At 39.5% G+C, this 55,450-nt stretch carries 38 protein-coding genes, 1 tRNA gene and 1 pseudogene; 18 read left to right on the forward strand and 22 right to left on the reverse strand.

The features are described from left to right. Both IQ259_RS27185 and IQ259_RS14265 read left to right on the forward strand, forming a co-directional pair. Window positions 1-244 (forward strand): hypothetical protein (locus tag IQ259_RS27185; protein WP_228014540.1); only part of this gene is annotated, 244 nt, incomplete at its 5' end. Further along, window positions 219-407, forward strand: coding sequence for a hypothetical protein (locus tag IQ259_RS14265; RefSeq protein WP_193885782.1), 189 nt, complete (start codon window positions 219-221; stop codon window positions 405-407). The genes IQ259_RS27185 and IQ259_RS14265, both read left to right, overlap by 26 nt. Before the next feature lie 24 nt (window positions 408-431). Here the strand turns inward: IQ259_RS14265 and IQ259_RS27580 are convergent, their stop codons facing one another. The 3 genes from IQ259_RS27580 to IQ259_RS14275 are packed head-to-tail and all read right to left on the reverse strand — an operon-like array spanning window position 432 to window position 7,398. Beyond that, entirely contained in the window at window positions 432-563 is a 132-nt protein-coding gene (locus tag IQ259_RS27580) for a hypothetical protein (protein ID WP_255525388.1), read from the reverse strand. Window positions 564-600: 37 nt separating this feature from the next. Then, on the reverse strand, window positions 601-6,051 hold the full coding sequence (locus tag IQ259_RS14270) for a tetratricopeptide repeat protein (RefSeq protein WP_193885784.1): 5,451 nt from the start codon (window positions 6,049-6,051) through the stop codon (window positions 601-603). A gap of 48 nt (window positions 6,052-6,099) precedes the next feature. Next, entirely contained in the window at window positions 6,100-7,398 is a 1,299-nt protein-coding gene (locus tag IQ259_RS14275; protein WP_193885786.1) for a P-loop NTPase fold protein, read from the reverse strand. Window positions 7,399-7,826: 428 nt separating this feature from the next. Between IQ259_RS14275 and IQ259_RS14280 the strand changes: the two genes are divergently transcribed. From IQ259_RS14280 to IQ259_RS14290, 3 genes are all read left to right on the forward strand, one after another. Continuing rightward, window positions 7,827-10,166, forward strand: coding sequence for a CHAT domain-containing protein (locus tag IQ259_RS14280; protein ID WP_193885788.1), 2,340 nt, complete (start codon window positions 7,827-7,829; stop codon window positions 10,164-10,166). 85 nt (window positions 10,167-10,251) lie between these two features. After that, window positions 10,252-12,000 (forward strand): ShlB/FhaC/HecB family hemolysin secretion/activation protein, encoded by a 1,749-nt coding sequence (locus tag IQ259_RS14285; RefSeq protein ID WP_193885790.1) that lies wholly within the window; start codon window positions 10,252-10,254, stop codon window positions 11,998-12,000. Between the two features lie 157 nt (window positions 12,001-12,157). Further along, on the forward strand, window positions 12,158-13,303 hold the full coding sequence (locus IQ259_RS14290) for a SpoIID/LytB domain-containing protein (protein ID WP_193885792.1): 1,146 nt from the start codon (window positions 12,158-12,160) through the stop codon (window positions 13,301-13,303). Between the two features lie 30 nt (window positions 13,304-13,333). Here the strand turns inward: IQ259_RS14290 and IQ259_RS14295 are convergent, their stop codons facing one another. Next, window positions 13,334-14,629: a hypothetical protein gene (locus IQ259_RS14295; RefSeq protein WP_193885794.1), complete on the reverse strand. Its 1,296-nt coding sequence runs from the start codon at window positions 14,627-14,629 to the stop codon at window positions 13,334-13,336. Between the two features lie 215 nt (window positions 14,630-14,844). On the opposite strand from IQ259_RS14295, the gene IQ259_RS14300 reads away from it, so the two are divergent. Then, window positions 14,845-15,324: a hypothetical protein gene (locus IQ259_RS14300; protein WP_193885796.1), complete on the forward strand. Its 480-nt coding sequence runs from the start codon at window positions 14,845-14,847 to the stop codon at window positions 15,322-15,324. Between the two features lie 59 nt (window positions 15,325-15,383). On the opposite strand, the gene IQ259_RS14305 is transcribed toward IQ259_RS14300, so the two are convergent. From IQ259_RS14305 to ilvN, 5 genes are all read right to left on the reverse strand, one after another. After that, window positions 15,384-17,600, reverse strand: a complete 2,217-nt coding sequence (locus tag IQ259_RS14305; protein ID WP_193885798.1) for a tyrosine-protein kinase domain-containing protein — start codon at window positions 17,598-17,600, stop codon at window positions 15,384-15,386. A gap of 500 nt (window positions 17,601-18,100) precedes the next feature. Next, a tRNA-Gln gene (locus tag IQ259_RS14310) sits at window positions 18,101-18,172 on the reverse strand. A gap of 100 nt (window positions 18,173-18,272) precedes the next feature. Then, window positions 18,273-19,676, reverse strand: coding sequence for a hypothetical protein (locus IQ259_RS14315; RefSeq protein ID WP_193885800.1), 1,404 nt, complete (start codon window positions 19,674-19,676; stop codon window positions 18,273-18,275). 133 nt (window positions 19,677-19,809) lie between these two features. Next, complete coding sequence (locus IQ259_RS14320) at window positions 19,810-20,202, reverse strand: hypothetical protein (RefSeq protein ID WP_193885802.1); 393 nt, start codon at window positions 20,200-20,202, stop codon at window positions 19,810-19,812. Between the two features lie 661 nt (window positions 20,203-20,863). Then, window positions 20,864-21,382, reverse strand: coding sequence for an acetolactate synthase small subunit (ilvN, locus tag IQ259_RS14325; protein WP_193885868.1), 519 nt, complete (start codon window positions 21,380-21,382; stop codon window positions 20,864-20,866). 272 nt (window positions 21,383-21,654) lie between these two features. Here ilvN and IQ259_RS14330 point away from each other — a divergent pair, with 272 nt between their 5' ends. Further along, window positions 21,655-22,017, forward strand: coding sequence for a BON domain-containing protein (locus IQ259_RS14330; RefSeq protein WP_193885804.1), 363 nt, complete (start codon window positions 21,655-21,657; stop codon window positions 22,015-22,017). Window positions 22,018-22,033: 16 nt separating this feature from the next. Here the strand turns inward: IQ259_RS14330 and IQ259_RS14335 are convergent, their stop codons facing one another. Next, window positions 22,034-22,954, reverse strand: a complete 921-nt coding sequence (locus IQ259_RS14335; protein WP_193885806.1) for an alpha/beta fold hydrolase — start codon at window positions 22,952-22,954, stop codon at window positions 22,034-22,036. Window positions 22,955-23,414: 460 nt separating this feature from the next. On the opposite strand from IQ259_RS14335, the gene infC reads away from it, so the two are divergent. The 10 genes from infC (at window position 23,415) to IQ259_RS14385 (ending at window position 44,064) form a co-directional block, all read left to right on the forward strand. Next, entirely contained in the window at window positions 23,415-23,948 is a 534-nt protein-coding gene (gene infC, locus IQ259_RS14340) for a translation initiation factor IF-3 (protein ID WP_193885808.1), read from the forward strand. Window positions 23,949-24,244: 296 nt separating this feature from the next. Then, window positions 24,245-27,268, forward strand: a complete 3,024-nt coding sequence (locus tag IQ259_RS14345) for an MFS transporter (protein ID WP_193885810.1) — start codon at window positions 24,245-24,247, stop codon at window positions 27,266-27,268. A gap of 81 nt (window positions 27,269-27,349) precedes the next feature. Then, the gene (locus tag IQ259_RS14350; protein ID WP_193885812.1) at window positions 27,350-28,579 is read left to right on the forward strand and encodes a DUF4336 domain-containing protein; all 1,230 of its coding nucleotides are present in this window, start codon (window positions 27,350-27,352) and stop codon (window positions 28,577-28,579) included. A 747-nt stretch (window positions 28,580-29,326) separates the two neighbouring features. Then, entirely contained in the window at window positions 29,327-32,425 is a 3,099-nt protein-coding gene (locus tag IQ259_RS14355; protein WP_193885820.1) for an ABC transporter transmembrane domain-containing protein, read from the forward strand. Between the two features lie 1,570 nt (window positions 32,426-33,995). Continuing rightward, window positions 33,996-34,463, forward strand: coding sequence for a HetP family heterocyst commitment protein (locus IQ259_RS14360; protein WP_193885822.1), 468 nt, complete (start codon window positions 33,996-33,998; stop codon window positions 34,461-34,463). Window positions 34,464-35,396: 933 nt separating this feature from the next. Further along, complete coding sequence (locus tag IQ259_RS14365) at window positions 35,397-36,155, forward strand: peptidylprolyl isomerase (RefSeq protein WP_193885824.1); 759 nt, start codon at window positions 35,397-35,399, stop codon at window positions 36,153-36,155. Window positions 36,156-37,369: 1,214 nt separating this feature from the next. Next, on the forward strand, window positions 37,370-37,969 hold the full coding sequence (locus IQ259_RS14370) for a helix-turn-helix domain-containing protein (protein ID WP_193885826.1): 600 nt from the start codon (window positions 37,370-37,372) through the stop codon (window positions 37,967-37,969). A gap of 78 nt (window positions 37,970-38,047) precedes the next feature. Continuing rightward, the gene (locus IQ259_RS14375; RefSeq protein WP_193885835.1) at window positions 38,048-41,092 is read left to right on the forward strand and encodes an ABC transporter transmembrane domain-containing protein; all 3,045 of its coding nucleotides are present in this window, start codon (window positions 38,048-38,050) and stop codon (window positions 41,090-41,092) included. Between the two features lie 59 nt (window positions 41,093-41,151). After that, window positions 41,152-42,702 carry an HlyD family efflux transporter periplasmic adaptor subunit gene (locus IQ259_RS14380; protein WP_193885870.1) on the forward strand — a complete coding sequence of 517 codons (1,551 nt, stop codon included), beginning with the start codon at window positions 41,152-41,154 and terminating at the stop codon, window positions 42,700-42,702. A gap of 579 nt (window positions 42,703-43,281) precedes the next feature. Next, on the forward strand, window positions 43,282-44,064 hold the full coding sequence (locus IQ259_RS14385; protein WP_193885837.1) for a peptidylprolyl isomerase: 783 nt from the start codon (window positions 43,282-43,284) through the stop codon (window positions 44,062-44,064). A 76-nt stretch (window positions 44,065-44,140) separates the two neighbouring features. On the opposite strand, the gene IQ259_RS14390 is transcribed toward IQ259_RS14385, so the two are convergent. The 11 genes from IQ259_RS14390 to IQ259_RS14440 all read right to left on the reverse strand — a co-directional run bounded on the left by IQ259_RS14390 (window position 44,141) and on the right by IQ259_RS14440 (window position 53,860). Continuing rightward, window positions 44,141-44,428, reverse strand: a complete 288-nt coding sequence (locus IQ259_RS14390; protein ID WP_193885839.1) for a HetP family heterocyst commitment protein — start codon at window positions 44,426-44,428, stop codon at window positions 44,141-44,143. Between the two features lie 254 nt (window positions 44,429-44,682). Next, window positions 44,683-45,810 (reverse strand): T3SS effector HopA1 family protein, encoded by a 1,128-nt coding sequence (locus IQ259_RS14395; protein WP_193885841.1) that lies wholly within the window; start codon window positions 45,808-45,810, stop codon window positions 44,683-44,685. Between the two features lie 278 nt (window positions 45,811-46,088). After that, window positions 46,089-47,264 (reverse strand): phosphotransferase, encoded by a 1,176-nt coding sequence (locus tag IQ259_RS14400; RefSeq protein WP_193885843.1) that lies wholly within the window; start codon window positions 47,262-47,264, stop codon window positions 46,089-46,091. Window positions 47,265-47,895: 631 nt separating this feature from the next. Beyond that, window positions 47,896-48,123 (reverse strand): hypothetical protein, encoded by a 228-nt coding sequence (locus IQ259_RS14405; RefSeq protein WP_193885845.1) that lies wholly within the window; start codon window positions 48,121-48,123, stop codon window positions 47,896-47,898. Window positions 48,124-48,289: 166 nt separating this feature from the next. After that, complete coding sequence (locus IQ259_RS14410) at window positions 48,290-48,529, reverse strand: hypothetical protein (protein ID WP_193885847.1); 240 nt, start codon at window positions 48,527-48,529, stop codon at window positions 48,290-48,292. Window positions 48,530-48,708: 179 nt separating this feature from the next. Continuing rightward, window positions 48,709-48,942 (reverse strand): hypothetical protein, encoded by a 234-nt coding sequence (locus IQ259_RS14415; protein WP_193885849.1) that lies wholly within the window; start codon window positions 48,940-48,942, stop codon window positions 48,709-48,711. Between the two features lie 180 nt (window positions 48,943-49,122). Continuing rightward, window positions 49,123-49,362 (reverse strand): hypothetical protein, encoded by a 240-nt coding sequence (locus tag IQ259_RS14420; RefSeq protein ID WP_193885851.1) that lies wholly within the window; start codon window positions 49,360-49,362, stop codon window positions 49,123-49,125. Between the two features lie 510 nt (window positions 49,363-49,872). Next, window positions 49,873-50,133: a hypothetical protein gene (locus tag IQ259_RS14425; RefSeq protein WP_193885853.1), complete on the reverse strand. Its 261-nt coding sequence runs from the start codon at window positions 50,131-50,133 to the stop codon at window positions 49,873-49,875. A 288-nt stretch (window positions 50,134-50,421) separates the two neighbouring features. Next, window positions 50,422-51,939 (reverse strand): pitrilysin family protein, encoded by a 1,518-nt coding sequence (locus tag IQ259_RS14430; RefSeq protein ID WP_193885855.1) that lies wholly within the window; start codon window positions 51,937-51,939, stop codon window positions 50,422-50,424. 44 nt (window positions 51,940-51,983) lie between these two features. Next, window positions 51,984-53,624 carry a pitrilysin family protein gene (locus IQ259_RS14435; protein ID WP_193885857.1) on the reverse strand — a complete coding sequence of 547 codons (1,641 nt, stop codon included), beginning with the start codon at window positions 53,622-53,624 and terminating at the stop codon, window positions 51,984-51,986. Between the two features lie 74 nt (window positions 53,625-53,698). After that, window positions 53,699-53,860 carry a hypothetical protein gene (locus IQ259_RS14440; RefSeq protein ID WP_193885859.1) on the reverse strand — a complete coding sequence of 54 codons (162 nt, stop codon included), beginning with the start codon at window positions 53,858-53,860 and terminating at the stop codon, window positions 53,699-53,701. Window positions 53,861-54,078: 218 nt separating this feature from the next. On the opposite strand from IQ259_RS14440, the pseudogene IQ259_RS14450 reads away from it, so the two are divergent. Further along, window positions 54,079-54,343 (forward strand): annotated as a pseudogene (locus IQ259_RS14450) (IS1 family transposase); the annotation flags it as partial. A gap of 40 nt (window positions 54,344-54,383) precedes the next feature. Here IQ259_RS14450 and nadC read toward each other — a convergent pair. Then, window positions 54,384-55,250 (reverse strand): carboxylating nicotinate-nucleotide diphosphorylase, encoded by an 867-nt coding sequence (gene nadC, locus IQ259_RS14455; RefSeq protein WP_193885861.1) that lies wholly within the window; start codon window positions 55,248-55,250, stop codon window positions 54,384-54,386. Window positions 55,251-55,450 lie beyond the last annotated feature (200 nt).

A 55,450-nucleotide genomic window follows, 5' to 3' on the forward strand; every position in this document is an offset into this window, starting at 1 on the left:
TATACCAAAGACAATATTCATCCACAAATTTGACGGTTTGTTTGGGTGGACGAGGCTCTACCATGCTCTGTGTCTTCGTTCTGGGCTTTTTACATCCTTATACTACCGCGATAGTGACACAACAGGGTTAGTCACCACTGACAGGAGAACAGGCGACTTAATAATTATTGCTGGCGAAGAAATAGAAGTATCAGTCAGCCCAGAAGGAAAAGTGAACTATGAATCAACCGAAGCCGAATTTTGAGCAGATGACTATCAAGCAACTAAGAGCTTACATCCTGGCTCACAGAGATGACGAAGACGCAATACACGCAATGGCTCTACGTCTGCGGAATGAAGGAAAAACCAGTACAGTGGACGAATATTTAGAACATTTAGAGCATAAAATCTCTGAAGGACTTGGTTAGAAAACTGTGTCATATCACTTTCGACTAAAAACTTGTCATTACGTAGGTATAAGCCTTCCCGTAGGGTACGTAGCGATAGCGAAGTGTAGACGCGGTAGCGGCTTCCCGCAGGGTAGTAATCGCAGAGTCCTTGCGATCGCGTCGTTCCACTCGCAATGACGTATCACAACTAATTTACCGGACATAATATGAGTCATATATTTATTAACTCTTCTACCTCCCCAGCTTTTTCTTGTAAATCCAAATCTCGGTAAATTTGCAAACTGTTGGTTAAAAACTGAGTAGCAATTATTTCTGCACCTGGCTGATTTTTTTGGCTACGTTTGAGGTAAATTTCACCCAACAACTTGTGTGCAGAAGCTTCTAGTTTACGGCGGTTATACTCTTGAAAAATTTGCAGACATTCTTGAGCAATTTGTTCACTAAGATTTAGGTCTTCCAAGGCTTTTACTTCTAGGTAAGCACGAGCCATATCGAGCAATTCTTCAGCTTTATCGACTATTTGCCCTAGTTCATCAAGATAGCTTAAGCCTCTACGATAATATTCTTTAAATAAGGCAATTTTTTCTGAAATTGATGTATCTTCGTTAGGTAAAAGGCGTAGATATTGTGAGTAGAGTAAGCCAAGAATAGTGTAGTCGTATGCAAGGTTTCCTTGATATTTATTTGCAGTATTTATTTCTATAGCTTGGTGAATATTTTCTTCAGCTTGGGTAAGTAATGTGAGTGACTCTACATTAGTCTGACAAGTTTTAGATAATAATATTTGACTGTAACCCATTCTCCTCACAGCCCAAGCAACATCTAAATATAGATTTAGATGTTGGTAAAAACGGATACTATCCTGAAAATACTTATTTGCCTGCTCATATTGGCCCCATTCTCGATAAATTTTGCCACGCTGGTTATAAGCTAAAGCCACTAATGGTTGAATATCTAGTTTTTGAAGTATCTTTAAATATTGGAGATGAAAATCTATGGCTTGCTCATATTTCCCCCATTCTAGATGGCAATCACCCAGCCAAAACCAGAGATTAGCTACATCCTTATCTTTACCTAATTGTTGATAAAGTTCATGGCTTTGTTGATAATAATTTATGGCTAACTCGTATTTACACCATTCTTGATAAATCCATCCTAATTGCTGATAAGCATCAGCCACATTAACTTGGTCATCAAGTTGCTGACGAATAGCTAGATTTTGATTTTGACACTCAATAGCTTGCTCATATTTCCCCCATCGTCTGTAGCCAAAAGCCATCCAGTTCCATTGAGTAGCTACATATTTATCTTTACCTAATCTTTGATAAAGTTCACGACTTTTTTGATAGTAATCTATTGCTTGTTTATATTTACACCATTCTTGATAAATCCTGCCTAATTGCCAGTAAGCATTTGCAACATTCACTTGGTCATCAAGTTGCTGACGAATGGCTAAGTCTTGATTTTCACATTCAACAGCTTGCTCGTATTTACCCCATTCTCGATAGCAATCAGCCAGATTGTAACACTGATTAGCGACATCTTTCTCTTTACTTAATTGCTGATAAAGTTCGCGACTTTTTTGATGGTAATTAATTGCTTGTTCATATTTACACCATTCTTGATAAATCCATCCTAATTGCTGATAAGCATCAGCCACATTAACTTGGTCATCAAGTTGCTGACGAATAGCTAGATTTTGATTTTGACACTCAATAGCTTGCTCATATTTCCCCCATCGTCTGTAGCCAAAAGCCATCCAGTTCCATTGAGTAGCTACATATTTATCTTTACCTAATCTTTGATAAAGTTCACGACTTTTTTGATAGTAATCTATTGCTTGTTTATATTTACACCATTCTTGATAAATCCTGCCTAATTGCCAGTAAGCATTTGCAACATTCACTTGGTCATCAAGTTGCTGACGAATGGCTAAGTCTTGATTTTCACATTCAACAGCTTGCTCGTATTTACCCCATTCTCGATAGCAATCAGCCATCCAGTCCCATTGAGTAGCTACATATTTATCTTTACCTAATCTTTGATAAAGTTCGCGACTTTTTTGATAGTAATCTATTGCTTGTTCATATTTACACCATTCTTGATAAATCCATCCTAATTGCCGATAAACATCGGCCACATTCACATGGTCGTCTAACTGCTGACGAATAGCTAGATTTTGATTTTGACACTCAATAGCTTGCTCATATTTCCCCCATCGCCTGTAGCCAAAAGCCATCCAGTCCCATTGAGTAGCTACATATTTATCTTTACCTAATCTTTGATAAAGTTCGCGACTTTTTTGATAGTAATCTATTGCTTGTTCATATTTACACCATTCTTGATAAATCCATCCTAATTGTCGATAAGCATCAGCCACATTCACATGGTCGTCTAATTGCTGACGAATAGCTAAATTTTGATTTTGACACTCAATAGCTTGCTGATATTTTCCCCATTCCCGATAGCAATCACCCAGACAAAAACATAGGATAGCTACACTATTATCTTTACCTAATTGTTGATAAAATTCACAACTTTGTTGATAGTAATTTATTGCTTGTTTGTACTTACCCCAACCTTGATAAGTTATACCTATATCATACAAAGCTAATGATTCATCTTGTGGTTTATTAATCTCTCTACTAATAGTAAGCATTCGCTGAAAACAATCTAAAGCTTGTTCATATTTGCCATGTAATCTATGACAAATACCTCTGTTTCTCCAAAACATTAGAAACGCTGCTGGCTCGATATATTGAGCCAATTGTTCAAAACATTCTTGATAATAAGAAACTGCTTGTTCAAATGATTCTTTCTCCTGATAGCAAGTAGCTAAAGACCAAGCAATATAAGCACTAAAGCTGCTATCTGAGTTGTCAGTTAACGATTCTAACATTTCAATGGCTTTATCATACTTATCCTTACGCAGATAAGACATTGCTGTGAGAAAATTTAATCCTGTTTGGCAATCTTCATCAAGATGATAATGCTGGCGAGTATTTTCAAGATTAGGTGTCATGTCATCACCCAATTCTTTAACCAACTCTCTAATACTGCAAAAAAGAGAAGGTTCTAATTGGTTAACAATTTCTGTGACACAATCAGCTAATCCTGTAGAGTCACCACAAGCAATATAAAGAATAGCTGCTCTTGCCTTAACCCGAATTTCTTCAGATAAATTTGAATCATTAGAGGCTTGTTTCAATAAATCTATGACTTCACCTTTTTGGCAAAAAAGTTCAATTTTACGCAATAGCCTCAGTATTTGCTTAGTTATATCATCCTCAAAATCAGCATCTATACCAAGATAAGTAATGACTAACTTGTTTATTGGCTTTTTGCGAATAACAATATTATTAATTTCAATTTCAGCAATCACTTGGCCTGCAAACAGCAAATTTCTCAGTTGAAATTCTGCTTGCTTCAACTTATTTGCTGATTTATCCTGCTTTAAGTAAACAATAGTGCCATCATCAGATGCAGAACTCTTGATTTTAATCTCGCCATGCTGCAAAACTGGTTGATAATCTTCAATATTAATAAATAATTTCTCTGCTAATTTCTTAAATTGCGTCGAAAAATGACTCCCGTAATATCCCAAAGCTAGTAACAGCGGCTCATTCCAACGTGGCTCATTTAGATGTTTTTGAATTAATTCCAAAATCTCACTTTGTTCTTTATCTGCAATATAACGAGCCGCAAAATACTCTTCAAATGTCAGGTGCATAAAGCCATAAAAACCAGGCATTCTTTCTACAAATAACCCTGTGGTTTCTCGCACCTTTCGCAAAAATTCGCCTACCGCTTGACGCACAGAATCAGATTCAGGTTCAGCATCATTTAATTCTGCTAACTTAGCTGCTAGTTTCTCTTCTACTTCTGCTTGTGTTACCAAACCAGAAGGCTTTTCTGCGTGCATCCAGTATGCCAGAGGTGCTAAAAGTTCCACTACCTCAGTTTCTTTTAACACCACCCTTGGCGCATCGGGTAATTTTTTACCAAGTTGCCAATCTTCGGTTAAAGTTTGTACTGCCAATTCGTACAGTTTCACGCGGCGGTTGGGTAGCCGTTCTCCATTGCGGTGAATCAATGCCAAAATAGTTAACAGCAAGGGATTTGCCGTCAATCGCTGTACACCAGGAGCATTTTTAACTGCCTGTAAAATTTCTTGTGCTTGCTCTGTACCTTTTTTTAGCCATTGCTCTTCACTAGCATCTGGCTGCTGTGCTTTTTCAACTGTTCGACACCAGCGATACAAAAACCGTTCTACCTGTTCGCTGTCCATATCTTCAATAGTAAACTCGGCAAATCGACTGCTGAGTTTTACATCACTGTAGCCAGCAATCCGGCTTGTAATGACGAATTTGTTGCTAGGGAACTCATCAACAAATTCGTTAATCCGTTCTACAATGTGTTTGCGACTTTCTTGGTCAAATACCTCATCTAAACCATCCAGCAGTATTAAGCACTGTCCTTGACGCATTACATCTAAAAGTAAGGCTGCTACCTCATTTCCTATTTCTACCTCTGCTTGAAAATGCGCTTCCCATTGGCGGTAAAACTGACACAAATATTCTAGTAAATTTAACTCTGGTTGTTGTTTTAATTTTTCTGCATAATCAGCAATGCGGAAGAAAATAGGTAACAAAGTTTTACCTAACTCTTTCTTATCATTGTCCTCAACAGCATCATCTTCAACAATGACTGTTTCCAATTCATCTCTTTTCGCAATAGCAAAATGTAGTGCTAAATAACGCAGCAGAGTTGTTTTTCCCGCACCAGGACTGCCTAAAATTACGCTATAGCAATTCTGCCGCACCGCTTCAGATAAATCTACCTTTTGGGTAACGGTTTTAGTGCTAGAAACTAATGTTGATATTGGTACTTCCGGCAGTGGTTCATAATAGTATGGTTCATCCCAATTATCAAGGTTAGAACCCATTTCTTTTAATCTACTACTACTCTGAGCTTGCCGTATAGTTAACGCCTCTAGTTCCCGTTGACTGCGCTCAGAAGTATCTGTAACTTGTTGTCGCCATTGTGCTTGCAGGGAAACATAAATTTGGTCAAGAAAAATATCGACTTGACGATTCACCTGCATTACACCACTCATTTTTAAATAGGAATTTTCGGCAATCAGCCAATCTAAATAGGGATAAAGCAAAGGATTACGTGTTTCAAATTCTACTATCTTTCCTCGCCAATCCCAAAAATCTGGCGCACGCTGACGAAATTCATCTAAAAAGTCGATGTTATTTAGCCACAAAATCAAACATAAATTTCTCCCAAATAGTTCTTCTCTGCCTAAATTTAACTGCCTCATTTCTTTTACTAAACGCGGTGTTGGTAATTGGTCAATTCCAAATGCCATTACCAATTTGCGCCCAGTTTCTAGACTTTGATGTTGATGATCATCTAAGCTATACAGAAAATTATGGAAGGAGTTTTGACTATAAAAAAAGTTAGTAAATTCAAACTGTTCTTCGCTGACAGCTAATGATTCTTTTAGCTGTTTGATAACAGGATGCTGGGGGCTACTTTCTGGTGCGATCGCAAATATAATTGTTGTCCCACTGGAAAGTTCCAATACGCTGACTAATTTCTGTAATTCTGCTTTGTCTGCTTCGCTGAGAGAGTAGTTAGAATCTTGATCAAGCATACACAACACCAGCATTTAATAGTAATTATCAATTAGAAAATTCTGCTGTTAAAGATTATTATTAGCAGCCTGCCAGCGTTCTAAATCCTCAATTAAAATAGGATTAATATCAAACCAAGATTCTTGCATTGAGTTGTAATAACCTAAAACTAATTTATTTTGTAAAAGTTCGTCACAGATAATAAATTCACCCTTACTAGGCAAACTATGGGTTTTAGTTGTGAGTTTCCCAGTGCGATGAATTAAATCTAATTCAGGATAGTGATAATCGCTTAAATTGTATTCTCGCCTTACTTCGCGTACTGCCTCTTGTGCAGTGGCTAAATCTACAAAACTCAACTTATTCCGTAACCCAATTTCACAGGCAGTACGTGCTAATCTGACTAAATCTCGCATCACTCCGCCACTTTTTTCACAGATTAATTCCAGTGCATCAGGGTTAACTAAACCTTTGTGACTATCGCCTAAACTTCCCAAACGTTTGTTAATGACATTAATTAAAATTTCTCGACCTTTTTGATCAGGATTGCTGGTTGGACACAAATTATTATCAGATTCAAAAACAGATGGATTATTCAAATCCAAACATTTTTGAAATGCTTCCATTGGCTGGCGAAAATTCGGCGAATAGCGCAAAGAGATAGGAATAGCATAGATAATATGACAGTTTAATTCTATCAATAGAGGACTAGAAAACATCTCCAATGCTGTTACTTGATCATGCCTATCCAATCCATCAACAACAATCAGTAACTTTTGTTCTTGTTCTTTTTCCGCAGCTTCAATAATATTATTAACTCTGGTGATAATTTGACTCAAAACAGGACGGACATTAAGTGTTTTTGTCACTTCCCTTGTTAAACCACGTTTGAGAATTATACCTGCCTTTTCTATAAATTCTGGCACTCCCAAACCTTCATTTTGGCTTCCTTTATCTTCGTAAACTACACTTTTTAAGCTATCTAAAAGAGCATCTAATAATTTATCTTTTTTAAATAACCAATTAGATTGAATAGCCTGAGCGATTTGTAAGCCAATCAAAACGACGACTTCTGCATAGCCTATGTTGTATCTGTCTAGGGATGTTTGCGTATCAATCCAAACAACTGTGTAGATGTCAGCTAATTTTTGTTCTAATCTTCGCAGTTCAGTAGTTTTACCTCCTCCTCGATGACCTGCTAGTAAAAATTTTGCTGGATCGTCTTCCATTTCTAGCAAGCTAACAAGCTTATCTACTGGGCTATTTTCTCTCTGCACGTAAAAAAGCTTTAAATCTTCAGGTGTAGTTAAAGGTTCTTCTGGTTTAAATAATTGGTAAGCATCTCGCCAAAACCTGGTATTGCTCATACTGTTTCCAAATAGGAAAGATTTGTTTTGATTAAACTCATTATTGCCAGTATATGCAGTAGATGGGCAGTCACCAGTAATACTTAGGAATATTTTAGAAGTTTAATACCTGACGCTGAAAATGAAATTTCGGATAGTGATTGTTTGACGCAAAATCAGGCATTTTAGCCTTCACTCCAGATAGTTGATGCTTAAAAAGCGATTTTCATCGAGCTTGCCATTTGTTATACAAACTTAGTAAATTGGCAATGCGGTCAACTTTTTCCGGTAGTTTTGCATAATAGCCAAAATAACCATCTCCATTGAACAGCATTAATATTCAGATATCTTTTCACAAAAAAAACTAAGATATCGTTAAATAGAGCGCCAATTTCAGTAATTTTTACATTTTTAATGTAATTTTTTGTACAGTATTCAACACTTATGCCATGAAACCTAATTTATTTCTCACAATCATCTTAACCTTCCTCCTCTTCCCTCCCCTCCCCGCCAAACCAATCGAAGCACAACAATACCGTGCAAATTTACTATTAAATCTCGGCAACCGACAACTAACCAACGGACAATTTAAAGCCGCCTTAGCATCCTTACAAGAGTCATTAAAAATATATCAACAAATAGGCGATCGCACTGGTGAAGCCAATACACTATTTCGCTTGGGTGACATTCACTTTACTCTAGGTAAATACCAAACTGCCATTTCTTTTTACAAACAAAGTCTCCAGCTAACCCAAAATTTTGACAATCAACGAATTACAGTCCAAATTTTAGAACAACTCAGCAATACATATATCACTATTGGCGATGAAAAGTTAGCAAAAAAAATTCAAGAACAAGCAGCCGCACTTAAAAAAGAAATTGGTAATCCAGATAGAGCAGCGGCTTTTTTAGGTAATGTTGGTTTAGAACATGATGCCGCAGCAGAGTATAAACAAGCAATAGCTTTTCATACAAAACAGTTAACAACAGCTAGAGAAAATAATAACTATCAATTACAAATTGATTCCTTACAAAATATCGCCGCAACTTATCGCAAAATAGGGCAATATTCTCAAGCGATCACAATTTCTCAACAACAGTTAAAATTAGCTAATCAATTAAGCAATAATTCCCTAGTAAATCTGACATTTAAACAAATAGCAGAAACTTATGAAGCTCAAGGTGATTTTAAGGCGGCGATCGCTTTCTACCAACAACAGCTAGAACTTACCGAAAAATCTCAAAAAACTGAGTTGATTAGACAACTAGGACGAGCTTATACTTTTGCAGGACAATACGATCAAGCTATAACATTATATCAAGAACAATTAGCCTCAGCTAAAACTAATAAAGATAATTATGCTCAGGGGATAGCTTTAAATAATCTAGCTTTTGTTTATCTAAAATCTAGTAAATTAACAGATGCTCAAACTACTCTAGAAGAAAGTGTTAAAAATTGGACATCTCTGCGCTTAAATGTAGGAAATACAGTTGATTATGCTGCTGAACAAGCCAATACATATCGCTTTCTACAACAAGTTTTGATTACTCAAAATCAGCCGGAAGCTGCACTAGAAATAGCAGAACAAGGTAGCATTATGGCATTCTTACAATTATTAGGAATGCGTTTAGCTACTGAACCAAAAGATAATAATTTAAAAACTGCCACTAAATCAATTACATTACCCACAATTACCGAAATCCAAACAATTGCCAAACAGCAAAAATCTACGCTTGTAAAATATGCAATTATTCCTGATGATGGGTTATATGTTTGGGTAATTCAGCCTACAGGTAAAGTTACATTCCGCAAAATTAACCCGAATAATGAAAATACAATTGCTCCAATTAATTCTATCGCAGAAGTAATTGGTAATATCCCTAATTATCTCGGTTTAAACAGTCAAGAGAATCAACCAAAACAACTTGTAAATCCCTTATTACAATTACATCAACTATTAATCAAACCTATTGCTGATTTATTACCAGAAAAATCCCAAATCATTTTTATTCCTCAAGATGAGTTATGGTTTGTTCCCTTCCCGGCTTTGGTTGATATTTCTGGCAAATATTTAATTGAAAAACATACAATATCAACTGTACCAGCAATTGAAATACTAAAGTTAGCCAAAGAACAACGGAGTAAAACAGGTGGAAGTAAAGTTGTTGTTGTGGGCAATCCTACCATGCCGAAAATTGCTCGCGCAATTAATGAAGCACCCCAACCTTTACCACAACTTATAAATACTGAACAAGAAGCTTTAGCTATTGCTGATTTCTTTAAAACTAAAGCTTTAATTGGTAGCCAAGCAACAAAAGCAGCTATCTTACCTTTATTACCCAAGGCCAAAATAATTCATCTAGCAACTTATGGTGTCTTAGATGATGTGATTAGACAAGGTATCCCAGGAGGAATCGCCTTAGCTGGAGAGAATAACGGACTCCTCACCGCCAGTGAAATTCTCAATTTGTATACTCAACCAAAAGGTAAACGTTTACGTGCTAGGTTGGCTTTTCTCAGTGCTGGAGAAACCTGGCATGGTAGTATGGGCAACGGTGTACTTGGTTTATCTTTAGCACTGATGACATCTGGTGTTCCTAGTGTTATTGTCTCCCAGTGGGCAGCACCTGATACACCAACAACTGTACTAACTACTGAATTTTATCGCCAGTTAAAGCAGAACCCTAATAAAGCTCAAGCCCTACAAAAGGCTATGTTAGCAACAATGCAGCAATACCCTAATCCAAAATATTGGGCAGGGTTTAATTTAATTGGAGAAGTACGTTAAAAAATAATAAAAAAAATATATATCACCGTAAAAACAGAAACAATAAATCTTACATAGGATTGATTTTTTATAGTCGCAATTTAAAATGCCAAATTTACAGTCTCCAATTCATTTTGTTTCACTGATAAAATACATATATTGGCTATCTACTAGCTTGATTTTTAGTTTTGGACTTTTAACTTTTCCATCACTAGCACAAGCACCAAATCCAGAAGGAAACCCCAATCAAGACCGTTTTACCCAGCCAGGAACAACTCCAGAACCCTTACCACCAGAATCACAACCTCCCATACAGCCAACCCCAACTCTAACTCCAGAAACCCCGACTACAGAGGGTTCTCAAACTATTCGGGTGGATAAAATCAACATCACAGGGAGTACAGTTTTTCGTCCAGAGCGATTTCAATCTATTGTTCAGCCAGTAGAAGGGCGTGATGTCACGGTAGAAGAACTACGCAAAACTGCTGATGCCATCACTCAAATTTACCTTGATCAAGGTTACATTACCTCTAGAGCAATTGTAGTAGACCAAACCGTTAGCAATGGGGTGGTAGAAATTCGGGTAATTGAAGGTACGATTGAAAAAATCGAAATTCAAGGTACGAAAAGGTTAAATCCTGAATATGTGCGTAGTCGTGTGGCTTTAGGTGCAGGTAAGCCACTTTTAACCTCTGCATTAGAAGATCAATTAAGATTACTCCGGGTTGACCCTTTATTTTCCAACGTTGAAGCTAGTTTACGTGCTGGGAGTGGTGTTGGTCAAAGTATTTTGGTGGTGCGCGTTACTGAAGCACAACCTTTCAATGCAGCCCTAACTGTTGATAATTATTCTCCCCCTAGCATCGGTTCGGAAAGATTGGGTGTGAATGCCAGTTATCGTAACCTCTCAGGTCTGGGCGATGAATTTACCGCATCCTATTATTTAACAACTCAGGGAGGCGCAAATATTTTTGATTTTAATTATCGCCTCCCAGTCAACCCAATGAATGGGACGTTACAACTGCGAACCTCGTTTAACAATACTGATGTTGTGCAAGAACCTTTTGCGAGTTTCGATATTAGTGGAGAATCGCAACTGTACGAAATTAGTTTTAGACAACCACTAATCAGAACCCCTCGTGAAGAATTTGCCTTATCTCTGGGTTTTACAGCGCAGAATGGTCAAACCTTCACCTTTGCAGGGCCGACACCCTTTGGTTTTGGGCCAGATGATGAGGGTAACAGTCGCACCCGTGTAATTAAATTTGGCCAGGATTATGTAGTTCGGGATCTGAACGGTGCTTGGGCATTGCGATCGCTATTTAGTTTTGGTATTGGTGTATTTGATGCCACCTCCAACCCAGAGCCTATCCCCGATGGCGAGTTTTTTAGTTGGTTAGCACAAGTCCAGCGAGTCCAACGCCTGGGTACAGATAATTTGTTAGTCGCCCAAGCTGAGTTACAACTTACACCTAATGCTTTGTTACCGTCCCAACAATTTATCGTCGGCGGTGGTCAATCTGTTCGGGGTTATCGGCAAAACGTCCGCGCTGGTGACAACGGTGTCCGATTTACCATCGAAGACCGCTTGACAGTACAACGAGACGCATCAGGTAACTCAACACTGCAAATTGCCCCATTTTTTGATATGGCTTATGTCTGGAATGTCGATGATAATCCCAACACCTTACAACGACAAAGATTCATCGCAGGTATCGGACTCGGCATATTATTTCAACCCATACCACAGCTTGATATCAAACTTGATTATGGATATCCCCTGATAGACTTAGATGACCGGGGTAGAAACGCCCAAGATGATGGTTTTTACTTCAGCGTCGGGTATCGGTTGTAAACGATTCTCTCCTTGGCTTTTCTGGTTCCAGAATAAAAATACAGTGCATAATTGATAGGAAGCGGCAACCTCCTATGTTGGAGAAGTGTCTCATCTTGAGTGGTAGATGCCATAGTCTAGAACGTCAAGCAGATACTAGTGTGATTAGATGATCAGCATGAAATTCCAACTGTTTTTAGGCTCTTTATTTTCTCAATTTAAATTCCGGCATTGGTGGATGGGTATCCTCTTGTGGGTTGCTTTGGTTGCACCCGCTCAAGCATCGGTGATTTTACGTGTGGCTATTGAGAGGGGAGTTAATCAAGTAAAAGTCGGTAGTTCTACGGCTGCTCAAGTTAAGGATAGTACTGGACGCACTCTAGGACAATTGCCAGCAATGAGTGCATATTATGCCCAAGCAGTTCCTGGAGGAATTGCTTTAGATAAGTGGCAGTCTGGTTTATTTTGGATTGAGCCAACGGGTAAAGGATTTGTTTACATTGGCGATCGCTGGTATCGAGGTAGAACTTTGGTTGTACCCACGGAAAAAGGCTTAACTGCGGTTAACTGGGTTGATGCCGAAGAATACCTCTACAGCGTGATTGGTGGTGAAATGAATACTAGCTGGCCGCAAGAAGCCCTCAAAGCTCAAGCGATCGCAGCTCGTACCTACGCCCTCTACGAACGGGAAAAACAACGCAATAATCCCATTTACGATTTAGGCGCTAGTCCTGATCGCTGGCAGATTTATAAAGGCGTAACCAGTGAATCTCCTACCACTTACGCCGCAGTTGATTCAACCGCGGGGCAAGTACTAACTCATAACAACAAAATTATTCTCTCTGTTTTCCATGCTTGTTCTGGAGGACATACCGAAAATGTGGAAGATGTTTGGGGAAATCCGCTGCCTTATCTACGGGCTGTTCAGGACTACGATCAAGATATCAAGGAATGCAATTGGGTAAAAAGTTTTTCCCCTGCGGAAATTAGCGCCAAAATTTCTGGTGTGGGCAATGTTAAGGAGATGATTGCAGAAAAGTATTCGCCTTTTCGCAGTGTAAAAGCCTTAAAAATTGTTGGGGACAAAGGCACAAAAGTCTTACAAGGTGAGGAGGTACGTACCGCACTTAAACTTAGGAGTACCCGCTTTAATGTTACCAAAGGTGCAGACGGTAGTTTTGAACTCAAAGGTCTGGGCTATGGTCATGGGTTAGGGATGAGTCAGTGGGGAGCTTACAACCTAGCTCGACGCGGCATCAACCACCTGCAAATTTTGGGACACTATTATAAAGGCGTAGCATTGACACCGATTAAAGCGAAGTAAGAAGAAAGTATGAAGGATAAATTTCATCCTTCATACTTCAGGTTCTCCACTTTGCAGTCGCTTTTGCCATTCAGCCTCAATTTGGGCAGAGTTCTCGATTTCCTGGTCTAATAAGTCAGTTTCGGTGGAATATACTAAATCTTTGTTTTCAATGATATTTTCTGAGCCAAATTGTCGGGCATAGTCAATTTTTTGTTGTAAATTTGCATCTGGATTAGTTAATAGCCTAGCGCGAGACAGGCGATCGCGGTTACGCGCCAGAATTTTTTTATTCTGCCACTGAATCCAGAAATAACGCACTAATGGTACACCTAAAAACCCTGCACCGTAAGCTAAAAGCAGCCAATAAATTCCTTGGACAAAAGCAACTAATCCCCCCAACTGTGCAGCAACTGTACCATCTCTTAACAAGTTCCCCAGTATTAAAGCCCCAACAAAGTTAAGTATTCCCAAACCAGCACTCAACATAATTTGTCCAGAACCAGCCCGACTAAAACGCCAAGACAATTCCTCTAAGTAAGCTGGTAATGACTGGCGACCTTTATTGCTGGCTCTAACCTGTAATTCTGGGAAGTAATAGACGATTTGCCCTTCAGAACTAACTTTTGGTTCCCCGTTAAATCGTATCAGTACAGGCAGCATGTAATCTTCATACTCTTGGGCATACCCTGGGCCAATATCATCTAAGTAGGGAGCAATTTGTTCTGCTACCACTGCACCACGCTGATTACGAATTACAGTCGCAATTTCTTGCCAACGGCGTTCTTCTAACTTGGCATTAGGATTACCATCACCAAATAAAAATGAAAATACAGCCTCAAAGAAATTCAAATCGCTCTGTTGATGGCTGTTTTGTTGTCTTTGTTGGTAGTGACGATCATAATTGGGGTTAAAAAACCAAAATAAATCTGGGAAAAAGAAGAAACCGCCTCTACTGCTACCTCTATTGTCACTGTCGCGATCGGAACTAGCAGCGGTAATAATAATTATGATGGTAATAGTAATCAGGGCGATCGAAACAATTAAAAAAATGCCGAAGGAAATGCGAATTAGGTAGAAAAGAACCCCCCAAACCTTTTGCCACCATTCTTGCAACCGTAACTGCAAATATTTATTACGTAAAATCGCTCGAAAGTTCTGCGGAAACAGGTAAACAATATCACCTGATTCTGCTACTTGTAAATGTCCACCAGCATCAGATGCCAAAGCTAATAAACCTTGTCCAGCTTCTGCAACATTTAATCCTGCCTGGGTTGCCACATCACCAATGGTAACTCGATAACCCAGTTGTTCCACAGCCTTCATGATAGTGGGATTGGGAGCCATTGCTCTCCCCTCCTGTTGAAATTAACTCTATCTTTATCCAGTATAAAGTTTTATTTTAGGTAGCTTGAGCAGGTGCTGATTAATTCTTAGTTGTGTAACAAAATCAGCCAAAAGAATGATTACTTTTTCATTCTCATAGATATTAATCCTCACTCTCTACATGCTAAAATTATTGTCCTTGGCTTGGTTAACCAGCAAATTTTCTGCCCTAAAATATGGTTCAGTACACTCTCGCCCAAAGCCCAGAAATTATCCTCACTGTTCCTGGCAAAGATTCTGTCAAAGCTCGTGATAAAGCAATGGATCAGTTGATGGAACTGATGGATGCTGGTAAGCTCCCCACAGAATTAGAAGAAGGATTTGGCCCTCAACAATTAATTGAAGTTAAGGAATCAACTATTGATACTGTTAGCGGTGAGGATGCCATTACTCAAGCTGTTCAGGTGTTAAGTAACTTGGCTACATTGAAGCTAAAAGTGCAAGAATCACGCACAGAAGCATTAGAAATTCGCCAAGCTGTTGATGTTCTGTTTTCAGATAATTCAGTAAGCGAAGAGGAAATTACTCGTCTCAAGGAAGGTTTTAAGGTTCTTAAAAATTTTGCTCAGGCAAATCTGCGTTACCAAGAAGCGCGTAGTAAAGCAGAACAGGCTCGGCAAGTTTTAGATCAAGCTTTAAAATCGCCTGAAAAGTAAAAATCCAGGAGTCAGAATTTTAAGTTCTGATTCCTGGATTTTTCTTGAGCAAATGTCATCTAGCGCCTTCTGATTCCTCTGAAAACAGAGCTAACTTGCTCGTCGTTATTTTCTGTTTCTACTTCAACAATTTCAGCACTAATACTCTTTTTGTAGTATTGCTGATAGTAGTTATGAGATACAGGTGTCGCATCTTTGGATTTGTTGGCAATCATACCTAGCAGGGGTGTGCCGGATATCTGCATTTCTTCCAATACTTGCTGTAGGGCAGTACGTTTTAAATGACCCAAACCAGCCACCAACACAATACCATTGGTATTAGATGCCAAGAGATAAGCATCGGCAAATCCTAGTAGTGGTGGGGTGTCATAAATAACTAAATCGAAACTGCTTTGGAGTTCGTTCATTAAATCCTGCATTTTCTTAGAAGCTAGTAACCTCACAGCGTCTGGAGGAGTTGGCCCCGCAGTCATCACAAACAGGTTTTCTTCTAAGGGCGATCGCTCAATTACATTTTCCCAATCCATATCTTGGGCAATCACATCCGTCAAGCCTTGAACATTCAAGATGCCAAGACGCTGGTGTAAAATAGGACAGCGTAGATTAGAATCTACTAACAACACTCTTTGTCCCATTGCCGCAGCTGCCTGTGCTAACTGTACAGCTACAGTAGACTTACCGTCTCCTTGACCTGCGGAACTAATTACCAAAGAGCGAATTGGATCGTCCGAACCCAACAGCATAATATTGGTGTAAAGAGAGCGGAATATTTCAAAGAAAGAAGCGCGATTAGTTTGTTCTAAGCCTCTGGATAAATTTGATTGGGGTGCTGCTTCTAATTCTTTTCTTAAAGGAACAATTCCCAGTAATGGCAACTTAGTATTGTTCTTCAATTCTTGAACAGTGTAGAAAATGTTGCTCAGTTTATCTACAATTAAAGCTGCACCTATACCCAACAGTAATCCTAAAACACCACCAATTGCTAAATTCAGTTTGGCACTGTTAGAAACAGCACTAGGTTGATTGACTGTAGTTAATTTTGGATCGAGTAATCGCCACGGTTGTTGTTTTTGGGCTTTCTCTATTTCTAATGCTTGCTGTTTAGCTGTAAATTGAGTCAGACTACTATTGGCAATTCCTAGTTGTTGTTGGATGTTACCATAATCACGACTAAGCGTTGCTATATATCTGACATCATTATTGAGATTTTTGATTTTGTCATATAAAAACTGATCACGCGCTGAAACAGTCCGAATCTGGCTTTGCAATTCTTTCTGCAAACGCATTTCTTCTCCAGCTAGCAAAGGAAGCAAATAAGCTTTCCTTTCTTTCAGCGTCACCATTGCAGGATTTTCTTCGTTATATACTGCTGATCTTTGGGCAATTTCGATATCCACTGCCTGGATTTGATCCAGTATCCTTTGATAACGCCCATTTTCACTTAGTAAAGAATTACCTGCTCGTTCGCCAAGACTCTGGGCTAATTCTTTTTGCAAATCCTGATATCTCGACACCAATTGTTCTAGTTGTAACCGATTCTCTATCTGCTGTTGTCGCAATCCAGCCAATTGAGAGGCTAATTCTTGAGCTCTTTGTGCTGGATCAATTAAGTTATTTTCTACTTGTAAATTTCGGAGTTGATTTTGCCAATATTTTACCCGTGCTTCTATTGGTTTTGTTTGTTTATTAACAAACTCAATTGCTTGGTCAACATCTAACTGACGTTCTTGTAAACTGTACGCTAAATAAGCATCAGCTAATAACTTAGAAACGTCACTAACTACTTTTTCCTCTGGGTCAGTGTATTGAACAGTTAAAATATTTGGCAATTGCGATGTGATAATTAAGCCATTAGCCAGCGCATGGTAACTAATGTATGGGTATTTTGTTTTCAGTTGCTCAACAATCGGATCGAGAACGCGGGGACTGCGTAAAACTTGAATTGTTGTATCTACAGGGCTTGCTCCCTTGCCAGATGAACCCGTCGTAGAAATGGCATCTTCGTCAGAAATTGTCTGAGGTACACTAGATATCACTTTTGTTTCACCAGTGACCCGATTGGTTAAAATTTCAAACGAACCTAGATATACTGGAGGATCTGTTTCTGCCTTTAACACCGCTACTGTAGCTACTAAAGCAGTGATCCCAGAAATTAACAATATTCGACGACGCAGAATGGTAAAAATCTGACCTATCTGCAATTCATCATCATCATTATTGTTGAACTGAGCAGATTTAGCTTGTGACAGGTAAGGGTGTTTGTCTGACTTCAGCATAGTGTTTGTATATTAAATTACTAGGGTTGATGCAGAAAAAGCTGCTATCTGAATCTTGGCTGAGATGCTTAGAAGTTACCTTGTCTGTTGCTATGCCCTGGCAAATTTAAGAATTTGCTAATTAACCAATACCTAGACAATTTTAAGTAGGTATTGTTAAAAATTTAGCTTATACACTCATTATTTTGGTTACAGTTTGACAAATACAGATTAGTAAAGGGTAACGCAATACAAATACAGTAACATTGCGTAGGATAATTTTGTTAGTTCCCCTCAATATTCAGTTTTAGCTATACGAAATTTTTACTCAAACATCACGAAAATTTTAACTTCCAACTCTGTAGAAGTTACCTTTCCGGTTGACAAAAGTGAATTTATTTAAATGCTCTATAAGACTCGAAACCTTACACATAGTACTTGTGTGTACACTGTAGGCTATATGAGGAGAGAAATAGTACTAAAAAATAAAGGAAAGGCAACCGTTACTGCCTTTCCTTATACTGGGGCGCTAGGATTCGAACCTAGGAATGGCGGGACCAAAACCCGCTGCCTTACCACTTGGCTACGCCCCATCGATTCACCTCTGTTAATATAACAGCCCTTGGTGGGGGAATGTCAAGTACTTTGATAGTAAATTCAGGAAAGATAAATGCTTTTGACAACTGTTGTTAATTACTTAGCGCGGTCTTCTGAGGGAAAACTGTACCAGCTATACCAGTGACGCACTGCGAGCCAAACTGCTGAAAGTAAACTTGCTCCACTCAAAGTCAGACCACTAAACGGGACTAATAATCCAAACACAGGTAGCACTGCCCCAGCAATAGAGCAGATAATGACAGCAACAGAAGCACTGCGGTTTGATCCTAACCCCCAACTTAAACTGAGAAAGACCAGGGAAATCATTGTCCAGGCTAACTCAGCATTCATAAAACGAGCCAGGTAGGTCAAAGTCAACAGACAAGCAAAGAAAATACCAGATGCGATCGCCACATTTTTCAAACTCATTGGCACTGATAAATACAGCAGCAATAACCACCATAGAAATAATGCTGGTGCTAATAATAACAATCTAGGCATAATGCCCGTATTACGAATAGGTGCGGTGTTGGTAAAAACCCCAAAGGGATTTTTCACAGAAACATTGTCATTAAATATCCAAGTATACTGAGTACTACGGCGATCAATTTTAATTTCATTAGGTACAATACCACTGGCAAAATCAACAGGAGCAAAGTTAGCTGTTGTTGTCAGGCGGAAATTAGAAAGCATTTGTCCCGCAGCGTTATAAACCCAGCGTGGCCCTCCTTGAGCTTGATAAGTGACGCGAAAGTTGGCTTCTTCTCCTGGTTGTAAACTGAAGGGAAAACCATAGTCTCCAGGATTCACAGGTTCTAGTCGAGTTCCAGAACGTTCTACTTTGTAGTTAGCCAGTAGTGAGTAGCCATCAGGTGGTGGTGCTTCAAAGAAGAAATTTTTAATATCTTTGAGTCGGTTGATGACTTTATAATCAGCACCATAATCTATTCGATAAATAGCACTACGACCTTGAATATCTGTATTTTGCTCAAGCTTGACTTGAATTTGTGACCCTGCTAGTAAGAGGAAACGGTTAACTTCGCGTGTATCATTTACCTTGATTATTTTGCCGTTTACTTGAGTACTATAGGTGAATGGCTCTTGAGTTATGTAGCGAACTTGGGGCGCTATTTGCTCTAGTTTGTCACCAGCAACAGTTTGCGCGACTTGTACAACCTTTGCCTGTTCCCAGTGATGATAACGATTGCCTAAAGTTGAAGAAAGAAAAAATCCAACTACCAACAGAACTAATACCAGGGTTAGATGCTGTAATCCCCGTAAAATTTGGGAGTAACGAAAAACCCATTCACCAATGAAAATTACGTTTTCCTGCTGATGGCGACGCAAGGCAAAACTCACAAGTGCGATCGCCATACCCAAGGCTAGAACCAAAAATACTAAGACCAGTGAAGCTTGCAGTAATTGGCTCCCAAACTGGATCAGTTCTGTTGGATGTGTCAGATCGGGTAATCCAGGAATACCCTGATTAGAAGAAGACATTGATAGTTTTTTTACAGAATTTGGGAAATCAGACTGATGAAATCTCGCAAAAGTTTCTTCAACAATTAAGTACAGCTATCACCACCGTACTTACTAGACTTATGCCTGAATTTTTTCGATACTTTACTAATGCTTACTGACTAATGTCATTCTTGGCTGTTTGGCAAACAATCTCCATCGAATTAGCTTCAGGGGTTCCAGGTTGAGGGGTAATTTCTTGCTTGGTTTGCTTCTCACTCATTAACTGACCATCTGCGTTATATACAGAAGATGTTTCCGAGAATAACCGACCTTCACCGCAAGCAGCACGAAAAGTAGTTTTTGCTATGCCATTACCCTGTTTTTGCAAGATAGTATATTCACTTCCTTGTACAGATCCCGCATCTAAAATAATGGGGTTGCCATCATCATCAGATCCTACTTGCACATGGAATGCTAGACGGTTATTATTCGTCTGAGCGATCGCTGTACTACTTACTAAAAATGTAATTGCTACCACAACGCTACCAAAGCTCTTTAAAAACATATGGTTTAAATTTGCAGAACTATATATTCTTTTTTATTCATATTTCCTTGATTTTTGGTGCGGTACAATCACTAGAAAATTTCAGAATCTAAATCTAGCTTCATAAAAAACCTCGATAGTTTTGTCAACTAAATATGGTTTTTTGTTACATCTAAAAATATGCAAAATTAAGTTTTTTTACACAATATTTGTCATAACAAAAAAACCGTAGAGGAACTGCTACGGTTTTTTATGTGGATGACTGAACTCTAACTCTATGTGAAAAGCTGGTATTTTACAATTTCAGCCTTTACCTAATCTCTTTGGGATACAGTTTAACTGCTTTAAATCTATTCGTCATCACAGACTCCACAGACTTAGCTTGGTGAAATATTTATCTATCCCCACCGTAAATTTATATTGATTGTGTGAATTTAAAGCCGCTAAATTGGTAGTAGTTTAAGCATTAATACTGAAAATAATCAATTTAAATATACTTTACTAACTGGGGAATTACTTCAAATGTTCAAATAAGCACTGATTTATTTGAGCTAAAATTCAGTGAAATGCTATCAGGTAACCATGAAAAAACCCCGTAAAGTCATCGGGGTAATATCAGCGGCAATTTTGCAGTAATTGCACTGTACGAGATCCTCAGGGCAGAGCAATGCGATCGCACTCACTAGACCTTTACTTCCAAAGACTTGAGCAACTCGGTATTCACTCCAGATTCACGAGTCAGGGCAATTTTGCCAGTCCGAGCTATTTCTCTCAGTCCAAATTTTTGTAGCACCTGTACGATCGCCACCATTTTTCCAGGGTCTCCCACCACTTCCAAGGTGAGGGAATCTTCTGCTACATCTACGACTCGCGCCCGAAAAATCTGAGCTAGTTCGATGACTTCTGAGCGGTTGCTGCTAGTAGCATTCACCTTCAAAAGCATTAACTCTCGCTCCACACAGGGAGTTTCGGTAATATCCTGAACTTTGAGAACGTTAACCAACTTGTATAGTTGCTTGGTGATTTGCTCGATAATGCGATCGTCACCAGCGACAATCATCGTGATTCGGGAAACTCCTCCCTGTTCAGCATGGCCAACAGCAAGGCTTTCGATGTTATAGCCACGGCGGGCAAACAAACTAGAAATACGGGACAGGACACCCGCTTCATCTTCTACTAGAACAGAAAGGGTATGTTTCATCATTGCCAACACAAGCTCAGGTAGCATGTTAATAACGCAAACATTAGATTTAGATAACGGCTACCTTACACGTACTGTTAAACTAAATTTTTGGATAAGTCTGATTTCCTATTTTAAACTCATACCTACACTCTTTACACAGAAGTTCTAGACAAATCATACCGAAAGCAGAAACCATCACGAGAGCAACTCTTTTCCGAGGCAGATGAAGATGATGAGGAAAAAATCTTATCTTGAAGATGTTATGGAATTTTTATAGGAGATCAGCATTTATGAGTTGGTTAAAGAGATTATTTGGTTTAGAAAAACCGCAAAACGCACAAATAAATCCGACTCCCCAACCAGTCCCCCAAGCTGCCACTTCCACCCCTACAGCGACTCAATCCATTCCACCAGAACGGTTAGGATTGAACGGCGAATATGACCAAAGTGGTTTAGCCAAGCGGGTAGCATTAGCCTTTGATCAAGATCAGCAGCTTGATGATGTAGATACTCTCTGGGTGGCTCAGACAGGTGGTACTGTAATTCTCAAAGGTAAAGTTCCTAGCCAAGAAATCCTCAACAAGATGGTTTCTGTAGCACGCTCTGTTAATGGTGCTACAGCAGTTGATTCTACTCAAGTCCAGGTTAGCTAGATATTCTGTCCTGATTTTATAGCTGGCGATCGCTAAGACATCGAGGAATCCAATCTAAAATGGCTTGGTTAACTTGGTCTGGACACTCATCATGGGGACAATGCCCAACATTTTCTAAGTTGAGTATTTCTAATTTTTCGTTGTATTGAGCAAATCGATTAGCCAATACCGGGGGAACAAATCGGTCTTTCTGCCCCCAAATTAACAGCATAGGAATTGTTAATTTTGGCAATACTGCTTTCACACTAGGACTAAAATTAACACCGATCGCTGCTTTAAATAAGGCACTAAAAGCACGGGCTGAACCTCTGTCTTGGGGAGGACTGGCCAAGATGTCTATCAGTTCATCAGTAATAGCTGCGGGATTTGCATAAGCCAAACTTGCCCAGCGCCGTAAGACGCTGGGTTGACGCACAAAATTAAATACGGGTTTCAATACTAATGGGGAAGCAACAATATTTTTGATGGTTTTTACAATTGGTCGCAAGATAGGAGGTATAGCTTCTTGCTCTAATGATGGATCGGGCAAACTCATCATCACAATCCCTTGCACCATATCAGGATGAGCCGCCGCCGCCGCCAAGGAAATCAAGGAACCGTTAGAATTTCCTATCAAGACAGCAGGTTGTCGGATAAATGCTTGCCAAAATTCGTATACCTGCTCCACCCATAGTTCTATGCTGTAATTTGCCGGGGCTTTTTCGGAAGCTCCAAAACCCAGCATATCTAAGGCGTAAACTGTATGATATTCACCCAAAACCTCTAAATTATGCCGCCAGTGGCCAATAGAAGCACCAAAACCATGTAGCAAAATCAAGGGCGTTTTCTTACGGTAATTTTGGCTAGGTCTGATGTAGGTATAACGAGTCTGCCAACCCCGCCACACCCAATCCCTTTGATTACCAACTCGTTGCTGCCAGTGTATCGCAGTAGTCAAACTTGCCTCCAATTATCAGCATTTGCGTAGCATGACATCTACATCTAATATAGAAGCTGGCAACTGAAGGATGAAATCTGTACTTTTCAAAACAGCTAATCATAGTAAAAACCCACAACCAAACATGAAAATCTCTCTTCTCTAGCCCCTATTTTCAAAACAGTTCATTTTTTTGCTATTCTGGGAACATACATCCCCAACCATTTGTCAAGAACATACAAAAGAATTGTTACGATAGATAACGCTTCCTTTGGTTGTGTAATTTAAATTAATTATTGCAGAGAAATTCTCTTCGTTATGAGTAGAATGACAAATACAGCCATTAGTGACTAGTCTAAAGATTAGTTACTCTAGAATCAGAGACTCATTTTTAAGTCCTCAGTTATTTAAGTATTGTGCTTCTGAGGCATACCAATCAAAATCAAACTATATTTTAAAAAGAGAGCTGCCACAAATCATAATGTCTGTGATTGAGAAAAAAAGAACTCGCGATCTGCCCCAAATTAACGAACGAATCCGCTTCCCGAAAATTCGAGTCATTGATACTGATGGCTCCCAACTAGGAATTATCACTCCTCAGGAAGCACTGCAACTAGCAGAAGAAAAAGAGCTAGATTTGGTGCTGCTGAGTGATAAGGCTGACCCGCCAGTTTGCCGAATTATGGATTATGGGAAATACAAATTTGAACAGGAGAAGAAGGCGCGGGAAGCCCGGAAAAAGCAGCATACGGCTGATGTCAAGGAAGTCAAGATGCGCTACAAAATAGAAGAACACGACTATAACGTGCGTGTTAAACAAGCAGAGCGCTTCTTGAAAGATGGTGATAAAGTCAAGGCTACTGTAATGTTTCGGGGTCGGGAAATTCAACACAGTGACTTAGCAGAACATTTACTCAAGCGCATGGCGACGGATCTAGAGCCTTTTGGAGAAGTGCAACAAGCACCGAAAAAAGAGGGCAGAAATATGATGATGCTGATTTCGCCCAAAAAGTAAGCTTTAACTTTCTTATACACAAACCATAATTCACTGCTAAAAATAGCATAGCGACCTAAAGTCGCAGAAGTTTATCAAAAACTGATAGTCCTGAGGACTGAGTGGGAAACATAATACTCAGTTGCTCAGGACTCTTGCTTTTTTAGAGACAAGGAGAAGAGGTACTTCGGCTACACTCAGTGACCGGGGATCAGGGGAGAAAACTTCCTGCGAGTCCTCTTCCTTTGTCTTTTTGCTAGAAAGTTCCTTCATCTTTGATCTGACTGTTGCAGGGTGATATCAGAAAGTTAAACTGCATGGAACTGAAAAATTACTCGTTGGTTGTCAATAAAGGTGTTCTCTCACGACTGCTACAGTGGGTAAATCTGCGACCAGAGGAAGGCGAACGGACTTGGATTATGTTTGCCTTTTACACAACTGTATCAGTTGGGTTGCGATGGGCAGAAGATAGTACGGTAGCACTATTTTTGGATGAATATGGTGCTGGTCCGTTACCTTGGATGTACATTGCTAGTGCAGTGATGGGTGCAGGGTTGGTTTTTGTCTACTCTTGGCTACAAAAGATTTTTCCCTTGCGCTGGGTAGTAGTAGCGATCGCACCTTGTATGGTTGTACCCTTAATCTTCTTGGTGTTACTGCGTGAGGGATTACACATTTCCTATCTGACGGTGATTTTGGTGTTCGTGTTGCGGTTATGGGTAGATGGACTTTATGTAGTTAACGATCTCAACACCTCAATTGTTGCTAACCAAATATTCAACATCCGGGAAATTAAACGCACATACCCACTAGTTAGTAGTGGTTTATTGGTGGCGGATGTAGTGAGTGGCTTTAGTTTGCCGTGGTTGCTGCAATTTATCAAACTCGATAAAGTCATCCTCATCGCTTGTGGGTTGATTGTTTTAGGGTCGGCAATTCTAGCCTATTTGAGCAATCAATATCGAGCCGCTTTTCCTGATGCACCACAACGACAAATTCCTCATGAACAGGCTTCCCGATATCGACGGATTCAAGCGCCACTGCGCCGCTATACATGGCAATTATTTGCTTTTGTTGGTCTTTTACAAGTAATTGGATTATTAGTAGATTTTCAATATCTGAGAGAACTGAAATCTAATTTAGGCGATCGCGACCTCGCTAGTTTCTTGGGTATATTTGGCGGTATTGTGGGACTTTGTGAGTTGGCAACTCAGTGGTTTGTTTCCAGCCGACTCATCGAACGGATTGGTGTGTTTTTCACTGCCGCTCTTTTACCTATTAGTGTGGGCTTTGTCGTACCAGCTGCGATCGCTTTACTAAATTTATTTCCCGCATTGCACTCCTATGGCATTTTTTGGGGATTGGTAAGTCTGAAATTTTGCGATGAACTGCTGCGCTACACCTTCGTCGTCAGTAGCGGGCCGGTGCTATATCAACCCATCCCCGAACGGCTGCGTAGCCACATGCAAGCATTATCTGGCGGAACAGCCGAAGCGATCGCTACAGGTGGGACTGGATTACTAATTTTGGTGACTTTGTTTTTTTGTCAACGAGTTGTTCCCACAGCATTACAAGAGTGGGTATTTGTTGGCGAAACTGTATTAGCAGCCGCCATCTGTTTAAGAGTAGTTTGGGTACTGCGATCACGTTATGTTGACTTGTTAGTGTTAAGCGCAGAACGTGGTGAATTGAGTGCATCTACGGTAGGCTTACGCGTCTTTAAGCAAGGTGTAGTCAAAGCTTTAGGGGAAAAAGGCAGTAGCGCTGATAAACACTCTTGCATTGAACTTTTAGCTCAAATTGATCCCCAAGGAGCAGCGCAAGTTTTAGCACCACTACTATTTAAGTTACCGCCAGAGTTGCAGCGCCAAAGTTTGGAGGTCATGTTTATGGGAGGAGCAAATCCTGCTTATATCCCAGAAGTGCGCCTGTTAATAGAACAGCCTCCAGAAAAAATTGATCCCGAAGTTTTGGCTCTGGCGTTGCGTTACGTTTGGCTGGCTGAGGAAAATCCTAATTTGCGTCAATTAGAAGAGTATCTGCAAGCGCGACACCATTCCTTAATCCGCGCCACCGCCGCTGCTTTGATTTTGCGTCAGGGAACGCCGATGCAAAAAGTAGCTGCTACCAAAACAATGCAAAGGATGTTGACTCATAAACAAGAACGAGAACGGATCAATGGAGTTAAAGCCCTCAGAGAAACTGTCTATCTCCAAGCGCTGCGGATTCACATCCCAAATTTGTTACAGGATGAATCTTTGCGAGTGCGCTGTGCTGTTTTAGAAATGATTGCAGTGACGCATTTGGAAGATTATTATTCAGCATTAATCGCCGCACTTTACTATAAATCAACCCGCAGCACAGCCATGCGTGGCTTAATTAAATTGGAGAATGAAGGGCTAGAAATGCTATTGCAACTAGCTACCAATACTTATAAGCCAGAAATAGTACGCATGTATGGGTGGCGGACGATCGCCCAAATTCCCACCCTAGAAGCAATTGAAGCTCTCTGGCTACACTTAGAAAAATCTTGGGGTGCTACCAGATATCAAATTCTGCGTAGTTTACTGAAAGTCCAAAAACAACCAGAAACCGACAATAGAGTAGACCGCTTCCATCAAACTAGGGTAGAAAGTTTAATTGAGCAGGAGTTAAGGTTTTTAGGAGAGATTTACGCGGCTTACCTGGATCTGCAAAAACCACCAACTCTAGACAATCCTTCATCATCACACAGAGCAGTAGTTGTCTGCGAATTACTACAACGATCGCTGCTAGAACTAGAAATAGATGGACGAGAACGGTTGCTGCTGCTGTTGAGACTGCTGTATTCGCCAGAAAAAATGCAAGCAGCTGCGTTTAACTTGCGATCGCCATCTGGAACGAACATCGCACGAGGCTTAGAAATTTTAGAGCATACAGTCACCCTGCCGATCAAATCTCTGTTGTTGAATATTTTAGACAAGCGATCGCACCAAGAAAAACTGCATTATCTAATAGAAGCGGAATTAGTAGAATATGAACCAATGTCGGTCAGTGAGCGACTACGGAAAATGCTGAGTTTGGATAATTTTTTGTCTGATTGGTGTTTAGCTTGCTGTTTTCATCTTGCTCAAGTTAGTCGCATCCGTCTAACTAGTCACGAGGTTTTACTAGCTTTACATCATCCTACTGGCTTTGTGCGAGAAGCGGCGATCGCATATTTAAATGCGGTTTCTCATCGCGTTCTTTTAGAAATACTACCGAAATTGCAAAAAGATACACACCCATTAGTAGCAACACAGGTGAAAGAGTTAATAGACAAGTTTTGCAGCATTCTCAATAAAGGTTACGATGTGAAATAATCAGGGCGAAACATAAGCGATCGCCATGACTATATTTAAGGTATAGAAAATTAAGTATTGGGAATTCAAAGAGGTCGCAGGGTGGCTGACGATGAAAGTGTAATAACAGAACAAATTCATTCCAAAGATGTTTCATGGCCGTTCTGGCCGATTGTGCCACTCTATCCTTATGGCAAACGACGGACAATTCGTAAAGAAGTAATTAAAAATACCATCTGGACTTTTGACCAATTGCAAGGCATCTTCTACGTTGTAGTGCCGATTCGCATGACTGTTGTCAAACTTGATGAAGGTGGTTTACTTGTCTACGCGCCTGTTGCACCGACAAAAGAATGTCTTCGACTTGTGCAGGAGTTGGTAGCAGAACACGGTGATGTCAAATATATTATCTTGCCAACTATCTCTGGTATTGAACACAAGGTTTTCGTCGGCCCCTTCGCCAGATGTTTTCCCAACTCCAAAGTATTTGTGGCTCCGAATCAGTGGAGTTTCCCGCTGAATCTGCCATTAAGTTGGTTGGGTTTACCTGCAAAACGCACTCAGATACTACCAGAAGACAGCAGCCAATTACCTTTTGGCGACGAGTTTGACTACGCAATCTTGAAGACCATTAATTTAGGTTTGGGTAAGTTTACAGAAGTGGCATTTTTCCACAAGCGATCGCATACATTACTAGTAACAGATGCGGTGGTTTCTGTGCCAGAAAATCCACCGGCGATCGTGCAACTCGATTCTTACCCATTATTGTTCCATGCTAAGGATAAAGGTTCTGATGTGGTTGCTGATACTCAGGCAAACCGCTGTAAAGGCTGGCAACGTATCACACTATTTGCTTTATACTTCCAACCAAGTGTGCTAGAAGTACCTGCATGGAGCGAGGTATTCCGTGATGCTTGGCAAGCACCAGAACGTTCTAAAAAAGCATATTTCGGCTTATTCCCCTTCAAATGGCAAGACAATTGGCAGAGATCATTTTATGCTTTGCGCGGAGATGGGCGTTTGTTTGTCGCACCAGTTTTACAAACCTTAATTCTCAATCGCGCACCAAAAGAAACTCTCGATTGGGCTGATAAAGTTGCTAGTTGGGACTTTCAATGGATTATTCCCTGCCATTTTGACGCACCGATTCAGGCCGAACCACAGCAATTTCGTCAAGCATTTTCTTTTTTAGAAAAGCAGCCTGCTACCAGTGCAGGTTTGTTTAATAGTAGTAGTTATCCTTTACCAGAAGAAGATTTTAAGATTTTGCAGGAAATTGACGCAGGTTTAAATAAGACTAGAATTGTGCCACCTGCAAAGGAGAAAATCTAAGAGCGCTTTAAGTCTGTGCTGTTAGACTAAAGATAACGCATATCTTTCTAAATACGTAGTTTTTAAGTTACAGCCGATGTCATTGATAGTCAAGCGATCGCCAAAAAAATGTAACTAAAGCTACATAATAAAGGCGAGTATGCGTCTTAATGTCCATATCTTGGAAAACACTGTATCTCAAGCACAAACCAGACCTTTTCGAGATGTGGTTTTATTTTCCGGGTGTTGCGTAAATTAACAGAAAATGTAAGTAAGTAAAGTAAAAGAAAAATTAACTACTGACTTACATGTTGCTCAAAAAAATCAAAATATTACTGACTTGTGTTATCCAAATTACTCACATCAATTAGCTTATGTAAAATATAAACTAACGTTTTAACTTCAATTATCTTTAATAACAAAAACAGTGTTGTTAAATGATTGGTTGCCAAAGTTTAGTTTAGGAAAAGCCACTGAAGAATGATCGTCAAGCAATTGTTGATTAAAAATAAAAATAATTGCGTTTTCTGGAGGCTATTGCAATGATGCAAAATCTAATTATTAAGTAGAAAGGTGCAAATAGACCGGACTATGTAACGGAAAGTAAAGTAGCTTGAAAACCTCTTCCCTTCTGCCCTCTGCCTCCTGCCTTGTCATAACGACAATTTTTAACATTGACCTACTTACAAGTATATCCAGCATTGTTTTGCTATAACTAATTGCGTTCAGTAAAACCAAAAAACTTACACTGAGAACAGAAATTAAAACATGAACCCCTCTTCTTCGTTCAGAGTTCAGGGAGAACTGAAATATGGCAGCCAACAGCAATCTCTCACTCCAGAAGCAACTATTATTAAACTATTAAAAATAATTGCAGGGGATACAAATATAGCATCAGATTTTAGTCAATTGTGGACAATTCGTGAGTTTCAACTAGGCGATGATTTAACTAGCTACACTAACAATATTATTATTGAAAACGTTAGTAATATTTTTTACTTAGTTTGTCGAGGACGAGTGCGTTTGCTAAGTTTTGATGCAACTCTGGGACGGGAAGTTTCTACTCAGTTGTTATTAACAGAGCAAACATTTGGTGGGGATGATTTATTTTACGATTGCCCTTTAGCATATCGCGCGATCGCAGCTAGTCAGGGATTTGTAGCGCAAATTACTATTGCTGATTTACAAGTATGGTTGCAACGCCTACCTAATCTGGAAAATCATTTGCAAAAATCAGCACTTGAGCGCCAAGCACTAATTTTCTTGAGAAGTTATACCGAATTGCGATCGCTCAACAGTGCTACTGTGCGGCAACTTTTACCTTATATAGTTACTAAAAAAATCCCTGCTGGTTCATCTTTAATTACAGCCACACCCGCAACACAAGGGCGTTTTTGGCTGGCGGGTGGGACAACAACTTCACTGTTGCTAGGAGATAGTTGGGGATATCCTGATGTGACATCTCCAGATGCGATCGCTGAAACAGATTTGTTAATCTACCATCTACCCAGGGAAGAATGGGAATCTGCCAAAGCACTTGCACCGCAAATACTCGTCAGCCAGGATGAACAACAGGAAGTAGTTAGTAGTTCTGAAACAATCCTGTCGAGTCCCATCACCCAAATCCCCCTTCCTAAACCGGACTACTCCCAACCGGAGATTTCCGCAGTATCAGAGATTGATTTTCTACAAACCATCAACCAGCCTCACCCAAAAGCTAAGTCATGGCGGAAATATCACTTCATTCCTCAACAAAGTTCATCCGATTGTGGTGCGGCTTGTTTGGCGATGATTAGCCAGTTTTGGGGTAAACGCTTCAGCCTCAATACTTTACGCAACTTAGCAGATGTAGACCGTACAGGTGCATCTTTGGCAGGTTTAGCCGCCGCAGCCCAAGCTTTAGGGTACGATGTGTTGCAGGTGCGGGCAAGTTTAACTAAGTTGGAATTGCAAGATCATCCTTGGATTGCTCATTGGCAAGGAACTCATTATATTGTTGTTTGGCGAGTCAAAGGCGATCGCATTTTAATTGCTGACCCGGCGATGGGACAAAAATGGCTGTCCCGTCCAGAGTTTGAAGCTAGTTGGACAGGATACGCTCTTTTACTAAACCCAACAGAGCATTTTCACGCCCTCGCAAGCGAAAATATTTCTTTAAGTCGTTATTGGCAGACATTACAGCCTTACCGCCAACTAATTCAGCAGATTATTTTGGTTTCGTTAGTCGTACAAGTATTTGGGTTGGCGATTCCTCTACTTACCCAAGCTGTCATCGACCAAGTAGTACCTCTGAAAAACTTTGCTACCTTAAATGCTTTTGCACTCGGCTTTTTGTGTTTGGGTGTGTGGCGCATCGTCTTAACAGCACAGCGACAATATCTGCTCGATTATTTTGCTAACCGCATCGATACTAGTTTGATTGGTGGTTTCATCAAACATACTTTGCAGCTACCATTGCAGTTTTTTACCTCCCGCCGAGTCGAAGACATTCTCAGCCGTGTTCAAGAAAACCGCAAAATCCAAGAATTCCTGACCCGTCGAGCTATCAGCAGTGTCATAGATGCTTTCATGATAGTTGTCTATCTAGGGGTTATGGTTTATTTCAACCTGAAACTCACTCTGTTGGTGCTGAGTGGAATTGTCCCCGTTGTGATTTTGACTCTGGGAGCAAGTTCTTTCCTCAAGCAAGTATCGCGGGAAGTGTTGCAAACATCAGCAAGACAAAATTCTACCATCGTGGAAATGATGACTGGGATTGTCACAGTCAAAACTGCCGCAGCTGAAATTCCAGTGCAGACATATTGGGAAGAGCGTTTGATGAAAATGCTCAAGACACGCTTACGGGGACAGAAGTTAGCCAATGTCTTGCAAATGCTGAGAAATTTAATTAGTCACGTTGCGACTACGGTTGTTTTGTGGTGTGGACTGCAACTGGTGATTAGTGGAGAGATGTCACTAGGTAAATTTGTGGCTTTCAATATGCTAATTAGTAATGTGACAAATCCTGTGTTGGCGTTGGTGGGTTTATGGGATGAGTTGCAAGCAGTATTGACAGCGGCGGAGCGAGTTAACGATGTTTTGGACTCTCAGCCAGAAGAAAATTCTCAAAAACCGTTACAGGTAATGCCGGAAATTCGCGGTGAAGTGTGGTTTGAGAATGTCTTTTTCCGTTATCATCCTGATGACCAGCGCCACACTTTGCAAAATGTCTCTTTTCGAGTAAAACCGCGACAGACTATCGGGATTATTGGTCAGAGTGGTTCTGGTAAAAGCACTTTAGTAAATTTGCTGGCTGGTTTATATCGTCCCAGCAGTGGGCGGATTTTAATTGATGGGCTAGATATTGCTGCGGTGTCCCCATCGTCGTTGCGTAGTCAAATAGGTTTTGTACCGCAGGATTGTTTTTTGTTTTCGGGAACGATTTTAGAAAATATCACCCTTTATGCAGATTTTAACCATGAGCAAGCGATCGCCGCTGCCAAGTTAGCCGAAGCCCACGGTTTCATTCGTGAACTGCCTTTAGGATACAATACCCATGTCGGGGAGAGGGGTTTGCGACTTTCTGGCGGTCAAAGACAAAAAATTGCGATCGCTCGCGCCTTGCTCACCAACCCAAGAATTTTAATTTTGGATGAAGCTACTAGCGGTCTAGACCCTGAATCTGAGCGTTGTTTGTACCAAAAGTTAATTCGTTTGAGTCAGTATCGTATCACTTTTATCATCTCCCATCGTCTCTCTAGTGTGCGTCATGCTGACCACATCCTCGTTCTCGACCAAGGTATGTTGGTTGAACAAGGCACTCATCAAAGACTTATGGAAACAACTGGTCTTTACTCTCGCCTAGCTAAACTGCAATTACAACTGTAATTTTGCTCAGAGTATATATAAGTAGAAAGGTGCAAATAAACCGAACAATGTAACGGAAAGTAAAGTAGCTTGAAAACCTCTTCCCTTCTGCCTTCTGCCTCCTGCCTTGTCATAACGACAATTTTTAACACCGACCTACTTAGCAGGGGACAGGTGATACCGTTTCACTTTAAGGTTTATACATTTAGGCAAGCAGGGGACAGGAGGAAAGAATTTATATCAGAATTTTCGTGAAATGGTATGACTACCTTGGCTATTGCTATAAGCAAATAGCCCTGCATGAACAGATTGAAGTCTGAGGCTATGAAAACAAAACCCGCGCAGGCGGGTTTTGAGATAGTCTGCCTATCGCGCTTGCGCCACGCGTAGCGCAAGCGCGATAGGCAGACTTTGTTTGTGTAGCAGCGATTTTCAATCGCCTGGTGTTTCTTTAACGTGAATTCGATGAACCTCTCCTCAACCCCTCTCCGCGTCGGAGAGGCGCTGAAATATTACTAGTTTTCAACGGAAAACTCTGAGTTTTAAAGCCTCTAACGCCACTTGCTACAACGCGGGAAACCCGCGCAACGCAGTTGCTCCTCCTTGCAGGGGAGAGGTTTGGAAAGGGGTTTTTGATCTCCGTCGAACTCACGTTTCTTTAAAGCTTTTAAAACTATCTCTTAGAAAAGTCCGAAATATTTTTGTTCACAAATCATTTAAGACTGCTATATTTTAGCTTTCCGGATAGATTTTATATTGTGTAAAAAATATTTTACACAATGCAAACTAGATAAAAATACTTTGGTTTTTATGTTACTGAAATTACTATATTTAGTGATTGTTTATTAAACGAGTTAATGGTAAATTTTTAGATAAATTCGAGAAAAATAATGGTCTCAAATGAACAGTCGGTGAGGGGTCAAACCCCCTATTGATCAACGAATCCGTAAGAATACTAAAAGTTACACAATACACATTTAGCTATTAAATAAATCTCAGTAAATTTAACTGAAAAGTGGTTTACTTATAAGATGACATTTACAAAAAAATGTAGTATAAATACTAAAGGTAGCTATTAAATTTTTCTGGTGCGTAACCTTTATTTCCTCGTTGCCAACACTCGATATTTTTACTAATTTTCACTTTAGGAACACCAGCAAAATATTATACAATAAATTTATCAGGGAAAGAGATTAAGCCAAACTTGGAGAAGACTAAAAGAAGATAAAACTGCATCTACCACGAGCAAAATCTAGACTTTTTCCAGTTAGTTAAATGACATTATCAGAGGTTGAAAAGTAAAAGTAAATTTACTGAACTACGGCAAAGTAGCAACCTAGATTCAACACATTCAACTTTCTTCTCAAAGGTCAAGCTCATGGAAATAATCATCAAGAACAATGCAGTTCTAACTTCAAAACAAGGAATATTCTGGCTTTTACAGCAATGTTTTGTTCTTCCCGATAGGTTTATAGACAAAACTAAAAATATCAGGAAATTTAGAGTGTAGTTTTTGCAGTCTACAACTGTGATAGCTATTGATAAAACATTGGCTACCTGTAACACCTACTTTTCTACAACAATAAATACGATGAATCACAACATGACTAGTATCAGTAACTTTAATAAAGGTATCAATCCTCAACAATTTGACCAAATAGTTGAAGCGATTCTTGCCGGGAAATATTCTTGGGCATGTGTGTTAATGCTACGTGTAGCTGGCTATAATCCATTACATTACATTCCCTATCGTACTTATAACAGATTGCTCAAAGAAAATACTTCCACAAGTAGAGCGCAGCAACAAGGGCGTGAAACTATCACAATTAGTCAATCATCTGCTGATAAAAGAGCAGAAACTTCTGTAACAACTAACTGCTTAGGTAAGATTAAAGACTTAACTTATCTTGAGGTAGTAGGTAAGCAAAAAACAGAAATTCGTGGCGGTAATATGGAGCAGTGGTTAGCACAAGAAATTCCAGAATATCAACCCCTGAAATCTGAATCAAATACCGATAAAACTCAAGATTTTGCCTTAAACCTTTGTGAAGCTAATTAAATCGTCTATTGAATTAATAGATACTTCTCTACAACTGACTGAGTGTCTGATAGCCTGTCATGCGATCGCAAATCTACGGCATGATAGGTTATCTGTCACTAGTTACACTTGACGGGTAAAAAATATAGGTTTTACTTACTTTAGGTAACTTGATGTTAATTTTTATTACAATTATGTAAAATCACCTCATTAATCATACTCAATACAATTAACTTACCCGCCTTTTACTAAATCTCTCAAGGTGGGTTTTGTTACTGTATCCCTATATTTTCAGTGCGTAAGTAAAAGTGAAAAACCTAAAATTTAGATTTGGTATAAAGAGTCACGATATAAAAAAAATAATTTCAAAATGTGCCAAAATGGCAATTATTAACCAATAAAATCTTTTAAATTATACATAGAGGAAATGTACTAGCACAATCATTAACAAGATAAAATCATTGAATATCTGACTATGAAATACATTTAACTGATTGTTTTTGCTGAAGCAATCAGTATACCAAAGAGTACATAACTCCTAAACCAAGACAGATGATCTAAATTGTTACTATTGGTGGTTCTGTTTCTGAGGAAGCCTGAGCAAAGAAAAGTTAGAGAGGTGGATTCCCCCAATACTAATTTTAAATGCCCTCTATTCAGTTTCTCAATGGTCGGAGAAAGTTGATAGAGTCTTCCATACTTTTGTAGTAAGGGAAATAGAAAAGGTAACAGCTTAGAGTTGTTGTGGCTGATAAAGTATATAGCTACTACACTTTTGTTTTGATGATCGTAATCCTAGTTCGGATAATCAGGATTATCGCTGCTGTACATGCAATGGATACACCAACCACTGGAAGCTAAAAACTCAAATAGCTTCCAGTTTTTTATGTATCAATTAAAGCTACAGTAAATTAGCATTATAGCCAAAAAACTACGCAAAAAGTATTAATACAGATGAACAATCTTAGCAAAATTTTTATTGAACCAGAGGAAGTTGTCAATTTACTCAAAAAACAAATGAGATTGAAGGAAGTATATCAAACAATTTTAGTTAACAGAGTAATCTGGCAAGCAGCCGAGGCTAGAGGTATCACAATTACAGCCGAAGAAATTGAAGCAGAAGCAGAAAATCAGCGTCGAGAAAAACGCTTGGAAAGAGCCGCAGATACACTAGGATGGTTAGCTGATCAATTAGTTACACCCTATGACTGGGAAATGGGAATCCGCGATCGCTTATTATCGCACAAACTAGCACAAGTATTATTTGCTGATGAAGTAGAGAATTTGTTTATGCAAAATCGCTCGGAATTTGAGCAAGTTATTTTGTATCAAATCATTGTTGACTCTGAAACACTAGCACAAGAGTTATACTATCAAATTGAAGACGGTGAAATCAGTTTTTATCATGCAGCACACATTCATGATATTGATGCTCATCGTCGGCGTAAGTGTGGATATGAAGGTATAGTTTATCGTTTTGCGCTTCAGCCAGATATAGCCACCGTTGTATTTAGAGGAGCACCTCAACAAGTAATAAGCCCTTGCAAAAGTGAGAAAGGCTATCATCTTTTTTTAATAGAAGAATTTATTCCTGCTGAATTAACACCTGCAAGATATCAAGAAATTATCAATAAAAAGTTTCACAATTGGCTAAATACTGAACTAGAATGTATGCTAAATACAGAATTACTTAGTAATTCAGAAGATACATAAAGATTATTTTTAGGTGTTCTGTTGTTGTATAGAAAATTTGCTCTGGATAATTTACAACCCTGAGTTTTCTGTGATTTCATTATTTTAATGTGTATCTGTTAGGAAATTTATAATCAGAGGTACTGACAATATAGCAAGGGATGAAATTCAGATTTACAACTAGATATTTTCATCCTAGGGATAGATAATTTTGATTTAAATATTTTAAATACTTGCATCTTTAAAATTTACATTTTGTCCGCAAATATTTATCATTTTATTTTAGGATATATTAATTTTTAAATAAACATAAAGTCAACATGTTTTTTTTGTAAAGTTTACATTTTTTTCATTAAATCTATTGACTATTTTAAAAAAAATCCTTAAAAGAATAATAGTTAGGCTAACTTAAGAAGGTGAGGAACCGTCGCTTTTTAGTAAAACTTCTCTTCCAAATTATTTTCCAGTTGCTTGCACTCTACTAAGGCTCTAGTAAAAGTCGATGGAAATATAGCCACCATCTAAAAATAGGTAAAAAGCTGATAAAATAACGATTTTTATTTCTTTTGCTTTTTGCCTTTTTACACTTCGGCTACGCTGGGTATAAACCTGAGGGTAGTCGTACCCTTCCAGGGAAGCAAACTAGCGTAGCACCCCGTAGGAAAAGGTTACTTTTGTCTTGTGATACTAGCTTACTTTTCTATACTCATCAAGCAATTTTGTGAAACTAATACCAGCGTTACACCAAACTATAGGAAAGTCTGCCAAATTATTAAGTTTTACTAGTTCATAATCTATTGCTTTTAGGTGTTTTACCAGAAACTGCTGTTTATCGGAGAAAACAACAGCTATGCTGGCCAAATATTTTGTCAGATTTACTTACTGCTACTGCTCAAGTATCTGCGCTCACCCAATGGGAGCGCAGTTTTTAACACAATTTTTATCTCCAGGTAGAATAGTTATTACTAGAAATATTGGTGATTTTCATGATTCTAGTACAAACTATTAACACAAAATTTTAGACTGCGAAAACAGGTGCAATACAAGAATTCCTCCCGATTATTTACAACTATTAGGGGGTGGATATTCGGCATCAAAAAACATTAAAAGAACCCTGAAATCAGAGGTCAGAATTCAAGACAAATAAGGGTTCACCAATTAAATCATCTCTCCATTGTTTAAAAATTCTGACTCCATATTGAAGATTTAAAAGTCAATAACAACTGGGAGTAATTATGTCAAACTATTCTAGTCAATATCAGGGTTTGGAAAATTACGATCCTCAAGAAAGCAAATTTCTGACACCTTTTCAAAGAAAAGCTTTGTTAAAAAATTTGCAAAGTAATTTACAACCAGAATATCTCCGGCGAATTGAAATTATGTTGCTGGCAGATATGGGGAAGTCTCAAACCCAAATTTGTGAAATTGTTGGTTGTTCCCAAGAAATGGCACGCTATTGGATTGGCATAGCAGAAGTTGGTTTAGCACATAAATGGAATGAGCGACCGATAGGCAGACCGAAGATTGTTAACGCTCAATATATTGACAGATTGAAAGAATTAGTAAGTCATAGTCCTCGTGATTATGGCTATGCCTTTAGCTACTGGACAGCCCAATGGTTAAGCAAACACCTAGCAAATGAATTGGGTATTTCTATTAGCGATCGCCACGTTAACCGCCTGCTTAAACAAATGGGACTTTCTACTAAACGCAAAAGTTCCAATAAACAAGAAACTGAAGAGACAAAAGATAACAACATTACAATTGGCGACCTACAAACTCACAGTGAACCGACTTTTCCTTGGTCATTTAATTTAATGCAGACAAATCAATAGGTCAAGATCCTCCCAATCTCCCTTTAAGAGGATTGGGAGGATTTTAATCGTATATCCCCAAGACATGGAGGTAAAAAAATGGCATCAGAATTTTCTCAACAGCAGTTAGCGCAACAAATTACCCATACCTTGGGTGAGGCGCTATCGAGTCAAGATATGGAAAGATGCTTGGCAGGAGTGGAAATTGTTGAACCACCAGTCGCAAAACAATTTTGGCAAGCAACAACAGCACTCCCCGGTATTCATATCATCCTCATGGGTAAAGTTAGACTGCTGGATAGTGCGAATAATTTAATCACCACCCTGACAACTGGGGGATCATTTGGTGAACTAACTTTATTTCCTGAAGAGGAGTTTCGTCCTTACTTTGCGAGAGCTTCTGTCAACTTAAAACTGTGCTATTTGCCGCAAACACTATTGCAGCAGATCATACAGCAGTATCCCAGTATTAGCGATCGCCTCGAAAAACGTGCAGAACTTTGGAACTTGTTATTGTTATGTTGCCAGAGTGCGCCACTAACACTGAATGGCTCTGTAGAAGAGATGCTCAAAGCTTTATCTCTATTTCGGCGACACAGTTTAGACAACGGCGCACCCCCAGCCAAGTTATTTCAAGATACTAAACTCTGGCTGTTGCGTCGCGGCAAACTACTCCACGCTGACGGGCGAATATTAACATCCGGCAACATTTACATATATCCCCAGGAAGGAAGTTGGCAAGCAACACAACCAACAATTGTCTACAGCTTACACAATGCTGATTGGCAAACAGCCGTGGAATATTGGCCGCAATTGGCAGATTTGGCGGGAGTTGGGAGTGGGGAAGCAGCCAAAGAGCAGAGTGCAGGGAGCAGGGGGGAAGAAATTGCTCAGTTACCTAAGTTACCACCCGCCAAACCTCAACAAAAGCCACGTAAAGCTTACTTTCCTAACCCTACAGTTAGGGCAAGTCATGTGTGGGGACGCTTAACTAAACGATATCCATTTTTTGAACAACAAAGCGCCGCAGATTGTGGTGCAGCCTGCTTAGTGATGGTGAGTCGCTATTGGGGTAAGCGCTTGAGTATCAATCGATTGCGAGAGTTAGCTAACGTTAGCCGTGGCGGAGCTTCTATGAGAGGTTTAACATCAGCCGCCGAGAGTGTTGGTTTTGTTACCCGTCCGGTGAGAGCTAGTTTGGATAAATTAGCACAACAAACTCTACCTGCGATCGCACATTGGGAGGGTAAACATTATATCGTTGTCTATGAAGTTACCAAAAAACGGGTAATTATTGGTGATCCGGCGATCGGGCAACGCAATCTCACCGTGGGTGAATTCAAAGCTGGTTGGACTGGTTACGCCTTATTACTACAACCTACGACTTTACTCAAAGAAGCCGAAGAAGAAAATATCCAATTCTGGCAGTTTTTTGATTTAGTTAAACCTCACTGGAAAGTGCTATTAGAGGTATTCACAGCTTCGATATTCATTCAACTATTTGGGCTAGTTACACCCCTATTTACTCAGCTACTTTTAGACAGGGTAATTGTTCAAGGTAGCACCTTAACGTTAAACGCCGTGGGTTTAGGATTATTGATTTTTGGGTTGTTCCGTGTTGCCATTAACGGACTGCGCCAATATCTTTTAGATCACACAGCCAATCGTATCAGCTTGTCACTCTTGGTAGGTTTTATCAAACATACCTTCCGCCTACCTCTGGCATTTTTTGAATCTCGTTATGTAGGTGATATTGTTTCTCGTGTGCAAGAGAATCAGAAAATTCAGCGTTTCCTGACAGGTGAAGCGTTATCTATTATTTTGGATTTGCTGACAGTGTTTATTTATGTCGGATTGATGTTTTGGTACAGTCCGTCAATGGCTTTACTCAGTTTAAGTATTGTCCCTCCTTTTATGCTGTTGGCGCTTGTGGCTACACCTTTTTTACGCCGGATTAGTCGTGAGGTTTTTAACGCCACAGCCAACGAAAACAGTTATCTAATTCAATCCTTGACAGGGATTCGTTCAATTCGCTCAATGGCCATTGAGCAAACAGTCCGTTGGCATTGGGAAGAACTGCTGAATGACCTAATTAAAAAGACATTTAGTGGGCAGATAGTCGGGAATCAATTACAAATTTTCAGTGCGACGATTGAATCAGTTGTGACTACAGGTTTACTGTGGTTTGGGGCATGGTTGGTAATTCAAAACCAACTGACAATCGGACAACTAGTGGCTTTTAATATGCTTTTAGGCAATATTATTCGCCCTTTTCAGCGGCTGGTTGTACTGTGGAATCAAGTGCAAGAAGTGATAATTGCCACCGAGCGAATTAACGATGTTTTAGAAGCAGAACCAGAAGAAGATTTACAAAATCAACCCCGACAAATTTTACCAAGATTACGCGGACATATCCGGTTTGATAATGTCACCTTCCGTTATCGTCCAGACAGCGATATTAATGTCTTAGAAAATCTCAGTTTTGAAATCAAACCACAGCAAACAGTTGCTGTAGTTGGGCGGAGTGGTTCGGGCAAAACTACCTTATCCAAGTTGATTTTAGGGCTATATCCGCCGACAGATGGCAAAGTTTTAATTGACGCTCACGATGTGACTAGTATATCCTTGCGATCGCTCCGTTCTCAAATTGGAGTTGTTGATCAAGACACCTTCTTATTCGGCGGCACAATCCGCGAAAATATCAGCATTGCTCACCCAGAAGCCACCTTAGAAGAAATTATCGATGCCGGGCGTTTAGCAGGAGCAGATGACTTCATTAAACAGTTACCATTGGGTTATGAAACCCAAATTGGTGAAGGTGGAGGAATGTTATCTGGCGGACAACGCCAACGTTTAGCGATCGCTCGTGCCTTACTGGGCAATCCGCGGTTATTATTATTAGATGAAGCCACCAGCCACCTTGACGCTGAATCTGAACGCATCATTCAAAACAACCTGACAACCATCCTCAAAGGACGCACAAGTTTAATCATTGCTCATCGCCTGTCCACCGTGCGTCACGCAGACTTAATTCTGGTATTAGATCGTGGCTTACTAGTTGAAAGTGGCACTCACGATCAATTAATTGCCAGAAGAGGTCATTATTTTTATCTCAACCAGCAACAACTGGCGCAAACAAATTGAGCATCTGGGAAATATGCACATGAACAGTGAACAGTCAACAGTCAACTGTTGTATTACCTATGCCAAATTCTTATCCCATTTCCTCATCCGTACTGACCGAAAAAAAGCAGGATGAACTTCGCCAGTTTGATGACTCTTATGTAGTTGTCGATGAGCCAATACAGGCATCTGAGATTAACGATTGGTACTATGGCACCGAAGAACTTCTAGATGCCTTGCCAAAGCTCTGGACACGCTCGATGCTCTACTTGCTAGTAGCTTTTGCTGCCATTGTCATACCTTGGACAATGCTCACAGAAGTTGATGAAACAGGCTCTGCTAGAGGGCGTTTAGAACCCAAAGGTGCAACGCAAAAATTAGGCGTTCCGGTTGCGGGTGCAGTGAAAGCTGTTAACGTCCAAGAAGGCGCAACTGTGAAAGCCGGACAGGTTTTGCTGCAACTAGATTCTGATGTGTTACAAACAGATTTGCAACAAACTCAGACTAAACTAGAAGGGCTAAACACTCGGTTATCTCAGCTGGAATTACTCAAAAACCAGCTGATGCTGGCGATTAACATTCAAGAGCAGCAAAACCAAGCCCAAGCATTAGAAAAAGTTTCTCAAGTTAACCAAGCACAGCAAGATTTTGATGCCAAAGTTAGTAGCTATAACCTGCAAAAACTCGAAAAACTTGCTTTAGTTGAGCAAGCTAGGCAGAAAATCCGTTCCACGAACATTGACCAAAAATTAGCTCAAAGTCGTTTTAATCGAGACTTAGCAGAAGTCAACCGCTATCGTCAACTTTTAAACGAAGGTGCGATCGCGCAAGTTAAAGTGGTGGAATTAGAAAAGGTAGCAGAAGAAAGCCAACGTTTTCAAGAACAAGCCAACGCTGAAGTTACCCAATCTCAATTGAGTTTACAGGAGGAAGTCAATCGTTATCAGTCCATCATGAATCAAGCCTGGGCTGATATTCAGCAAGCAAAACTACGGTTAGAAGAGCAGCAAAGCAGCTATCAAGGCGTAGTGCAAGCAGGTAGATTGGCGCTGCTTAAGAGCCAAGAACAACTCAAAGACATGCAGAACCAAATTACTACCCTGCAATCAGAAATTGCCCAAACCAAGAGCCAAATTACCTCCTTTAAACTTCAGCTACAGCAGAGAGTAGTGCGATCGCCAATTGATGGCACAATCTTTGAATTACCAGTGCAGAAACCTGGCCCTGTAGTCGAAGCTGGACAAATAGTTGCTCAAATTGCGCCTAAAAATAGTGAGTTGATTGTGAAAGCTCAAATGCCCAGTCAACAAAGTGGCTTCTTGAAAGTGGGTATGCCAGTCAAAGTTAAGTTTGATGCTTATCCTTTCCAAGATTATGGGGTCATCCAAGGGCGCGTCAATTGGATTTCACCTAGCTCGAAAGTACAGACTAATAGAGAAGGACAAGCCAGTATCGAAACCTATGAGTTGGATATTGTCTTAGATCAACCGTATATCCAAGCTGGTGAAAAACGGATTATCTTAACACCAGGTCAAACAGCGAATGCAGAAGTGATTATTCGTCAGCGTCGCGTAATTGACTTTATCTTAGATCCATTTAAGAAATTGCAAAAAGGCGGGCTTGATCTGTAACTATTATTTCTACTTAAATCATGTATCTTGATTGTGAATAGGGCAGGTTGTGAAAGCCTGTCCTAATTTCATATTTAATTTTATTCATTAGGTTTATACTATTTGTTGTTTTGCTTCATGGCTTTCTCATTTAAGAAAATTGACGCAGCAAGAAGCCTGTTTACTGACTCTTTTTGCCTAACTGCTTTCTCAAAAAGCTTGATCACTTTCTCATTTCGGTAAATTCCGTAAGTAGAAAGGCAGATTACTTGAGCAAAAAGCTTGATCACTTTCTTATTTCAGTAGATCACGCACTTATTTTAGTAAATTTAGCAAGTAGAAAGGCAGATTGCTTTCTCAAAAAGCTTGATCACTTTCTTATTTCAGTAAATTCAGCAAGTAGAAAGGCAGATTACTTGAGCAAAAAGCTTGATCATTTTCTCGTCAAAGCTATTTGTCTAACAAAAAATCTCAATTATAAACCGAAACTCCCATTAGATAGAGATAAGAATGGCTTCCTCAAGCAAACATATATAGACATGCGGCTAATTTCGATAAAACCTTCAAAAGACTAACTATAATTAGTGGAGGAAATTAATTATGGCAAAGCTTTTTAATATGGCTGTTGATGACATTATTTACTACATCAAACTATCTTGCCAAATTCCTAGTATATTAGAAGCGATCGCCACGCAGAGAATTATTGCTGAGACAGTTGAAAAAGTCGGTCTTACAATCGAGTTAGAAGAACTACAACAAGCCGCAGATAGTATTCGCTTTACCAACAAACTCTTGAGAGCAGAAGACACTTGGGCTTGGCTAGGAAAACACTATCTTTCTTTGGATGACTTTGAAGAAATAGCTAAAGCCAACGTTATATCTGCTAAGTTAGCAAATCATTTATTTGCCGATAAAGTCGAACCATATTTTTATGCCAACCAAATTGATTATTATGGAGTAGCTACTTATGAAGTTGTCTTAGATGATGAAGATTTGGCATTAGAGCTATTTTATGCCTTGCAAGAAGGTGAAATTAGCTTTCAAGAAATAGCTCGTCAATACATCCAAAATCCCGAAATTCGCCGTGCTGGTGGTTATCAGGGCATTCGCCGCCGCAGCGATTTTAGACCAGAGATTGCAGCAGCAGTTTTTGCTGCCACTCCCCCACAGATTCTTAAACCAATTGTTACACCAAAAGGAGTACATATAATTGCAGTTGAAGAAATCATTAAACCGCAATTAGATGAACAGTTACGTCTGCAAATTATGGGAGAATTTTTCACTAATTGGTTACAACAACAAGTTGCTACTATAGAAATAGTGGCAAAGCAAGAAAGTAATACTAATTCTCCACCTTCTCAAGATTTACTCAAACCTGCTTAATTAAAGTTGCATAAGTAGTAAGGGACACGGTATTGCCATGTCCCTAAAATTTGGGTGTTTTTTAATCGTGAATTGCTTAACTACTGCTAATTTCTCCCTGTTTTATTTTAATGTTTGTAAAATTTGAATTCCTGCTGTCAAGCTTATTTAAGCTTGCTATGCCCGGTAAATAGTTGTCTTTCAACACTCGCATATAAGTTTCATAAGGTATGTATTCTGTGGGAATATATCTAAGGAAATGAAGGAATAAAATACAAGCTAAACAATATTTACCTAAAAGGATAGCTTTGATAATTTGGATAAATTCTTCAGGATGGATTGTGGTGTCTTTCGGTTGATTATAATCGAGAGTTTCTTTAGTCATCGTTCTACATTTTGTAAAAATACTTCACACGTCTTATACCAATTCTCTAAAATCCGGCAACATATTCAAACCTCGAAACCCATACTGTATCTGACCTTCTTAATTACGAATTACAAATTACGAATTGGTATTAAGAAGTAAGCGATAGGTGATAATTTTGTCTGGATATAATATGGTGTCCAATCAAGTAATTTTAGTTCGATACTTATGAACCATTTAAATTGATGTGATGTACTTAATTCATTTGAACATCACTATAAAGACAAAAAAGTGTAGATATCCTTGGAGTTAGCATTCAAGTAAGGACGTTGCAATTCAACTTTACGCAAAGAAAACTGTTGCAGAATCGATGTTATCCGCGCCTCTGGTGTGTCATTTCCTTGATGCCAAGCTTCCAGCAAACCATTAGCAACAATTTGACAACGGTTTAAACCAAAACTTTCTTGTTCACTAAATTTTTGGTTTGGTTCTTCAGCGATCGCCAGCCCCGGTGCGATACATTTAGTAAATAAAGGTACTTGCTCCTGAAAATACTGATCACATTCTGCATATACCCTTTCTAACACTGGCTGCACATCTGCATAGTCTTTTTTCTCAAAATAAAGCACTGCTGAGTCGTAACGTCCATAATCAGAAGGGTTGTATAACGCTTTAAATGTAAAAGCAATCGGTATAGAGTTGAGTTGGGCAGTTAAACAATCCATGACTGCAACTGCACCGTCTGGAGTTAAATTAAAGTAGGCGCGTACAAGATTTTGCCGATTGGAAGTGTTTGCTACGTTCCCAACTGCCACATAAAAACCGTTCTGCACTAAATTTTTAGGTAATTTAATGGCTACTAAATCCCCTACAGTTGCAGCTTTATCTAGTGATTGAGGATAGCGCAGCCGTGCTGCCGCTTGTCGTAAGACATCAGGTTCAATGTGCAGTGTCAAACCATCTCTCCGCACTGCCAAAGCGCCATCAATTTCTTCCTTAACTACCTGCCAATTGTAGCTTAGATAGCCTTCACCTCTATTACTTTCATGCAGGCGACTGTAAAAAGCTATATCTACACCCAACAGAGTGTTATTTTCTAGATTCTGATTTAATGCTAAATTTGCTTCTGCATCGGGTGCAAGGTCACGTTTCAAGGAACCGTTGTAATAAATGCCGTAGAGAAAACTACGCAATTGTTGACTTAAATACTTACTTTGAAGCTCCGAAGGCAATTGCTGAAAGCGAGCAATTGCTGATTCTGGTAATTCCAAGGATTGGTAATCTGGATGCTTAATACAATAGGGTGATTCGATTTCAACCTTATGAATGATATCTAGCAATGATGTCTGCAATGACTCAGGAATATTGGCAAATTGAGTTGGCAATGAATTTAACAGTTGCATAAAAGCTGACCTGTAATATTACATCTGGTTCAAGACTTTGGAGGTAAAGCGCAAGGGGAAATGATGCGTAACTTGAATGAAGCGAATGAGTATTTATAGCAGTAGCCACATAGATTAGGACATCAATAAATCACAAAACCCTTACTTCAAAGGGATTTTAACCCTGTCACCTGCGGTCACTGAGCGGCTGGTGAGTGCAGTCGAACCATGCCGAAGTGTCCTCTGTTACCTGTCACCTGCTATGATAGTTTTGCCTCAAATCCCAATTTCAAAATCTTTTAAATTCTAGATAAGTTTGTGGGATAGAGGTTTAAGACATTCACACCAAAAATTGTTGGTATAGATGCTTCTGGACGGCATAATAGACTCTTCGCCACCTGGAGCATACATATACCGGGATTACCAAATCTCTTTTCGTGCTGGAGTGTGGCTTGAATAGACCTAATTAAACCAAAACCGCAAAATTGCATAACTCGCCGCAAAAAATCTGGACGATGTTCTAAAATTTCGGGAAACTCAGCTAGATATGCACTGACAAGTGTTGCGAGGGAAGGTTGGAGCAATTGCAGAGGGATGGTGGCTAAACGTAGAGATTCTTCAATTGCCATCGTTTTGCTAGTAACAATGCTGTACAGCCACATTTGCAGGTAACTAGCAAGTAATGTTCCTAAATCAATAGCAGGATCTCCCCAAGCACAGCGTTCCCAATCAATTAATCGAATCATGCTCTCATCAGAGAACGATTCATGAACATCTGCGGTTTCCCAACTCAAAGATAAAAGAATATTATTTAGCTTGAGGTCATTGTGGGTGAGACAACAAGGAGTGAAGGCTTTACTCAAATCAGCGATCGCCTGCCCTAAGCTGTCATAACGTTGATACAATGAGAAAAATTTCAATCCATCCGCAGGAACCATGCCATAAATTTCTGGAGTAATTCTTTCTAAGCCAAGAGTAAGATTGAATTCTGGCTGATATGTATCCTCAGCTTTTTGAAAGAATTCTTGATAATTTTGACAGTTCATAGTTGCGCGATGAATAGATGCCAAAGTTACTCCCACGACTCTAGCAATTTCAATCGGAAAAATATTATCTTTGGCGTAGAAGTCTGCTACATCACGATAGTTGTTGAGATAATTAAAAACAATTATGTAATTTTCTGGGTCAAAATGTAACGCTTCCGAAATTAATGGTCGAATGTGGTTAACTTCTGGAAAGCTGCGAACAAACTCGTGAATGCGCCATTCTGTCACAAACTCGCCAATAGATTTACCTTCTCGGTTGAGCCGTTCCTGTTTGATGAGAAGTTGCCGATTTTCTGGCAAGCTGAGTAATAAATTAAAGTTTTTAGCAGGTTTTAGTGTAATTTCACTTGAAGACTGCTCATCTTGAATACAGAGATTGTGGTCAATCAGATATTCAAAAACATTTTGGGAGCTTAATAAAAATGACATAGTTTCAGGTTCTTTTCAACTTAACAACTAACAGTCTTTTCCCAGTAAAATATTGCTTGCGGTGTGTCAAGCAACTTTAGCTCCACATTCATGAGTTTAGTCACATTTAACTCACAGACTTTAATTTGTCATTTATGGAGCAAAAATTTATTTTTGTTTCTCCATTTTTAGCAAAAAATTAAATCTTGATAAACTTATTTTTCTAAAAAGATGTAACATAAGAAATTAGTGCGATCGCTATGTACAACTTTTTAGCAAAAGATTTAAAGTTTTTGGCTGAATGAGCTTAGTGATTGAAAACTGCCGTTTCTCAAACTGAATGATTTAACCAGGGATGTAATGCTCTGAATCGCATAGATTACAACTAAAAATTCTAGAATTTTTGTTGTAAATTGGATAAATTGAGAGAATGCGTAGTCTTGACTAGTATATCCACCATATACAGATAGACAATCTACATTACTCAGGTCATCAAGAAAGCTACTTTTTGAATCAGAGGGATACAGGTCAGGAATTATGATGTTCGCCATTTACTTCACTTCCCCAAAATCATTAATTTTTTGAGGTGAGCCAGATTAAGCAATTTAACACTTAACCTAGCTCATTAGTTAAATACAAAGCTTATGAGTATTTAGTAGGCATCGCTGTATGATTTAGCCAAATAGGCAATATGATCAATAGCGTAGGTAATAACAAATGCCTCAGCCAGTTTCACAAGTGTGGAAAGATCACTGACTTGGTAGCCGTAATTACCGCCAAAAATAGAATCTATATCTCCCAGTTCGTCAATAAAACTTTCGGAATCTTGGAATAATTCAGAACCAGTGATGTGCAATTCAGCCAGAGTAATATTAGCCATGATTGACTCCTTTAAGACTTGCTTTGCAAGTTAGTAATTTTTGTGGTCAAGAAAACTTTGGATTGGTTTATATGGCTCTCCATATGCAAGATATAAACACAAAAATTTGTTTTTATCTTAAATTCCAGGAGAGCCATTATCTCAGTAGATAACTACAAAGCTATGATTAGTAGCCGTAGCCGCCGTCGCTGTAGCTGTAGGATTTAGCTAAGTAAGCGATATGGCCAATGCCATAAGTATTTACAAATGCTTCAGCCAGTTTTTCTAATGTGTAAAGGTCGCTAACTTTACCGTAGTTACCACCAGAGATAGCATCTACATCTGTCATTTCGTTGAGGAAGCTTTCAGAATCTTGGAATAATTCAGCACCAGCAACATGCAATTGATTAAGAGTGATATTAGCCATGATTTTTTCCTTTAATACTTGTTTTCAAGTGAGTAGTTTGCGCGGTCAATTAAGTTGAATTTTGCTTAGTCGGCTCTCCGCAGTTATTGGTCAGAAGAAAGCTATGTTTGATAACAAGAATTCTTTTACCTTAAATTCTGGGAGAGCCATTACCTCAGTAGATAACTACAAGGCTATAATTAGTAGCCGTAGCCGCTGTCGCTGTAGGATTTAGCTAAATAGGCAATATGGCCAATGCCATAAGTATTCACATATGCCTCAGTTAGCTTTTCTAGTGTATAAAGGTTGCTAAAACCACCGTAGTAACCACCAGAGATAGCATCTACATCGGTCATTTCATTGAGAAAACTTTCAGAATCTTGGAACAATTCAGAACCAGCAACATGCAGTTCTGTTAGAGTAATGTTAGCCATGATCTACTCCTAAAATACTTGTGTTCAAGTCATTATTCTTCGTAGTTAATTAAGCTGTTTTGCTTAATTGGCTCTCCAAATTTCTTGGTAATAAAATCTTTCACTGTTAATGATAGGATTTTATTTTTATCTAAAATTCTAGGAGAGCCGTTACTTCAGTAAATAACTACAAAGCTATGATTAGTAGCCGTAGCCGCCGTCGCTGTAGCTGTAGGATTTAGCTAAGTAAGCGATATGGCCAATGCCATAAGTATTTACAAATGCTTCAGCCAGTTTTTCTAATGTGTAAAGGTCGCTAACTTTACCATAGTAACCACCAGAGATAGCATCTACATCGGTCATTTCGTTGAGAAAGCTTTCAGAATCTTGAAATAATTCAGCACCAGCAACATGCAATTGATTAAGAGTGATATTAGCCATGATTTACTCCTAAAAGACTTACTTTCAAGTCAATGTTTTTCGTGGTCAGTTAAGCTTTGTTTTGCTTAACTGTTACTGCCATTTTTATTTAGCGGAATCATAAAAATCAAGAGTAAAAACAGGTTAATACAGACATAAATAAAAGTTTTCAGTCTTTATATATAGCAATACTAAATTATTCATGAACAACAAGATACCCGACTGCTTAAAGAAATCGGGTATCTGATTATTTTGATATTCATAAATTAAATAAGATTACTATTACTATAACTCAATCAACTTCAATAGAAGTTAAAAATATCGATACATTAGCCTTTGGCATAATCTAACCTATTCGATAGAAACAGCTACAATATTATATGATGATTTTCTTGTGGGATAAGCTTTCTAGCCTGTTTGCTGCAATACTATATATAAAAAAATTTTGCGCTCTAATAGTTATCTTAGAGCGCATAGTCAAACAGAAAAAAGCTAATAAAAAAAGATGGTTGATGTATTTCCTGCGGCAAATTAGAGATTTCCTAACTGGTTGCGTAGATTGTACATTGTTTCACCTATTTCTGATCTCAAGTTAGAGAGTAAATCGTCTATGCTGCTGAGTGTGCTGTTAATCGCATCATTTGTGTCAGTTGTACTACCTGATGTATTTCTAGGTGGTCTTCTTCTGGTGACTACACCACCCTCAATAGTTTTCATTTCCAAATCATTCAGTTCATTGATATTCTGTATATCACTACTGAGATGTAGGTCAGATATAGTTATCTTTGCCATTTTAGTAACTCCAAATTTCGACGATTGTAATAAACACAATTTGGTAAATAAACCAATGTAAAACCCAAATTGCCCTCATATATTATTTTGCAATTTAATTTGAGCAATTCAACATTTTTAGAGGATTTTTTTAGACAGAATTCAAAGATTTTTGTCTGTAAAAGTGATAAATTTATAGTAGTGAAATTATTTTGTCTGGTATTTCTATCCAATTAAATAGGGACGCAATTGATTGCGTCCCTATTGGTTTGAGTTTAGAGACGTTGCATTACAACATCTCTACAAAGATTAATTTTGTGCCTGTGGTTGTATGCCAGGAATTGTTACGTCTATTGGCATTACCTGTTTGGCTAAACCTGTCAACGGCGGTTGAATTGTGGTTTGATTGCCCACAACCAGAGTTACTAAGTTTTCTGGTTTAAGGTATTGCTTGGCTACTCGTTGCACATCGGCTGCTGTGGTGGCAGCGACAGCTTTTTGATAACGAAACAAAAAGTCAGACGGGTAGCCGTAATATTCGTATCGCATCAACCGGGATAAAGTTTGGCTGGGATCTTGAAAATTGAATACAAAAGAATTGAGGGTAGACTCTTTGGCAAAAGCTAGTTCTTTGGCGGTTACAGGTTGAGCTTGGGTGCGCTTAATTTCAGCCTGTAAGGATTTGACAAACTGCACAGTAGCATCAGAACGGGTTTGTCCACCAGCTAAGAAAATTCCAGGGTAGTCAAAGCGGGGACTCCATTGCCCATATACAGAGTAAGCCAAACCTTGACGCGATCGCACTTCGTTAAATAAGCGGCCGCCAAACCCATTCAACACTCCATTCAATACATCTAATGCAGCATAGTCGGGACTATCAAACTTGCCCCCTAAATGCCCAAGCAGCACGCTACTCTGAGTTAACTGTGGCTGATTGACAAAAAATACCCCACCCACCTTTGCTGCTGACACCTCTGGTAACTGGGGTTTAGTCATTTTAGGGTTGCGTTGCCAATTACCTAACTTAGATTGGATGAGCGATCGCATTTTTTTAGAGTCAAAATCCCCGACAACCCCCAAAATTATATTATTGGGGTGAAAGTATTGCTGGTAGAACTTTACCAAATCGTCACGGTTAATCCGATCTAGAGTTTCATATTCTACCGTCCGCGCATAAGGGCTTTCTTGTCCATAGATCAATTTTTTGAATTCTCGACTGGCAATAGCATTAGGATCGTCATTGCGACGATTAATACCGCCTTTTACCTGCGTCTTAGCTAAATCAAGTTTTTCCTGAGCAAATACTGGCTCTCGTAGCACCTCAGCAAACAATCCAAACACTGTTTCGACATCTTCACTCAATGCCTCAAAGTCTGCGTTACCTGTAGCCTCATTAATACTAGTTTCGACAGAAGCTGCTCTCTGTTCTAACATCTCATTGAGTTCATCTGCCGAATGCTTTTTAGTTCCGCCAGTCCGCATAACAGTTCCTGTCAAACCAGCTAACCCAACTTTCTCGGCTGGTTCCCAACGGCTCCCTGTACGCACCAACGCTGTACCACTGACTAACGGCAGTTCGTGATCTTCTAGTAGATACACAACCATGCCGTTTTGTAAAACAAACCGCTCATACTTGGGTAATTTTATCGCAGGTAGGGCTGGTAGTTGTAAATCAGTGTAATGCTTGGCTGCTGCTGTCGCCGCCAAAGAAAAGTCAAAAGTCAAAAGTAAAAAGGCAAAAGCAAACATTAATACATAAATCAATCTCTTGCCATTTGATATTTTGAATTGCATCAACCTTTTACCCTTCACCTCATATCTGTGCATATCTCTTGTCCTTCGCGCCCTTTGCGTTCTTTGCGGTTTGTTTTTCATCCTTGTTTCGACAACAGCTTACCAATAGTGCGATTTTCAGGTATAAACGCTGCCTTTGCCACTCGCTGAATATCAGCCGGAGTTACCGCCGCAATTTGATCTAACTGCTTGAACAAGTTCTGCCAAGCACCTGTTTTTACCTCATATTCCAGCAGCAGCTGTGCCATCCCCGTATTAGAATCAAGGCTGCGTAATAAATCTGCCCTGGCTTGAGTTTTTACCCGCTGTAACTCAGTGGCGTTCACAGGTTGAGTTTTCAATCTGTCAATTTCCTGGCGTAAACCTACTGCCAACTGATCAACAGTATTTCCCGGAGCCGTCAGCGCATAAAATAGCATCAAATTGGGATACTTATCTCCAGGAAATCCGCTAAAACCTTGAGCAGTGAGCGCCAAACGTTGTTTTTCTACCAAAGATTTATAGAGTCGCGACGTGCGTCCCTCGCTCAGTAGCCTACCAATGATTTCATAAACAGCATTATCTGGATGGGTAATTGCTGGGCGGTGATAACCTTCCAAATACCAAGGTTGAGAAGGTAGTTCTAAGGTTACTTCCCGTGTTTGTGTTTGCTTGGGTTCCGTGGGAATTTTGGATTGCGGCTTGGGTTTTGCTTGGTAGCGGCCAAAATAAGTTTGTGCGAGTCGTTTCACTTCATTGGGGTTGACATCACCGACAATTGCGATCGCAATATTATTTGGTACGTAATAGATATCAAAAAACTTCTGCACATTGTCTGGTGTCAAGTTGCGGATATCTTCGTCATAACCAATCACTGGCCGTTTGTAAGGATGGACTTTGTACGCCGTATCGATAAATTTTTCCACCATTTGTCCAATAGGTGAATTGTCTACTCGTAAGCGTCGCTCTTCCAAAATTACATCTTTTTCTTTATAAAACTCCCGACTCAGTACAGGTTCAAGAAATCGCTCTGACTCTAGCGACATCCAAAGTTCTAACTTATTAGATGGAAAGCTGTAAAAATAACGAGTGGCTTCGGTAGAAGTAGTAGCATTTAAACCTACTCCTCCCGCTTGTTGGACAATTTGCCCCATTTCGTTTTGTTTGACTAGCTTGGCTGCTTGCGCTTCTAATTGTTTAAATTCAGCTTGCAACTGTGCTATCTCATCTTTTTTACCATCGGCTTTGGCAGTTCTAATTTGGCTATCTAACTGCTCTAAGCGTTCTAGTAGAGGTTTTTCAGCTTTGTAATCTGTAGTACCAATACGTTTTGTGCCTTTAAAGGCTAAATGTTCCAGAAAGTGCGCCACACCTGTTTGCCCATCTGGCTCATCTATACCACCAACATCGGCGTATGTAAGAAAGGACACCACAGGTGCTTGATGGCGTTCTAAAACGATGAACTTCATCCCATTGCCAAGCTGAAACTCTGTCAATTGCTTAACAACTCGATCCAAGTAAGGTTGAATCGAACTTTTATTGGGTGGGGCGGGTGCTTTGTTTGGTTGTAATGTTCTTGAAGGAGGCGGCGCAGTTTGAGTTTGCGCTAAAGCGATTTCTGGTAGTGAAACCCATGAGAACGTTGTTAGCGCCAATAAAGTAATCAACAGCCAAGACAATTTGACAAACACTTGATTTGAGTGATTTAAAACTACTTGCCGGCTACTAAGCTGATTCATAAGCAAAAATCAATTCAACTACAGGTTGAGATAGAATTCAGGATTACGATAGCAGTCCTGAGTTCTAAATGGAGTCAGATAATAATCTTATTAGTAGCATCAGCAACTAGCAGATGGCGGAGAGCTACAGGAATTTCTGAATCGGTGCGATCGCCTGATCTTGTAGGCTGTGTTATTTCATTAAATGCAGCGAACCAATCATAAAATGACAGTAGGCAATTACAAGCACTTTTCATGGATGGCGTGGCGTAGTGCTTGCACTTGCTCTAACTGTTATATTTGTTATTGCAGACGTACAGCCAGGCGATCGTACACCAACTCACATAACTCAAAAATTATCGGATAAGTGATTTCGCAAAAAACATTAATTCCTTGTGGCTGGAGAGTTACTATACCCATTTGTATCAATACTTTCAGATGCTTGGAACTGTAGGGGACTGCGAACCCTAAGGACTGGAAAGTTTACCCAAGTTTTATACCAGATGGAGACCAAATTGTGAGGCAGCGCGTTGCAAGGGTTCCCCCGTTGTAGCGACTGGTGAAACCGTGAGGGTGAGAAAACATATATGACGCGAGTGGAAAATACAAATACTCGGTTACGTCATTAACTTGCACGTCTTCACCGCAAAACTTTATACTATTCCAAAGCCGAACAAATATTTAGATGCTCAATTAAATTATTACTTCATTATTTAAAGTATCAAAATATACTTGTATAAATCAATTCATCCCTTCATTCCGCAACGCCAAAAAACCCTCTTAATTAATAATCTTCATACTCAAGTCTAACCACTTTGATTGAGTTATCGGTGCACTACTAGAAATATAATCAACCCCAGTCCCAGCTATGGCACAAATAGTGTCCAAAGTCACATTTCCAGAAGCTTCAATTTTTACTAAACTATTCTGTTGGCGAATTAGATGCACTGCCTCACGCATTTTATCCAGACACATGTTATCCAACATAATTATGTCGACTTTGTAATGTAAAGCTTCTTTCACCTGCTCTATACTTTCCGTCTCTACTTCTATCGTCAACGGATAAGGTATTTGAGAACGAATACAGGTAATTGCTTGGCCAATTCCCCCAGCCGCAGCAATATGGTTGTCCTTAATCATCACCGCATCATCTAACCCCATGCGGTGATTAATTGCCCCACCCACAGCAGTCGCATACTTTTCCAACAGTCTCAGCCCTGGTGTAGTTTTACGCGTGTCTACCAACCGAGCAGGTAAATCAGCAATTTTCTCTACATATATATTAGTTAAAGTTGCAATTCCACTCAAACGCATAGCCAAATTGAGTGCCACCCGTTCCCCTGTCAACAACGCATCTAAGGAACCTTTAATCTCAGCTATTACCTGTCCTGATTCACATCTTGCACCTTCAGCCACGACAGCCACAAAATCTACTTTTTCATTCAGAAGCTGAAACACCCTCGCTGCAATTGGTAAGCCGGCAATTACTCCTGGCGCTTTGGCTATCCATTTAGCTGTTCCTGACGTAACATCTTCAGATAGTAGGCTATTTGTTGTGCGATCGCCTCGACCAACATCCTCCAGCAACCAACCTCGTAACAGCGGATCTAAAACCAGCCAAGGCGGTAAAACACCAACTTTACTCACAACTTAAATTACTTCCTTTGTTACTTCCGCAAATACCATAGCCTAAAAGCCCTACTGTCCAAACTCTAAAGCCGGATAAAAAAAGTTAAAAAAAAGGTTGACACGCTCAAAGAAGATAGATATATTAGATAAGTGCCTGAGAGACGAGCGCTGCAAAGCGGAGTCCGAGGGAGCCGAACCTTGAAAATATTATAGTTTGA

Source organism: Fortiea sp. LEGE XX443 (assembly GCF_015206815.1).
Taxonomy (GTDB): Bacteria; Cyanobacteriota; Cyanobacteriia; order Cyanobacteriales; family Nostocaceae; genus Nostoc_B.

What these genes read in the sequence shown, in the direction of transcription:
- IQ259_RS14295 (WP_193885794.1), bottom strand. Translation starts at nt 14,629, where the DNA reads ATGGCTCCCAATCCCACTATCATGAAGGCTGTGGAACAACTGGGTTAT.
- IQ259_RS14280 (WP_193885788.1), top strand. Translation starts at nt 7,827, where the DNA reads ATGAAACCTAATTTATTTCTCACAATCATCTTAACCTTCCTCCTCTTC.
- IQ259_RS14440 (WP_193885859.1), bottom strand. Translation starts at nt 53,860, where the DNA reads ATGAAAAGTGCTTGTAATTGCCTACTGTCATTTTATGATTGGTTCGCT.
- IQ259_RS14290 (WP_193885792.1), top strand. Translation starts at nt 12,158, where the DNA reads ATGAAATTCCAACTGTTTTTAGGCTCTTTATTTTCTCAATTTAAATTC.
- IQ259_RS14330 (WP_193885804.1), top strand. Translation starts at nt 21,655, where the DNA reads ATGAGTTGGTTAAAGAGATTATTTGGTTTAGAAAAACCGCAAAACGCA.
- IQ259_RS14380 (WP_193885870.1), top strand. Translation starts at nt 41,152, where the DNA reads ATGCCAAATTCTTATCCCATTTCCTCATCCGTACTGACCGAAAAAAAG.
- IQ259_RS14270 (WP_193885784.1), bottom strand. Translation starts at nt 6,051, where the DNA reads ATGCTTGATCAAGATTCTAACTACTCTCTCAGCGAAGCAGACAAAGCA.
- IQ259_RS14415 (WP_193885849.1), bottom strand. Translation starts at nt 48,942, where the DNA reads ATGGCTAACATTACTCTAACAGAACTGCATGTTGCTGGTTCTGAATTG.
- IQ259_RS14410 (WP_193885847.1), bottom strand. Translation starts at nt 48,529, where the DNA reads ATGGCTAATATCACTCTTAATCAATTGCATGTTGCTGGTGCTGAATTA.
- IQ259_RS14405 (WP_193885845.1), bottom strand. Translation starts at nt 48,123, where the DNA reads ATGGCTAATATTACTCTGGCTGAATTGCACATCACTGGTTCTGAATTA.
- IQ259_RS14355 (WP_193885820.1), top strand. Translation starts at nt 29,327, where the DNA reads ATGAACCCCTCTTCTTCGTTCAGAGTTCAGGGAGAACTGAAATATGGC.
- IQ259_RS14430 (WP_193885855.1), bottom strand. Translation starts at nt 51,939, where the DNA reads ATGCACAGATATGAGGTGAAGGGTAAAAGGTTGATGCAATTCAAAATA.
- IQ259_RS14370 (WP_193885826.1), top strand. Translation starts at nt 37,370, where the DNA reads ATGTCAAACTATTCTAGTCAATATCAGGGTTTGGAAAATTACGATCCT.
- IQ259_RS14360 (WP_193885822.1), top strand. Translation starts at nt 33,996, where the DNA reads ATGAATCACAACATGACTAGTATCAGTAACTTTAATAAAGGTATCAAT.
- IQ259_RS14375 (WP_193885835.1), top strand. Translation starts at nt 38,048, where the DNA reads ATGGCATCAGAATTTTCTCAACAGCAGTTAGCGCAACAAATTACCCAT.
- ilvN (WP_193885868.1), bottom strand. Translation starts at nt 21,382, where the DNA reads ATGAAACATACCCTTTCTGTTCTAGTAGAAGATGAAGCGGGTGTCCTG.
- infC (WP_193885808.1), top strand. Translation starts at nt 23,415, where the DNA reads ATGTCTGTGATTGAGAAAAAAAGAACTCGCGATCTGCCCCAAATTAAC.
- IQ259_RS14265 (WP_193885782.1), top strand. Translation starts at nt 219, where the DNA reads ATGAATCAACCGAAGCCGAATTTTGAGCAGATGACTATCAAGCAACTA.
- IQ259_RS14345 (WP_193885810.1), top strand. Translation starts at nt 24,245, where the DNA reads ATGGAACTGAAAAATTACTCGTTGGTTGTCAATAAAGGTGTTCTCTCA.
- IQ259_RS14315 (WP_193885800.1), bottom strand. Translation starts at nt 19,676, where the DNA reads ATGTCTTCTTCTAATCAGGGTATTCCTGGATTACCCGATCTGACACAT.
- IQ259_RS14365 (WP_193885824.1), top strand. Translation starts at nt 35,397, where the DNA reads ATGAACAATCTTAGCAAAATTTTTATTGAACCAGAGGAAGTTGTCAAT.
- IQ259_RS14395 (WP_193885841.1), bottom strand. Translation starts at nt 45,810, where the DNA reads ATGCAACTGTTAAATTCATTGCCAACTCAATTTGCCAATATTCCTGAG.
- IQ259_RS14400 (WP_193885843.1), bottom strand. Translation starts at nt 47,264, where the DNA reads ATGTCATTTTTATTAAGCTCCCAAAATGTTTTTGAATATCTGATTGAC.
- IQ259_RS14320 (WP_193885802.1), bottom strand. Translation starts at nt 20,202, where the DNA reads ATGTTTTTAAAGAGCTTTGGTAGCGTTGTGGTAGCAATTACATTTTTA.
- IQ259_RS14390 (WP_193885839.1), bottom strand. Translation starts at nt 44,428, where the DNA reads ATGACTAAAGAAACTCTCGATTATAATCAACCGAAAGACACCACAATC.
- IQ259_RS14285 (WP_193885790.1), top strand. Translation starts at nt 10,252, where the DNA reads ATGCCAAATTTACAGTCTCCAATTCATTTTGTTTCACTGATAAAATAC.
- IQ259_RS14385 (WP_193885837.1), top strand. Translation starts at nt 43,282, where the DNA reads ATGGCAAAGCTTTTTAATATGGCTGTTGATGACATTATTTACTACATC.
- IQ259_RS14420 (WP_193885851.1), bottom strand. Translation starts at nt 49,362, where the DNA reads ATGGCTAATATCACTCTTAATCAATTGCATGTTGCTGGTGCTGAATTA.
- IQ259_RS14435 (WP_193885857.1), bottom strand. Translation starts at nt 53,624, where the DNA reads ATGAATCAGCTTAGTAGCCGGCAAGTAGTTTTAAATCACTCAAATCAA.
- IQ259_RS14305 (WP_193885798.1), bottom strand. Translation starts at nt 17,600, where the DNA reads ATGCTGAAGTCAGACAAACACCCTTACCTGTCACAAGCTAAATCTGCT.
- IQ259_RS14300 (WP_193885796.1), top strand. Translation starts at nt 14,845, where the DNA reads ATGGTTCAGTACACTCTCGCCCAAAGCCCAGAAATTATCCTCACTGTT.
- IQ259_RS14275 (WP_193885786.1), bottom strand. Translation starts at nt 7,398, where the DNA reads ATGAGCAATACCAGGTTTTGGCGAGATGCTTACCAATTATTTAAACCA.
- IQ259_RS14425 (WP_193885853.1), bottom strand. Translation starts at nt 50,133, where the DNA reads ATGGCAAAGATAACTATATCTGACCTACATCTCAGTAGTGATATACAG.